The following is a 57,671-nucleotide window of genomic DNA, read 5'->3' on the forward strand; positions in this document are numbered from 1 at the left end:
AGGCTATCGCCTCACGATCGGGGTGAAGGCGACGTTCGCGCTGGCCCACGGCGAGACAGCCCTGCTCGCGCCGAAGCAGGATACGGCGCACGGCGATATCTCCTGGGATCACAACCCGCAGGCGGCGCTCTTCGCGCCGAGTGACTTCGTCCCGTACAAGCCGAAGATCGACATCGCGTTCTCGGGCCGCGCGTTCGCCCCCGGCGGCGTGCCGACCGAGAGCCTCGTGCCGCGTCTGCGCGTGGGGCATTTCGAGAAGTCGCTGCGCGTCTGCGGGCCCCGCGTGTGGATGCCCGGGCACACGGGCAGCCTGCGACCGAGCGCCCCCGAGCGCTTCTCCGCGATCCCGCTCCGCTACGAGCTCGCCGCGATGCAAGGCGAGAACATGAGCGGCATCCCCACCGGCGCCGGGAGCGCAGGCTGGCCCTTGCCGCGCATCGAGACGAGCGAGACGTGCCCGCCCAACGCGACGCCGGGCTTCGGTCCGTTGCCGATCCGCTGGCGCGCCGAGCACCGCGGCGCCCCGGACGATGCCGTCACGTTCGCGCGCCGCATCCGCTCCGAACACGCCACGGCCCCCGATTCGCTCCCCTTCTCGCTCTTCAACTGCGCGCCGATCGAGCAGCAGATCGACGAGCTCGAGCCCGCGCCCGTCGTCGTGCTCGAACACCTGACCCGCAAAGCGTCGCGCTTCGAATCGAGGCTGCCGAACATCCGCCCGCGCGTGTTTTACGCGCACCAGGGTTCGGTGCGGCCGTTCGAGATCGACGTGCGTCTCGACACGGTGTGGATCGACGGCGTGCGCCTCGTGGCGGTCGTGTCCTGGCGTGGATCGACGCCGGTGACCGAGCCCGACGAGCACGCGCTCGGTCGGATCATCGTGGCCTCCGAGAGCCCCGAGATGACCGTGAGCCTCGAAGACGTGGAGTCGCCCCCGATCCCGCCCGAAGATTCGAGCCCGCGGCCGATCCTGCCGCGCCCCTTCGAGGGGGAGATCGCCGAAGACGAGGGCTATACGCTCCTGCCGACGGCACCCGTGCAGCACACGCCGGAAGAGCCGGCCTCATTGCCCGTCGAGCCACTCGCGCTCGGGAGCGGCGGCGCCCTACCCGCGCGGCCGCGTGACAGCTCGGTGCCGATCCCGCCGTCGGGCGAGCGCCTCATCGAGGATCGCGCGTCGTCGAGGTTCGTCGTGGACGCGGCCTTCCCCGGGCCGACGCAGCTCGTCGAGCGCGCCGCGCGCGCAGAGGTCGAGGACGAGCGACCCGCGCACGCCGCGACGTCGTGGGAGACGGACGTCTGGCCAGGCGACGCGGCCGCGATGCGGCTGCCGCCCCACCCCACGCCGACGAGCGTGCCCGAAGGCGCGCACACGTCGGCCGAAGAGGAAGAAGATCCGGCCGACCGCGCGCCCGCAACCGCACGTACGGGCACGACGAGCCCGCCGCCGGCAGAGAGCTTCGGCGTGATCACGGAGCGCGACTCGATCGCGCCGCCGACGATGGTGCCGAGCACGCGAAAGACGGGGACACTCGCGCCACCTCCCACCTTGCCCGGCGGGGCCGTCGCCGCGAGCGGACGGCTCCTCGACGCGCCGCCCACGACCCAGCGCGCCCCCGCGCTCGTCGCGTGGACCGAGCCGAAAGGTCAGCCCGTCACGACGCCCGTGAGCGCAGCGCCCGTCTCGCCGGTGGAAAACGCGGCCTTCTTCGCAGCATCAGCCGTGGCCTCGTCCGGCCCCGCCCTGCCCTCCGCGCCGATCACGCCGTCGCCCAAGCCTTCGGTCGTCTCGGTCGAGACGCCACGCCCGTCGGGCGAGCGTCGCCGTCCCTCGACGGCGAGCATGGCAGCGCCGCTGCTCATGGCCGCAGACCTGCCGCTCGAGCAATGCGCGGCCGTGGCCGCTCGTATCGATCGATGCCCCGAGGACCGCGCCCGCATCCTGTCGGAGATGGGTTTGTCGGAGCCGCGCTGGGTGTCGACCGAGCGGACGTGGATAAGCGCGATCCGCGCCGAGACCGAACAAGGTCGGTGCGAGCTGCGGCTCGCCTACGATCGAGCGTACGTGCAGCAGCTCGAGATCGAGCGAGGCGCGCTGGAGATCGCCGACTACGCGCGGCTGATGTTCTCGGTCGAGCACAGCGACGCCGACGCGGTGCTCGCGGAGCTCGGCCTCGCGCGTATCTGCCTCGTGCGAATCGAGCGCGTCTGGCAGGAGCGCATGGAAGCCGATCCTGCCTTCCGCGCGCGCGTGCGAGAGGCGCTCGCCTCGGCGCGCCGAGCCTACGCGCGGGTGCAGTCCGACGGCCGCGGCGCGACGTACGCCGAGGCCGCCACGCCCTCGCGGCCACGGTCGAGTGATCGATGACGCGCGCCGCCGCGTGAAGAATTGACGCCTCGCCCGCCGGCCCAACGTGAACGGCGGGAGGCGAAGATGAACGCAGAGGCCGCGATCCTCGCCGCCGCGAACCTCGTCGCGGCGCAAGTGGCACAGACGAACGAAGCTGCCAGGACCCGATCGCCATGGTTCTGGGTGGTGCTCCTGGTGATCGCCGTGCTCGCGCTCGGCTGGTACTTCCGAGCCGGGACGATCGGCCGGAGGCCGTGATCCTCAGGCCCGCGCGAAGTTCGCGCGGCGGCCGGCCCAGGGCGGATCGTCGGGCTCGATGCGGACGAGCACGACCGTGATGTTGTCGCGTCCGCCGTTCGCGTTCGCCGCCTCGACGAGGCGCGTGCACGCCTCGGTGAGGATCACGTTGTCGCGCACGATGCCCGCGATCTCCTCGTCGGAGACGAGGCCGTGCAAGCCGTCCGAGCAGAGGACGAAGACGTCGTGCGGCTCGACGCGCTCGGCGCGCAGGTCGACGTCGACCGTGGGGCTGATGCCGAGCGCGCGCGTGATGACGTTCTTCGGCAGGTACTTGAGATCGAGCTCGGTGAGATCGGGCCGCTCGAGCAGAGCGTCGGAGATGAGCGAGTGGTCGCGCGTGAGCTGCTTGATCTCGTCGCCGCGCAAGCGGTAGCAGCGGCTGTCGCCCGCGTGAGCAACGAAGAAGGTGCGATCGTCCGGCGCGTACGCGCCCGCGACGACGGTCGTGCCCATGCCGCGGTGAAGGCGCGAGTCATCGGCGCGGGCGAAAATTTTCGCGTTCGCCTCGAGCACGGCAGCGCGGAGGCGCTGGCCGACGGTGACGTCGGGCTTGCCGTCGTCACGGAAGAACTTGGCGATGCAACTCGCGGCCATGCGGCTCGCCACCTCGCCCGACTGATGTCCACCCATGCCGTCCGCGACGACGAACACGTTGAACTCAGGCAGAAGAATGAAGCGATCCTCGTTGTGGTGCCGCTGTCTGCCCACGTCGGATAGGCCTGCCGCGACTGCTCGCATCCGCCGCGTATTGTACGAACATTTCCTGGCCGACGAACAGGCCCTAAGTCCAAGCTTCCCCATGCTGGAGCTCGTCGTCGACAACCCCTACACCCTCGACGTGGCCGTAAGGCGGCCCCTCGCCGAAGCCGGTGAGGTCGACCAGGCCCTCGACGCCGCCCAGGCCGCCGCCCGGGCCTTCGCCCCTACGGCCGTGAAGGACCGCGTGGCCCTGTGCCTCGCAGCGGTTTCGCGCATGGAAGAGCGGGCCGAGGCCATCGCGGCCGACATCACGGCCATGATGGGCAAGCCCCTGCGTCAAGCGCGTGGCGAGGTAGGCGGGATGGCCAAGCGCGCCCGGTACATGGCGAGCATCGCGGAGGCATCACTCGCGGACACGGTTCTGCCGCCCCAGGAGGGCTTCGATCGGCGGATCACACGAGCCCCGCTCGGAGTCGTGTTCAACCTGCCTGCATGGAACTATCCGCTGCTCACGGCGGTGAACGTGGTCATCCCGGCCGTTCTCGCGGGGAACGCGGTGATCCTGAAGCACTCGCCGCGGTCGCCGCTCTGCGGGGAGCACTTCGCCGACGCACTGCGTGATGCCGGGGCGCCGGCCGGGCTCGTCCAGGCGCTGCACTGCGATCACGAGATGGCAGGGCGCATCGTGGCCGATCCGCGGGTGAATCACGTGGCATTCACGGGATCGGTGGCAGGCGGGCACAAGGTGTACGCCGCAGCCGCGGCGGCGCGCTTCGTGGACGTGGGGCTCGAGCTCGGCGGGAAGGACGCGGCCTACGTGGCAGCAGACGCCGACCTCGACAAGGCGATCGAGAACATCGTCGACGGCGCCTGTTACAACGCAGGCCAAAGCTGTTGCGCAGTCGAGCGCGCCTACGTGCACCGGAGCCTCTACGAGAAGTTCGTCGAGGGGTGTCTCGCGCTCATGAAGACCTACCGTCTCGGCGATCCCACGGCAGCCGAGACGAACATGGGCCCGATCGCGCAACCCCATCACCCCGCGTTCATCCAAGAGCAGATCGATCGCGCAGTCACCGCAGGCGCAAAGGTTCTCTTGGGAGGCAAGCGAACGCAAGCAGACGGGCGCGGTCGATTCTTCGAGCCCACGCTGCTCGTGAACGTCGATCGACGCATGGACGTGATGCAAATCGAGACGTTCGGCCCAGTACTCCCGATCATGCCCGTGGACTCGGACGAGGAAGCCGTGGCGTTGGCGAACGACAGCGATCTCGGTCTCACGGCGAGCATCTGGACGCGGGACCGAGAACGCGCAGAGCGACTCGCAAAGCAGCTCGAAGTAGGCACCGTCTACATGAACCAGTGCGACACCCTCGACCCAGCCCTGCCATGGACCGGCGTGAAGGACAGCGGCAAGGGCTCGACGCTGTCCGCACTCGGCTTCCTGCACCTCACGCGGCCGAAGGCGCTGAACTTCAAGCTCTGAGCGGAGGGAGCGGAGCGGGGCGTTGCCCCGCACCCCAGGAGGGGGCTGTCCGCCCCCTCCACCCCGGACCAGGCACGGCCTGGACCGAGGGCTGAGAAACTGCGCGATGCGCAGTTTCTCAGACGGGCCCGTGGCAAGACCACGAACGACGGCGCCGGCCGAGAGGACGGTGCTGCGGTTTTGACTGGCAACCCCGTCGCCAGTCTCGACGCGGCCTGTTCGATGAACTGCGCATCGCGCAGTTCATCGACCCCGGGTCCAGCGCTTGCGCTGGTCCGGGTCCAGGGGTGGACAACCCCTGGTCGGGTCCGGGGTGAAACCCCGGCGCTGCGCTTCACGCCTCGAACTGATACGTCGCGCGCTCTGCGCCTTCGACCTTCACCACGATGCGGTTCGGTTCGAGGTGCACGACGGCGTGTGCGGCGGCGGCGCGACCGGGGGCGTCGTCGTCGAGGTTCTCGATGAGGCTCTGCAGCGTGATGAATGGGATGCCGTCGACGAGGTCGAGGTGGTTCCAGTGCAGGTGACCGTTGAAGACGGCGCGTACGATGCCGCTCTCGCGCAGGATCGTGCGGAGGGCGCGACGCTCCTCGACGAGACAGATGTGCGGCGAGCCCTCGAACCAGCGGTTGCCGCGCAGGTCTTGATCGGCTGCGCTGTGGTGCATGAGGACGATGGTCGGCGCTTGCGTCGCTGCGAGATCTTCGCGTAGCCAGCGGAGTTGTTCTTCGCCCACGGTGACGTCGTGATCCTTGCGCTCGCGCGTGTGGAGTACGACGAAGTGGAAGCCGCCGCGATCGAAGGAATGGTAGAGCCGATCGAGATCGGGGCGCTGCCAGACCGAGAGGATTTCCGACGGCGCGAGGTGCTTGGTGTCGTGGTTGCCTGCGACGTTCACGAGCTCGGCGCGCGTGCTTCGCAGGAGGTTCACGCATGCGGCGTAGCGGGCGAGGTCGGCGTCGTGGTCCTCGTCCTCGATGTCGTCGCCGAGGTTCACGACGAGGTCGGGGTGGACGACGTCGTTCATGCGGGCGACGAAGGCCTTGGCGAGGCCGGGGGCGCTACGCGTCAGCTTGCGAAGCTTGCCCGCGAATCCAGCTTCGGGGCCGAAGTGGAGATCGGTGATCAGGCCGAGCGTGAGCATGCGGATTTCACTTCTTGTCGTGCTTCGAGCCGCCGAGACAGGGCGGCGACTGGAAGCCCTCGGCGCCTTCGGCCTCGAATTGCGCGGGCGTGAGTGCGCGGAGCGTGAGCGCGTGCAGGCCTGAGCGGAGTTCGTCCGCGAGGGCCGTGTGCACCTTGCGATGCCTGTCGAGGGTGCCGAGGCCCTCGAAGGTGGGGCTCACGACGAGCACCTTGAAGTGCGTCTCGGAGCCTGCGGGCACGTTGTGGTTTTTGCTCTCGTTCTCGACCGCGAGGAACACGGGCGCGAGGGCCGCGGTGAGCTTCTGCTCGATTCTCTCCTGGCGTGACACGGGGCGAGCTTAGCGTGGATTTCGCATCCCTCCCATCTTGCTCGGGCCTGGGTTACAAAGGCGCGATGACACGCTTTCCGCATGCTTTCTTGCGCTCCCTCTGCGCCGCGGGGCCCTCGCTCGTCCTCTGCACGGCCCTGCTCGCCGGCTGTACCGAGGAGAGCGACGAGACCACCACGGAGACGACGGAGACCGACCCGCCCACGATCTCCATCAAGAGCCCTGCGGAAGGAGCGTGCGTCTCGATTGGCGAGGCGCCGGACGTGCGGATTCCCTTCGTGCTCGAAGTAAAGGCGCTCCTCCTGCGGCCGCCCGGGTACTGCGGAGACACGGAGGCGTGTGGGCACCTCGAGCTGTCGGCGAATGGCAAGGTGGTGAGCCGCAGTTCGGGCACGGTCGTGGAGTTCCCGATGATCGGCGTGGCGGATCGGTATGACACGTTCGACGTCGAGATCGTCGTCGTGGATGACGCGGGAGAGCCGCTCGTGGGCGGCGAGAAGAGCGTGCTCCGCGTGACGCGGACGATCACGACTGCGCCTTCCTGCGACATGGGCGGAGGTGCGTGATGCAGGCGCGACGCACGGACCGCGGGAAACTGGCTGCACGCGCGATCGTCTCCGCGATGGCCTTGCTCCTGGCCGCGGGGAGCTGCGTCGCGCCGCCGCCGCCGAAGACGACGTCGACGTCGGAGGTCCGTTGCGACAAGGCCGCGCTTTCGACGTGTGAGGGCGCGATCGCCGCGGCCGCGTGGGAAGAGCGGGATCCGACGGCGCTGCTCGATGCGTATGCCGCGGCGCGGGCCGAGCGTGACGCGGGTGATCGATGGGCGTCGCTCTGGCGCGCCGCGAAGTCCGAGCCGAAAGCGCGCGGCGCGAAGTCCGTCGTCCTGCGCGAGCACGAGGATGGCCACGCGCCGAAGGTCTCCGAGCGCAAGGGTGGCGTGGAGATCCGGACTGCGCCGCTGCCTCGGCTGGAGTCGATCGACGAGGCTCTGCTGATCGCCGCGATGGGAACGTCGCTCGGTTGGGAGACGATCGCGCGCGTCCGTGGTGATGCGGGGATGGTGGCGGAGATCTTTTTGAACGATCCGCTGCGTCCGTTCATGGGCGGTTTGCCGCCTGTCGTGAAGGACGTCCTCGCGCGGGATTCCGAGGCCGTGATCGAGATCGACCTCAACATCGCACGAGCGGTCCGGCGTGCCGCGGAGCATGCCGCGAGCTTTCGCTACGTCGACGCGGCCGGTGAAGCCGAGCGCCTGTACGCGCTGCTCGATCGACGCAACGGGCTGAGCCCGCGCCCGCCGTCGCATCCTTCGGAAGAAGCCGAACCCGTGCTCCGCGGCAGGTACTTGCTCACGCTCCTGGAGAGCGCGGGCATCGCGCTCGAACCTCCGCCGGGCACGTGGGTCTCGCCGTATCCGAACGCTCGTTCGAGCGGGCCTCCCGGGCCGGACACGTTGCGCGACGGCACGCCGTACGGACATCTCCTGCGCGTGCGAGCCGCCGACGACGACGGCGTGACGTGGAAGGTGCTCGGCGACTCCATCCTCGCGGCCGTGCCGGAGGGCAAGCGCGAAGGGATCCGCGCGCTCTTCGGCCCGCGGGAGGCGTGTGTCGCCGTGCCGCCGCCGAGCTTCCAGGGGCCCGACGATCTGGTGTTCGCGTACCCGATGGGTCGCGCGCTCACGCCCTCGCTCACGCTCGACACGACCCGGAAGAACCTGCTCCCGCTCGCGGAGTGGCTCCCTCGGTACGACGCCTTCGTTCGCACCGTGGACGATGCCCGCACGACGTGGGCCCACGCCTTCGCGCTCACGCAGCAGCGCGGCGAGCTCTCGGGGATCTCGCTCGCGCAGACGCCGTCGTACCGGCGCGTCTCCACGCTCGTCTCCGCCCACCTCGCCGCGCTCGTGCAGCTCCACCAGGCTCATCCCGACCGCATGCGCTCGATGAGCGTGGTCACGCTCGCGTACGCGCCCGGCCTCATCGCCGATGCGTCGCTGCGGGATGCGCTCGTCGATCTGCTGCGACGCACGATCGAGGACAGGATCGGGCGCGCGAAGGACGCGTCCGAGGTCTTCGAGGCCGTTTTCACCGGCGTCATGGCCGCGATGGTGTATCCGGCGGCGATCCAGAGCGCGCTCTACGCGGGCCTGCTCGGCGCGTTCCGCAAGAAGATCGACGGGGATCTCGCCCGCCAGAGCGGCTGGGGCGTGGCCGGGCTCTTCGCGGCCGACGCGCTCGTGCGCACGCTGCTCGGCGATCGCCCCGATCTCGACGCGGCCGCGGCGCGGATCGGGCAGGCCCTCGCCGATCCGTCCGTTGCGCGGCGCCCGCTCGCGCGCCTCGCCGCCAGCGTGGCCCGCTACCTCGCGCTCGGCAGCGCCGGCAAGCTCGACCCCGAGGCCGCGGACGCCGCCCGCTTCCCCGCCGATCGCAAGGCCGCGCGGGAGGCGCTGCGCGAGGCGATCGCCGGCCTCGGCGATGGCGCGGAGCCGATGCCCGCGGGCCTGCTCGAGGACGTGGTGACCCTTGGGGATCAAACGATCACCGCGCTCGCCACGGTCCTCCTCGACAAACCTTCCGGATCCGAACCGAAGTGCGGCGGCGCGAAGAGCGGGCCGAGCCCCGCGGCCAGGCGCGTGCTCGCGCGGCTCGGCGACGTGCGGAGGCGCATCCTCGCGAGCCCTTCGTACGCCAAGGGAGACGGCGCGACGATCCGCCGCGCGCGGTTCGTCGTGACGATCCTGTCGGACGCGATCGACCTCGCGTCGCCGCGCAAGAGCAAGGCTGCGCCGTTCGCCTTCGTGATCCCGGCGGCAGACGTGGTGCGTGCCGTGCAGGCTGGGCTCGCCGAGTGGGACGAGCGCGCGTTCGCCGACGCGACCACGTCGATCTACGGCCTCGTCCGGACCTACCTCGCCGAGCCGAAGGCGGCGTCGATCGACGCGTCTCGCGTAAAAAGCCTCCTCACGGCGCTCGCCGCGATCTTCCACGACGAACGCGCGGGCATGACGGTCGGGCTCCTCGACGAGCTCGCTCGCGCCGCCGCCGTGGAGAACACGCAAGGCGGGCTCGATGCGCTGCTCGTCTCGCTCTCCAGCACCTTGCGAGCACAAGGCAAGCGTGATCAGGCCGATCTTTGCCTGCTCGGCGGCGTGCTCGTCTCGGTCGCGACGGACAGACCTCCGCACGACGCGGCCATCGCCTCGGCGTCCGGCGGCGCCTCCGAGCTCGGTTGGGCCTTGCGGTTCGCGCGTGAGGTCTTCCGGGCGCGCCACGGAGAGCCGCCGCGCCCGGGCGAGTACGCCGAGGGCATGCGCGGAGCGGTCTCGCGCGCCTGCGAGGATCCCGCGGCTGCGGACGCCGTGGTCTCCGTGATGGACGCGATCAAGCTCGCGAACACCGGCGACCGCACGAAGGCGCGCGAAAACCTCGACGCGTTCCTCGCGATGGCCGAGTCGAGCGGGCTCGTGATGCCCCGCATGGCGTACCGCTACGAGGAGAAGACCGTCTCCAAGGTCCTCAACGTGAGCTTCGGCGTCTCCTTCGGCGCGGGCCTGCTCGAGAGCTCGTCCACGTTCCAGATCGGCCTCGGCATGCGCTCGCCCGGCAAGCCCGAGGGCTCGTTCGTCGCGCACCTCGCGCCGATCGCCGGCCCGGAGCGCGACACCGAGGCCGCGCGGTACTACGTGCACGCCGCCGCGATCGACGCCGCTTACCACTTCCTCGACGGCGACGTCGAGCGTGGCGCCTCCGCCGCATCCCGCGCGATCGACGCCGCGATCTTCGGCGTTCGCCTCGGCGGCCGATCGCTCGGCCCGCCCGATCCGAAGACCATCGCCGCCGATGCGCGCGCGGTCCTCGCCGTCACGGCCGTCCTCGCCGCCGACGCCGGCATGCCCTTGCTCGCCGGCGACCTCTGGTCGCTCGTCAGCACCACGCTCGATGGCGACACCGACGACGCTGCGCTGCGGGAGATCCTCTCCACGACGCCCGTCGCCTTCGCCGGCATGCCAGCGGTAAAACCCGTGCTCGATCGCGCGGCCCGCGCCCTCGCCGTGCTCGGCGAGCCTCTCGCTTGCACCGAGGAGAAGGTCGAGCTTGGTGGCTACGAAGCGCCTTCGTGTGACGCGTACTCCCTCGCCCTCTCGCTCCGCGCCGGCGGCGCGCTCCGCAAGCTCCCGCGGATTCGACGCGGCGACACCGGCAAGGCCTGCGCCGGCCCCCTGCCCGCCCTCGACGCGTTCCTCGGCGGCATGGAACAGAAAAACTACGATCCCGACGCGTTCACCCGCGCCACGCTCGAGCTCTCCTCGGCCGGCCGCGTCTACGACGCCGCCGTCCTGCTCGCACGCCAGCGCCAGCCGACCCACTGCAACCCGAGCCTCCTCAGCGCCGCACGCTCGATCGGCAGGTCGAAACTCCTCGGACCGAGCCTGCGTGCCGACACGCTCAGCGTCGCCATCAACTGCGCGATGCTCGACGACGCCGCGCTCGACGATCTCGCCGCGCTCGACGCGGACACGGCTGCCCTCTCCGATCGCAACCGCAACCTCGCGGTGCTCGTCTTCGCGACCGAGCTCAGCCTCGCGCGGGACCGATGGGACGTGCTGGCCAAGCTCGCGAGAAGCCCCACGTTCGTCTCGCGATGGCTCGACACCACCCCGCAGGCATCGCTCTTCGCCCTCGTCCTCGCGCACGCCGCGGCCATCCTCGCGAAGGAGCCCGCCCTCGCCGAGCCCGCTTCGCGCTCGTACGATCTCTTCTGCGTCACGCTCCCGCCCGCCGACAAGGCCGCCTGCGAGGCGGTCCGGGCCATGCAAATGCCGGAGACGGATCCCGACGTCCGCGAGAAACGCGCGCGCGAGGCGCTCTCGGCCGCGCTGCAAAGGATCACGCAGAAGGCCCGGCGATGATATCGTCCGCCCGCTTTTCGGCCCCGCCGATGAGGAGACGCTCGCAATGACCCAGGCCCACGACAAACCCCGCCGCGAGGCGGGCATCCTCCTGCACCCGACCTCCTTGCCCGGCCCCTACGGCATGGGGGATCTTGGCGCCTCTGCGCGGCGCTTCCTCGACTGGCTCGCCCAGGCCGGGCTCGGCCTCTGGCAGGTCCTGCCCCTCAACCCGACCAGCAACAACTGCCCCTACGTCTGCTGGTCCGCCTTCGCCGGCAACCCGCTCCTCGTCGACCTCGTCCGGCTGCACGAGGTCGGCCTGCTCGACGCCGCCGACCTCGCGCACGACTTCACGCCCGCGAGCCTCGTCGACTTCGACGCCGTGCGCGCCTTCAAGGAGCCGCGCCTCGATCGCGCCGCCGAGCGCCTGCTCGCGAGCCCCGACCACCCGCTCCGCAAGCCGCTCGCGGCCTTCCGCGAGGCCGAGGCCTCGTGGCTCGAAGACTCCGCGCTCTTCTGGCTGCTCTCGCGCAAGAACGGCGGCAAGGCCTGGTGGGACTGGGAGCCCGCCCTGCGCGACCGCGAGCCCGCGGCGATCACGAAGGCCCGCGCCGAGTACGCGAAGGAGATCGAGCGCGAGATCGCCATCCTCTTTTTCTTCGAGCACCAATGGTCCGAGCTCCGCGCCTACGCACACGCGCGCGGCGTGCGGATCGTCGGCGACCTGCCGATCTACGTCGATCGCAACAGCGTCGACGTCTGGGCGCACAGGAACCTCTTCCACCTCGACGAGCTCGGCACGCCGCAGACCGTGTCGGGCGTGCCGCCGGACTACTTCAGCGAGACCGGCCAGCTCTGGGGCAACCCGATCTACCGCTGGGATCGCATGGCCGAGGACGACTTCTCCTGGTGGCGCGCGCGCCTGCGCCGCGTCCTCGCGCACACGGACATCGCGCGCATCGATCATTTCCGCGCCTTCGCCGCGTACTGGGAGATCCCGTTCGGCGCGCCCGACGCGCGGAGCGGCCGCTGGGTGAAGGGCCCTGGGCTTGCGTTTTTCCAGGCGCTCGAGCGTCACGGCAAGATGCCGCTCGTCGCGGAGGACCTCGGCATGATCGACGAGGCCGTGCACGAGCTGCGCCGCGCCGCGGGCCTGCCCGGCATGCGCGTCCTGCAGTTCGCGTTCGGCGGCGACGCGGACAACACGCACCTGCCCCACAACCACGAGCCGGACAACGTCGTCTACCCGGGCACACACGACAACGACACCACCGTGGGCTTCTGGAACGCGGCCCCGCCGCACGTGCGCCACCACGTGCAGCGTTACCTCCGCGTGAGCGGCCAGGACATCGCCTGGGACTTCATCCTCGCCGCGTTCGCCTCCACCGCGAACACCGCGATCATCCCCATGCAGGACGTGCTCTCGCGTGGCAGCGAGGCGCGCATGAACAACCCGGCCACGACCCGCGACAACTGGCGCTTCCTGCTCCACGGCGACGTCTTCCGCCGCGAGACGGCCATGCGCCTGCGCGAGCTCGCCGATCTCTACGGACGCCTCGCAGCGCCGCCCGGAGCCGCGCGATGAGCGAGCAGTACCGCCTCGCCTCCCCGCAGTGCCCGCTCTGCGGCGGCCTGCTTCAAGAACGCCCGACCCCCGGCGCCGTGGTCGACGTCTGCGCCGACTGCCATGCCGTGTGGATCGACTGGTTCGACGGCGACGTCTCCAGCGTCGCCGCGGCCGTCGAGGTTCGCCCGGCGATCCCGCAGTCGCGCCCCGGCGCGCGGACCTGCCCGCGCTGCCGGGACACGCTCGCGCCCGAGCATCTGCGCGGCCACGGCCCCGAGGTTCTTCGTTGCCCCGGCTGCGCCGGCGTCCTCATCCCCTCGACCATGCTCGCCGAGGTCGTGGCCCTCGGGCCCGTCGACGACACCACGCCTCCCACGCCGGAAGAGGGCCTCTTCCGGCGCATGCTCAACGCGATCCGCTCGCTCGGCGCCTGAGGGCTCTACTTCGGCGGCGGCTCGACCGGCGCGAACGTCGTCGAGCCGGCGCCCCAGAACTGCAGGTTCGGCGACCCGGGAATCGTGATCGGGGTCGAGGTGATGGCGTTCTGGCTGAACGTGATCTCGAAGAGGAACCCCGAGTTCGTGAAGCCGTAGACGCTGCCTGCCCAGAACGCGATCCCGAAGACGTCCGAGTACCCGACCGCGCCCCAGTTCTTCACGAGCGCGCCCGTCTTCGGGTTCACCTCGATCAGGCAATCGTCGCAGCCGTTGCCCTTCACCGTCAGGTACGTCCCGCCGCCCTTCACCGACACGATGTCCCCGCTCGACGAGTAGCCGCCGCCGATCGAGCCGACGGTCGTCATGACCCCGGTGACCGTGTCGATCCGGACGTACGTCGCGTTCTGGTAACCGACGAGCACCTCGTTGTTCGGATCGAGCGTCCCGGCCGGCACGAACGAGAGCGAGTTCGGGTAGCTGCCGCTCGCGATCTCCGTGCACTTCGCGGTCGTCTTGTCGATCCAGTAGAGCCCGGAGAAGCTCGTCCCGACGATCTTCGAGTCCTTGTCGATCGCGATGTCGATGACGTCGCCGCAGCCCTGGAAGTAGTCCACGACCGAGACCTGCTTCGTGTAGGGCTCGAGTTTGTACAGCCGATCGGGGCTGTGTCCGAACACCTCCCCGGGCAGCTCGGGGTCGGGCGTGCCGCCGTCGGTCGGGAAGTCGAACCCGCCCGCGCCGCCCGTGCCGCCCGCGCCGCCCTGCCCGGCCGATCCTCCCTGCCCCCCCGACCCGGCCGAGCCGCCTTGCCCTTGCCCCGCGGCGCCGCCCTCCCCATTCTGGAACGTGCCGTCCGTGTTCGCAGCCGAGCAACCGAACACGAACGCCGAGGCCGCGATCACGGCGAACCAGGAAGGACGCAAGGAAGCTCTTCGCATGGGCAAATCTCCGCGAATTCGGCGTCTTCGCGAACGCCGATCCAGGAACGTAGGAGACCAGACCCCCTCCCGGGCGTCAAGGAGCGCCCCCGGACACGATTTTCGTAACGATTCCGGCCTGAACCGGCGGGAAGCGGCCGGGGTATTGTGGATGGCCTTGCATTCGGTAATGTGACGGAAACTCGGGATCACTTCCCCTCGGTCCACGCCGGAGGCTCCACACCATGCTTCGCCGATCGCGACTCCTTTCTCTTTCTTTCCCCACGATCACGCTCGCCTTGCTCAGCGCCGTCGCCGGCTGCGGCGAACCCACCCCGGACACCACGGGCGGCATCGCACAGGGCGGCGCCGGCGGCACCGGGGGCCAGGGCGGCCAGGGCGGCGGCGGCACCGGCGGCACAGGCGGCCAGGGCGGCCAGGGCGGCGGCGGCACCGGGGGCACCGGCGGCATGGAAGGCTGCGCCCTCGGCACCACGCAGGCCTGTTACTCCGGGCCCGACGGCAGCCAGGGCGTCGGCCCGTGCAAGGCCGGCGTGCAGACGTGCGAGCCAAACGGCGAGTTCGGCGCGTGCGTCGACGAGGTCCTGCCCGCGACCGAGACCTGCAACGGCGTCGACGACGACTGCAACGGCGCGGTCGACGACAACCCGAGCTGCGTCTGCCAGCAGGGCGAACAGATGGACTGCTACGACGGCCCGCCCGGCACGGCCGGCATGGGCGTCTGCGTGATGGGCAAGGCCACCTGCGCGCCCGACGGCCAGGGCTACGGCGCGTGCGAGAACCAGGTCCTGCCCTCGGCCGAGGTCTGCAACATGCTCGACGACGACTGCGACGGCGTGGTCGACGACGGCATCGGCTGCGCCTGCGCGCCGAACACGACCGAGACCTGTTACACCGGACCGAACAACACGGCCGGCGTCGGCGTGTGCAAGGCCGGCACCCACACCTGCCTCCCCGACGGCACGGGCTACGGCGCCTGCATGGGCGAGGTCCTTCCCTCGCTCGACAACTGCGCCTCGCCGGCGGACGAGGACTGCAGCGGCGCGGCGCTCGCTTGCACGGGCAACCACGTCGCGAGCAAGCCGTTCGGCGACGCCTCGAACCAGATCGGCCTCGACGTCGCGATCGACGCCCAGGGCAACGTCTACACGATCGGCAACCTCGAGGGCACGATCAACTTCGGCGGCGCCATCGGCGCGCTCACGAGCGCGGGCAGCACCGACGTCATCGTCGTGAAGTACGATCCCACGGGCGCCGTCCTCTGGGCGAAGAAGTACGGCGACGCCTCGACCCAGATCGGCAACGGCATCGCCGTCGACGGCGCGGGCAACGTGTTCGTCACGGGCGCGTTCCAGGGCTCGATCAACTTCGGAGGAGGCCCCTTCACGAGCGCGGGCGGCGACGATCTCTTCGTCGCCAAGCTCGACACGAACGGTGGCCACCTCTGGACGAAGAGCGTCGGCAACACCGCGACCCAGCAGGGCGCGGACGTCGGCGTCGACGCCCAGGGCGGGGTCTACGTGACCGGCCACTTCTCGGGCAACCTCAACTTCGTCGGGGTCATCACCAACCAGGGAGGCTTCGACGCGTTGCTCCTCAAGTTCGCGAGCGCCAACGGCAACCCGGTCTTTGGCAAGGGCTTCGGCGGCACGGGCACGCAGTACGGTTACGAGGTCGCGGTGACCCCCGCGGGGCAGGTGTCGCTCGTCGGCGCCTTCCAGAACCAGGCGAACTTCGGGGGCGGTAACCTCACGAGCGCGGGCGACTACGACATCGTGGTCGCTCGGTACGACAGCGCCGGCGGGCACCTGTGGAGCAAGGGCTTCGGCGACGCCTCGGAACAGCGCGCGCTCGCCGTGGCTGTTGATCCCAACAATGGCAGCGTGGTCGTCACGGGCGAGATGGCCGGTTCGGTCTCGTTCGACGGCGGCGCCACCACGCTCACGAGCGCGGACGGCACGGGCAACGTCGACGGGTTCGTCGCGAAGCTCGACGCCATGGGCAACCACGTCTGGAGCAAGAAGTTCGGCAACCCGAGCGCGCAGCGCGGCAAGGGCGTCGCGATCGACGTCTTCGGCAACATCGTGGTCACGGGCGAGTTCTTCAACCAGGTCGACTTCGGCGGCGGCGCGGTCGTGAGCGCGGGCGGGCGCGACGTCTTCGTGGCCAAGCTCAACCCGGACGGCGGGCCGCTTTGGGTTCGCCGGTACGGCAGTGGCATGATGACGGATCAGGCGGGCGAGGCCGTCGCGATCGACCCGCTGACGAACACCTGGGTGACGGGCTTCTTCGAAAACATCATCGACTTCGGCGGCGGCCCCTTCACCTCCGCCGGCGGAACCGACATGTTCCTCGCGAAGCTCGCTCCCTGAACTTCCCCCGGGGGGTCCGCTCGAACGAACCCCCCTTTTTCGACGCTTGGGGCTACGCTCGGACGATCCGAGCTACGCCCCAAACCCCTCTCCAGGACCATGCACCCTCTTCACGATATTCACGTCGTCCCGTCCACCATCGACGAGTTCGTCCCTGCGGTCATCGAGATCCCGCGTGGATCCAAGCTCAAGTACGAGCTCGACAAGCGCACGGGCCTGCTCATGCTCGACCGTGTCCTCTATTCGTCGGTCCACTACCCTGCGAATTACGGGTTCATCCCGCAGACACACGCCGGCGACGGTGATCCGCTCGACATCCTCGTCTTGATGCAGGAGCCCGTGCATCCGCTGACCATCGTGCGCGCCCGGCCGGTCGGCGGGTTTCGCATGCGGGACGACAAGGGCGTCGACGACAAGATCGTCGCCGTGGCCGTCGACGATCCTGCGTATGCCCATTACGAGGAGGCGACGGAGCTCCCGCCGCACGTCCTCGCCGAGATCCGGCGGTTCTTTCAGGACTACAAGATCCTCGAGGGCAAGATCAGCGAGGTCGACGACCTCTACGATCGCAAGCGCGCGCTCGAGGTGATTGCCGAATCCATCGCGACCTACCGCAAGGACGCGGCCTGGGGCAAACCCTGAAATGAAAAAGGGGTCCCGGCGCAGGCCAGGACCCCTTTCTTTTTCCCTCGATACGACTTCAGTCGATCACTTGTTGCCCTTGCCGCCGCCGCCGCTGCCGCCGCCGCTGCCCGGGGCGCCGTAGAGCAGGGCCGCGCCCGCCTTGTCCTGGCTCGTCAGCGTGAGCGCCCACGAGTTCGTCCCATTGCACTGCGGGTAGTGCATGACGGAGCTCGAATCGTAGGGCGTGAGGCCACGCCAGTTGTTGTCCTCGAAGCAGGCGCCGGCCTCGGGCCGCGTGTGCTCGTGCCGGAAGCCGAGCGTGTGGCCGAGCTCGTGGCGCAGGACGCCGTCGAGCGAGATGCCTTGCGACGTGAAGGCCGTGTTGTCGATGAGCACGTTGCGGCCGTTGCGGCTCGTGTTCGGGAAGAACGCGCGCGCGAGGTACTGCCCGCCCACGTTCACCGGACGAACGTCGAAGATCACGTTCTTGTTTTGCGCCGAGCAATTCGCGTCCTGATCACTCTTGTGGACGAAATTCACGTTCGCGGCGCCTTCCCAGGCGCCCGTGGCCGTGTTCATCGCATTCACGACGGCGCTGTAGCGGCTGCCGAAGCCCGTGCTGATGCAATACGTGATGTTCAGCGCCGTCGCCGAATCCCACTTCACGTCGCTGCCGCCCGAGGTCATGACCGCGAGCGCGCCCTGCTGCACGTGCTCGAGGTAAAACGCTTCGAGCTCGGCTTCGCTGAACATGGGCGTATCGCCGTCGACGATGTAAACGCCCGTATCCGGCTCCTGATAGGCGTTCGCCTTGAACTCCTCCCAGCTCATCCCCGTGCTATCGACGTTTTCGACGTCGCCCGGCTCGCCGGTTTCGGCGACGCAGCCGGTCGCGAGGGCAGCGGAGAGGGCGAGCAATCCATAAACGAGGCCAAGCTTCTTCATGGGCGACGACTCCTTGTTCCGATTCGTGACCATCCCGGACAGCGCGAAGGTCTACCAGGATCGGAAAGACACGTCGATATGGTAATTTTTGTGACCGGCACCTGAAAATGTCCGGTCCGAGCGTCGTAATGGCGCGGGGGAAAAGGCGCGGGAGGTGACCGGGCTCGCCACCTTGTCTCCTCGAACCCTGCACCCTAACTCCTCGGATGCCACGGAACGTTCGGCGCTCCTCGGACGTCCATCGATCGAGGCCGAGGTCACATGGAGAACGTCATTCTCGTTGTGGGATTCCTGCTCCTGCCGTCGCTGCTGTACGTGGTGGGTCGTATCGCGGGGCGCGACGTGTGGGGGCTCGTTCTGTCGCGTTACGAGAAGCGCGGCGCAAGCGCGTACCGCGCCGCCGAGGTGCCGGTCTGGGTCCCCGGCAAGGCGCCGCGTTCGGTGAGGGCCGCCGCGATCACGAGTTTCCTGCTCGGACAGATGGTCATCCCGGGGGCGCTCGCGGCGCTTGTCGGGCTCGTCATGTGCCTGGAGATGCTCGGCAGGTCCCCCGGGGTCATGGATCGCATGGTCCTCATCCTCACGCTCTCGGCGCCGAGCGGGCTTTACGTGGCCGGGGCGCTGCTCATGCTCGGCAGCCTCCTGCTCCGCCGCGGCCCGAACGCAGCCGCGCGGGCCCGCTGGATCGGACGTTGGTCCGTCCTGCACAATGTCCTCTTGATCGCGGCGCTCCTCGTCGCGTGTGGCCCGAAGCGTGATCTCGTGCCGATCGTCGTGTATGCGCTCATCTCGCTCGCGCACGCGGCGCTTCTCTTCGTCGCGGCGAGGGCGCTCGACGCCCACGACCTTTCACAGGCCGGGGAAAACCTGCCCTCGCCGGGCGAGGCGGCCACCACGGCCGCCGGTTAAAGCTCGATTCCGGCCGTCCCCTCCGGCAGGATCGAAAATCTGAGCGTATCCGATCCCTGCACCGCCATCGCCACCCCGCCCCCGACGAACGGCACGAGCCGTTTGGCAATCTCGAACGAAAAGAGCACGCGCGCCTTGTACAACTCGTCGTGCGTCGTGAGCGGCACGCCCTCGGCGAAGAGCCGGTTGCCGCCGAGATCCCCGGCCAGCGCGAATCCTTCCGCGATCGGCACGCGCGCGCCCAGCGTGAGCCCCGCCGTGAATGCCGCTTGCCGTTTCCCCTCCGGGAGCGGCCGATTGTGCAGGCCTATCCCGAGGATCGAATACGCATAAGCGCTCGCGAATTTGACCCCCAGGTTCGCGAAGATCGAATTCGAGCCCCAGATCACGGGGTGCACCCCGCCGCGCCGCGGGATCGGCACGAGGCCGAGCGATTCGCCTTCGAGCTTGTCCGTGACGTTGAGGACCCCCACCTGCACGCCCTTGATTCGTCGCGCCACGTTGATGAGCCCGATCTGCACGCCGCGCACCTCGGCCGAGACGTTCACGATTCCGAGCTGCAAGCCGTCGACCCGCCCGATGTTCGTCCCGCCCGCGATCTGCAGCCCCCGGACCTTTCCACGCGCGACCGAGACGAGCCCGCCGGCGAGGACGCCGTCGACGTCGGCATACACGTAACTCGCCATTCCTGCGAACGCGAGGCCGGTCATCCGCCCGCTCGTCCACCCCATGAGCCCCGCGATCTGCGCGCCCGCGAAATCGCCGCGCGCGATGGAAAAGATGCCATCGATCTCGAGCCCCTCGGCGCGCCCATCGACGACGTGCGCGAGCCCGATCTGCGCGCCCCGCATGTCGTATCCGACCCAGCCCACGGGCCCGATCTGCAAGCCGCCGAGGTAGCCGATCCGGCCGAGCACGAGGGCCAGGTCGAAGTGGGTGAAGATGTCCGGCGCCCCGATGTTGGTGCTCATCGGATAGAGGAACCCGAAGTTGACGGGGCGGTACGGGACGGTCTCGGGCGCCGGCGGCGGAGGCTCCTCGACGACGACGGGAGGCGGATACTCCGGGTCGGGAATGGGCGCGGGCGCGGGCGCGGGAATGGCGACGGGCGCGGGAGTGGAGGTGGATGCGGGCTCGGGTTCGTCCGCGGCCGCGGGGGCGCCGAGCAGGCCGAGGGCGAGCGCGGCGGCCGCGGCGAGTGTTCTCCTTGCGGGGGCGTTGGGATCGGGACGCGGCGTCATGGCGCAGGCCCGAGCCTAACCGTTCTCGGGCGGGGTGCGAAGGACCCTCGTTGCATGTGCGTCGCAGGGCAATCTCGTCGCCTCGCCGACCCTGCCCCAGATCCAGAGCCGCGACGACGTGAGCTGGAGCAGCAGGCGCGTCGAGGCGGGCTTGGCCGTTCTCGGGCGTCTCGTGCTATTTCCATCGGATGACGCGAACCGTCTGTCTCCGCGCGCTCTTTCCGCTCTTGCTCGTCGCGTGTGACCCCGCCGGTCACCTTCGGGTGGCCGTGGTGCGCGACGGCGCGGGGCCCGTTCGTGAGCCCGTCGCGAATGCCTCGGTATGGCTCGAGTGTCCGATCGGGGAGAAGCAGAAGCTCGGTTCGATGCGGGCCGCAGGGCAGTTTTTCACCACGCAGATCCCGGCCGTCGATCTCGACTGCGTCGTCGTCATCGAGACGCCCGACGGCGGAGGTGGTCGGTATCGCGTGCGGGATCTCTGCGTGGACGAGCCGCTGCGCGAAGGTTACGGCTGCAAGCAGGCGTTTCTCTACGTCGCGGTTGGACGCGGCCCTGGGGGCTAGGGTGGGCCAGCACATCGGAGGTTGCCACGGGAGCCGATCCTCGTGCAGAATGGGCCCATTCGGAGTTCCATGCCGGGAAACGGAGGCGCGGCAAGCTCGGAGGCGACGATGGAACCGGAGAACGGCAGACCGGCGAAGTACGGGCAAGGGCTCGTCCTCGATGTCCTCGCGATCTGCGCGCCGATTGCCGCGATCGTCGTCTACGTCCTCTTCTTCAAGCCGCCCGCCGAGGTCCTGCGACATCTCGACGGCGCATCACTCGTCGCCCGAAAAGAACACGCGCTCGCAGCGGCGACGCGCGCCGCCGAAGAAGCGCAGAAGGCGAAGGACGATGAGCTGCGGGCCGCGTTGCAGAGGGCGCTCGATGAACTGAGCGCGTCCCGCGGGCCAACGAGATGCGGTGGGGCTCAGCTATGGCCGAGAGAGCCCTGCGACTGCCAGCCGGGTGATCCGCTCTGCTCCTGCTTGTAAAACGCCGCCCGCTAAACGCCCGTCGGGGTCGACCGCGCCCCGCGCAAAAGCCTCGTAATCCCCCAGAACACCCAGCGAACGCCGAGGCAGCCCGCGAAGATCGCGGCGATGAACGTCGCCGCCACCGCCAATCCGCCGAGGTAGCTCAGGCGCCAGTCGCCGGGCGGTATGACCTTGGGCGCGTGGTCGCAAGGGCCGTCGATGGTGCACGTCGGATCCAACGAGATCGCAGCATGGTGGACGCCGAGCCCGAGGAGACCGAGCAAGGAGGCCGCAACGAAGACCACGGCGAGCAGGAGCGAAAGCCACGCTGTCCAGCGGAAGAACGCGCCTTCCTTCCGACGCGGGACGAGCAGGGCCAGTCCGACGACCCCGGTCGACCATTGCATGACCTGGACCGCCATCTCGGCCATCGCCTTGTTCGAGGCGTGCGCGGAAATCCCGCGCGCCGAGCCCGTCACACCATTCCAGAGCCCGGCCACGCGCAGCAAGTAGTCCTTCTGGATCGCCCACGCCGCGATGCCGAACGCCGCGCCGAGGACCAGGAGCCCGAGGACGATCACCACCGGCCGGATCCGATCGATCACGGCGCTGATTCGCGCGATCCCGCCGATCGGTTGGCTCACGGCGAATCGTGCCTCGGCTTCGGGCATTCTTCTGCCTGCGTAGCAGCCGCGGGAGGCCGGCACAAGCATGGAAGGCGAGCCCGGAGAGGCCGAACACGTAGGCCGCCGCCTTCCGGAGATCGTTCTTCCAAGGGTGGCCGAGGCTCGGCCATCGCCGCCGGCATTCGCGCGTCGGTCGTGGACACACGCCGGCGAGCATCCCATATGATCCGTGGGTTCGATCGGCAGAGCGGGGGCCGGCTCGTACGAGCTTGGCCTCGAAGCTCGTAGGGCCGATCGTGCACCGTTGAAAGCAAGGAGGACGTGATGTTGAAAAGAACACGGTTCGTTGCGCTGGGGTTCGTGGCTCTCCTTGCGATTTCAAAAGATGCCTCGGCGCAGTGCGTCCAGACGGTGGAAATCCACAATGCAACGGAGGACCGCCGGAACTTCGTCCTCGCATGCGGGACGAGCTCCTCTTCCAACTTCTCGCTCGAGCCCAACGAGACCCACAAGTACATTTGCACGTCGAGCCATTCGTGCGGCAGTGACACGGGCATGTACATCTCGTTCGCTCCCTCATCCCGCCCGGGGGCCCGAAGAAAGCACTACCAATTGTACGACAAAATGACCTACAACTTCGGGATGATTGGGGACGACATCGACTTGTTCCCGATGGTGTGGAGCCGGTAGCAGAACGTCACGGCGTTCCGGTTGCCTACCCGAAGGAGAACATGTCGCGCACGTGGACTTCGTGCAATCGTATCTATCTGGACATCGTGCACGTGTACTCTTTCCGGCCGGAGCCCAGGTATTCGACGTAGGTGCATTCCCAGCCGTTTCCCGATTTGTAGGAGTAGCATGGCGCATCGCAGACTTCACCTGGCATGCACAAGCCCATGCAATACGGCCCAGTTACCGGCCCAGGCAGCGCGTTCCACAGGTTCCTCGCCCTTCTACCGGTGACGCTGACGTCCGCGTAGAGGCTCGACGCCGCGAACACCACCGTGAGCCCGACCATACACGCGAGTTTCTTCATGGCTCCCCTCCTCACCGCTGTCCATAGAACAGGAAGGGGCCGTCCGTAAGCTTTCGAGGCCCCTCGGTCGCCGCGGAAGAGGAGGCCGTCGTTGGCGCTTCGGCGCGTCCCCCTCCCTCCAATCAACTGAGCATTGGTCTCCTCTGGGAGCCGCTGCGCTGGGGCGTTGCCCCAGGCCCCACCGGGGCTATCCGCCCCTGGACCCGGACCAGCGCAAGCGCTGGACCGTTCGTCGATGAACTGCGCTCCGCGCAGTTCATCGAACAGACCCCATGGGCCAAGTCGCCCACCCCCTGCCATGAAAACTCGGGCCCGAGTTTTCATGGCAGGCCGAGTCGAGACCGGCGACGATCCTGCCAACCGAGACCGCCGCGCTGCCCTCTCGACGGGCAACGTGGTCCAACGGGCCCGTTGGAAGAACTGCGCATCGCGCAGTTCTTCCACCCCGAGTCCAGCGCTTGCGCTGGTCCGGGTCGAGGGGCGGACAGCCCCCGCGGGGTCCGGGGCAGCGCCCCGGCGTGGCGCCCCATCGCCGCCGTTTTTCCAGCTACGATACCGCCCATGTCCGCGCCTGCCCCTCTCCCGCCCCTCGCCCCCGGCGCCCTCCCCCTCGTAGGCCACTCCATCACCTACCGCGCCGATCCCCTCGGTTTCCTCATGAATCTCGCCGCGCGCGGCCGCATCGTCGGCATGCGCCTCGGCCCCATCGAGGCCTTCCTCCTCCGCGAACCCGACGACATCGAGCGCGTCCTCGTCACCGAGCACCGCCGCTTCTGGAAAGACCGCATGACCCGCGGCCTCGGCCGTGTCCTCGGTGATGGCCTCCTCACGAGCGAAGGCGACATATGGCTCCGCCACCGCCGCCTCCTCGCGCCCGCGTTCCACCGCGAGCGCATTGCCGCCTATGGCAACGACATGGCCCGCGCCGCCGAGCGTTTCGCCCTCGCGCGGGAGCCCGGCGAGGTCCGCGACCTCCACGCCGACATGATGCGGCTCACCCTCGAAATCGTCGGCAAGGCCCTCTTCGACAGCGACGTCGGCCCGCGCGCCGCCGATGTCGCCCGCGCCCTCGACGTCGTCGTTGATCGATTCGGCGACGGCTTGATCACCCTCTTCCCCTGGATCGAGCACCTCCCGCTGTCCGACAATCGCCGCACCCGCGAGGCCATTGCCACCCTCGACGACGTCCTGCTCGGCGTCGTCCGTGCACGGCGGGCGCGCGGCGGCGGCGGCTCCGACCTGCTCTCCATGCTCCTCGCCGCCGAGGACGACGCGGGCCGCGGCCTCTCCGATCGCGAGATGCGCGACGAGCTCATGACCCTCTTCCTCGCGGGCCACGAGACCACCGCCCTCGCCCTCTCCTACGCGTTCGTCCTGCTCGCGAAACATCCCGACGTCGAAGCCCGCCTCCGCGCCGAGATCGACGAGACCCTCGGCGGCGCGCTCCCCACCACCGAATACCTCGCGCGCTTGCCCTACGCGCGCGCCACGATCCTCGAGACCTTGCGGCTGTATCCGCCCGCGTGGGCCATCGGCCGCGAGGCCAACGAAGACGTCTCCCTCGGCGGTTATCACATCCCCAAAGGCACCCAGCTCTGGATAAGCCAGTGGATCAATCACCGCGACGCCCGTTATTTCCCCGAGCCCGAGCGCTTCCTGCCCGAACGCTGGCTCGGCGGCCTCGAACGCGCCTTGCCCCGCTTCGCGTATTATCCCTTCGGCGGCGGACCTCGCATCTGCATCGGCAACCAGTTCTCCCTCCTCGAAGCCACCCTCGTCCTCGCCACGATCGTCCGTCGCGTCCGCGTTCGTCTCCTCGAACAGCGCCCGCCCGCGCTCATGCCGATGATCACCCTCCGCCCCAAGGGCCCGATCATCGTCGCGTACGAGCCCGCGCAGAGGCCCGAGCTACATCGCGCGCCCATCTCGCCCATGCCCTGACGCGACCTCGTCCACCGTCTCCAGCAGCGGCTCGAGCCCCACCGGCTTGTGGAGCACGCGCATCGGCCCGAGCGCCCCCATCTGCTCGACCGCCCGCGACCCGGCCGCCGTCATCACCACGACCGGCACCCTCGCGAGCAGCGGATCCGCCTGCTGCGCCCTTCGGAATTGCTCGCCGTTCATCACCGGCATCATCAGATCGAGCAGGATCACGTCCGGCAGCGGACCGTCGTGCAGCCGCGAGAGCGCCTCCGCTCCGTTCGCCGCCTCGAGCACGCGGTAGCCCTCCTCCGCGAGGACCATCGTCACGGTTCGGCGAAGATCCTCGTCGTCGTCGACCACCAGCACGCAGCGGCTAGGTCCCGCCAACGCCCTGGCCCTCCCCCGCGGGCGCCGCGCTCCGGGCGAGCGGCAAGCACACCGTGAACGTCGCGCCTTGCCCCTCGATCGAGGTGACGGACACGCGGCCGCCCATCTGCTCCACGAACTGCCGCACGATCCAGAGCCCGAGCCCGAAGCCGCCGTAATGGCTCGCCGGCACCGCTCGCTCGAACCGCTCGAAGATCCGCCCCTGCGCCTCCGCCGGAATGCCGATGCCCCGATCCTTCACCACGAGCTCGGCCTCGCCCCGGCGCGCCGCCACCTCCACCGTCACCGGCCGCCCCGCGCCGTACTTGATCGCGTTCGTCAGCAGGTTCGTCACCACCTGATCGAGCCGCCCCTCGTCCCAGTGCCCCACGACCCCGAGCTCCGCGCGCACCTCGATCGTGCTCCCGGCCGCGGCAGCCTGGATCTCCAGCCGCGCCGCCACCCGACGCACGAGCGCTCCGAGATCCGTCTCCGCGAGCGAGAGCGAGAGCTTGCCCGACGAGAGCTGCGAGACGTCGAGGAGCTGCTCCACGAGCGCGACGCACCGCTCCACCTGCCGCATCGCCATCTCGAGCCGCGGCATCGCGTCCGCCCGGCTGAGCCCGCTCTCCCCGCCCCGCGCCGTGGCGCGCTGCAGCGCTTCCAGCGTCAGGCGCAGTGTCGCGATCGGCGTGCGCAGCTCGTGCGACGCGACCGAGAGAAAATCGTCCCGCGCGCGCAGCGCTGCCCGCAGATCCACGGCGATCCGCGCGAGATCCGCCGCCTGCCCGAGCACGATGCCCACGACCGCCGCGCGCAGCGCGCTCGCAGCCTCGATCTCCCAGGCCTTCCACGGCTCCGCGCACCCCCGCACCGTCTGCCGCCAGACCTCGAACGATCGGCGCGGCTCGATCCGCATCGTGCTCGGATCCCGCCACACCGACCTCCGCGGATCGCCGCCCCAGGAGATCGTTCGCTCGATCTCCGGCCGGAACCAGAGCGACATCGTCCGCCCCTCCGAGCTGAACGACGTCACGAGCAGCCCGCTCGCCACGGCCGCGAACCCACGCGCGAACGGCAGCTCCACCCCGAGCGAGTCTGTCGCGAAGATCGGCTCCTTCATCACCTCCCGCAGCCACGTCGCGATCCTTCGCACGTCCTCCGCCGCGGGCGTCACGCCGGCCGTCGCCACTTGCGCATCGTCCACCACGGCCACGCCTGCCGCCTCGACGAACCCGAGCAGCGCGCCGACCTGCCCGAGCATGCCCTTCTCGGCCTCGCCCTTCCCGGGCGCCATCCGGGTCGACGTCCCGAGCCGCGCCGTGACCTGCTCGACGTAACGCTGCGCGAGCACGCTCGCGCGGAGCTTCTGCTCTGCCGCTTCTTTCTGAACGAGCACCTCGAGCTGGAACGACACGACGCGCCCGAGCACCTCGCACATGCCGCGCTGGGCCGGCACGAGCAGCCGGGGCGCGCGGTGATGACACGCGACGAGCCCGAACAGCTCTCCTTCGCGGAGGATCGAGATCGACATGGACGCGCACACGCCCATGTTGCGGAGGTACTGCACATGCACGGGCGAGACGCTGCGCAGCCAAGCGTCGCTCAAATCGAGCGGGCGGCCGGTCCGCGGGTTCTCCGGCGGCACGATGGGCGAAGGGATCGCCTCCACGTCCCGGATGCACCTCACCAGGTTTTTCGCGTACAGCCTCCGCGCCTGGGCGGGGATGTCCGAGGCCGGATAATGCAAGCCGAGGTACGGCTCGAGCTCCGGCTCGCGCGCCTCTGCGAGGACCTCGCCGTGCAGATCCTCGTGGAACCGGTAGATCATCACCCGGTCGTAGCCCGTGAGCGTCTTGACCTCGGTGGCCATGCTCCGGAGCAGCTCGAGCGCCGTCCGCGCCCCCGACAGACGCGCGAGGATGACCTGCAGCGTGCCCGCGCTCCGGTTCTCCTCTGGCGGGCCCGCCGTCTCGAGCTCGAGCACGACGAGCCCCTCGGTGCGGTGGAGCATCACCGTGAACGCGAGCCCCGCGAAGCGCAAAAAGAGCGGGCTCTCCTTGCGGAGCGAGGGCTGCCGGAGGGCGCGTTCGAAGAGGTCCCACGACCCCGGATCGAGGAACGCTCGGAGGGGCTGACCGAGGAGCGCGCGCGCGTCCACGGAGGCGAGGGCGCGGGTGTTCTCGCTCGCCTGCACGACACGCAGATCGTCCTCGCGCACCGCGAGGAGCACGCCGTGCGGCTGGACAGCGCCCGGGACGTGGATCGGCTCCCGCGCGCACTCCTCGAGCGCGTCGGCGTCGAAGTCGAGCGCCTTGGCCCCGATGTCGACCTCGTTCGTCGCCACGATCCCCGCCCCCCGTTCTCCCGAAGAAGCAACACCGGGGCCCGCGGACGCGCGGGCGTGCCCGGCCGCGTTTTTCGGACACGAACATTCTCGCGGGCAGCTCCGGCCGTGTCATATCGTGGGCCCATGAGCCGGGTCGTCCTGCACGTCGACATGGATGCGTTCTACGCCTCCGTCGAGCAGCGGGACGACCCGCGCCTGCGCGGCCGCCCCGTCATCGTCGGCGGACATCCGCGCCGCGGCGTGGTCCTCGCCGCCTCCTACGAGGTCCGCCGCTTCGGCGTGCGCAGCGCCATGCCCATGGCCCGCGCGCTCGTGCTCGCCCCCGCTGCGATCGTCGTCCCCCCGCGCTTTTCCGCATACGCCGAGGCGAGCGAGCAGATCCACGCCATCTTCGAATCCATCACGCCCCTCGTCGAGCCCCTGTCGCTCGACGAGGCCTTCCTCGACGTCACAGCCTCCCGCGCGCTCTTCGGCACCGGCGAGGACATCGCCACACACATCCGCGCGCGCATCGCAGACGAGCTGAAGCTCCCAGCCTCAGCCGGCGTCGCCTCGTCGAAGCTGGTCGCAAAGATCGCCTCCGACCTCGCCAAGCCGAACGGCCAGCGCGTCGTGGCGCCCGAGGGCACGACGCAGTTCCTCGCGCCCCTGCCCGTCTCGCGTCTCTGGGGCGTCGGGCCGAAGACCGAGGAGATCCTGCGCGCGCAGGGCTTGCACACCATCGGCGACGTCGCCGCGCGGGATCCCGTCTCGCTCGGAGCCCTGCTCGGCAAGCTCGGCCCGCACATCCACGCCCTCGCGACCGGCCACGGCGACGATCGTCCCGTCATCCCCGATCGCGAACAAAAATCCCTCGGAGCCGAGGACACCTTCGAGGAGGACCTCCAGGGCATCGCAGCCCTCGCCCCACACGTCCACGCACAGGCCCTGCGTGTCGGCCGCCGCCTGCGCCGCGCAGGCCTCGTCGCGCGGGCGGTCGTCCTGAAAATCAAGCTCTCGGACCACACCCTCGTCACACGCCGAACCACACTCGACGAGCCCACCGACGACGGCCAACTCCTCCACCGCGCAGCCCTCGCACTCCTCGACAGCCTGCCCACATCGCGCCGTATCCGCCTCACAGGCGTCTCAGCCCACGAGCTCAGCCGCGGCGGAGGCCAGCTCCCACTCTTCGACCAAGGCACGCAGCGTTCAAAGCGCCTCAACCAAGTCCTCGACCGCATCGCCGACCGTTTCGGCCCCGCCGCCGTCATCCCAGCCGACGTCGCAGGCCTCGAGCACGGCAGCACCGACGACGAGGCCCGGCGCATGGTCGGCGCGGCGCGGTTCGACGCACCATCCCCGCGGAGGGAGCGGGGCCGGGGGTAAAGTCGCTGGGGCTTTGCCCCAGACCCCAGCGGGGGCTGTCCGCCCCCTGCACCCCGGACCAGCGCAAGCGCTGGACTCGGGGTCGATGAACTGCGCGATGCGCAGTTCATCGAACAGCCGGTGGCAAGACCGGCGACGAACCTGCCTGCCAAGGCGGCGGCGCCGACGGCTCGACCGGCAGCGTCCCGTCGCTGACCCTCGTGGTCTTGCCACGGGCCCGTCGGAAGAACTGCGCATCGCGCAGTTCTTCCGCTTTCGGTCCAGGCCGTGCCTGGTCCGGGTGCAGGGGCGGATAGCCCCTGCTCGGGTCCGGGGTGAAACCCCGGCGCGACGCCGTGGACCACCCTCTTGTCATTCCAGCACAAAGCTACTAAGGCGAGCGCATGTCGGCCGAGACCATCGATGCTTCTCGCGGCGCGCGCCGGACCTTCGTCTCTTCGCGCCTCGGATCGCTCCTCGCCGTGGCGCCGCTCGGCGTCTGGACTGTGAACCACGTGTGGGACAACCTTGCGGCCTTCCAGGGCGCTGAGGCTTGGCAAACGTCGGTCACCCAGCATGCGCATCCTGTCGCGCATGGGCTCACGCTCCTCGTCGTCCTCCTGCCCCTCGTGATTCACACGGTCTGGGGCTTGGGCCGGCTCAAGAGCATGCGCCCGAACAACGAGCGGTATGGCTACTTTGCCAACCTCCGTTACATCCTCCAGCGCGCGAGTGCTGTTGGTGTGCTCTTCTTCCTTGGCGCGCACATCTGGCTGGCGATGCTCCGCCCGCGGCTCCTGCTTGGCCATGCTGAGGCCTTCTCGGACATCGCGCACGAGATGCACCACCATGTGCCGACGCTCGTGGTCTACCTCCTCGGCACCCTTGGCGTCGCGTACCACCTTGCGAATGGCATCGGCACCTTCACGATGGGCTGGGGCCTTGCTGCGAGCCGCAAGTCGATTCGCACGATCGAGCGCCTCTCCTACGTCGCCTTCGTCGTCCTGCTCGCCATGTCCTGGGGCGCCATCTACGCGCTCTGGCGCGCTGGCACCTGAATCGTTGTCATGGGCCTGGCCGCTCCGTTAAGGTGGGCTGGCCATGCCTTTGAAAAACTTGGGCGCTCGTGCGCCGCGCCTCCTCCTCGCCTCCTCCCTCGCTCATTTCCTCCTTCTTGCCGGCTGCGGCGGTGAAGACGCGCCTGTCTTCACTGCGCCCGACCGTGCCGAGGGTGCCCGCGCGCCCGTGACGGCGCCTTGTGGCGACCCGGACGAGCTCCGGTGCCTCTTGCCCTGGCCGTCCAGTGCCTTCCTCACGGCGGACTCGGCCACGGCTACTGGCGTGCGCCTCCATGTCGAGGCCACGAGCCTCCCGGTTGACGACGATCCCCGCTCGCTTGCCCTCGCGGACGGTTTTTCCCGCGTATCGCCCCTCGCCATTGGCTTTGCTGGCCCCGTCGCCGTGCCTGCTGCGGCCTCCTTCACCGAGGGCCCTGTGCGCCTCCTCCTCGCGCAGCATGATCATGCGCGCCGCGGTGAATCCGTCCCGCTGCGCCTCTCCACGATTCCGGGCGAGGATCCGGCCACCGAAACCCTCGTCCTCGGGTATCCCATGCGCCCGCTCGAGCCTGGCGCCGACTACGTCGCCGTCGTGCTCGACGACCTCAAATTGGAAGGCGGCGCCGCCATCGAGCCGAGCCATCAGACGCGGGTTGCGCTTGGCCTCGCCACCCCTGCCTCGCAGGCCGAGGCCGATCTCCGCGGCTACCACGCCCCGACCCGTAAACTCCTCGCGGAGGCGGGCATCGATCCGGCGCGGGTCCTGCGCGTCTTCGATTTCACGACCCGCTCCGGCGACGACCCCACGAAGCGCCTCACGGCCATGCGCAAGGCCGAAATCGAGGCCGTCACCCAGGGCAACGTGACCGTCGAAATCGACTCCGTCACCTGGGACCCGAGCCCGGCCGTCGCGGCTGTCGTGATGGGCCGGCTCGTCGGCCTCCCGTCGTTCCTCGAAGACGACCTCGACCTCTCGGTCGATGCGGCCGGCGACGTCGTCGCCAAAGGCACGCACGAAGCTCCCTTCCGCGTCATGGTCCCGGCTGGCTCGGGCGATTACCGATTCGTCATGTATGGCCACGGCATGGGCGGCAATGTCGACGACAGCTCCTTCGACGGCGAGCTTGGCCAGAATGGCATTGGCAAGGTCGGCATTCGTTTCGACGGCTGGACGGGCGACGACGTCATCGACACGTTCGTCGGCATGAAGCGCATGGCCGAGGCCACGCATCGCTCCACGGCGCGGCTCATGCAGGCGATTGCCGACGGCGCGGCCGTGCAGGCGGCGATGAACGGCCCGCTCGGCGAGCTGCTCTCGGGCCCCACCTTCGACGGCGGGGCGAACCCGCTCATCGGCCGCGCGCCCGACGGCAGCATCCCGGTCTGGGCGGGCGGCTCCCTCGGCGGCACGCTTGGCCTCGTCTACGCCTCCGTCGACCCCGACATGCATTACGGCGTCCTCAACGTCCCCGGCGCGGGCTGGACTCATTTCATCCCCGGCTCGAACGTCTACTCCACGGTTCGAGGCCTCCTCCGCACGTCGTATGGCGGCAACCTCGACGTCGGGCATGCGCTCGCGATGAGCCAATCGAACTGGGACGACGTCGACGGCGCGGTCTGGGCGGACCGAATGCCGGACGAGCCGACGGCTTATCTGGTCCAGGAGAGCATGGGCGACCCCATTCTCCCGAACGAGGGAACGGCTTTGCTCTCGGTCGCGGTCGGCGCGGGCCAGGTGGGCGAGGTCTTGAGCCCGATCCTCGGCGTCGAGTCGTCGCCCGAGATCGTCGGCAAGAGCGGGCTCACGCAGTTCCGCACGGCGGACATGGATGCGTACGACATCCACGGATTCGCGGCGACGGGTGGCCCTGCCGGGGACGCGGCGCGCCAGCAGATCACCACGTATCTGAAATCGGTCTGGGCGGGTCAGCCGAAGATCACGGTGCCGGAGGGCTGCACCGGCGGGAGCTGCGACTTCACGAAGAAGTGATCACTTCACGACGAGCTTCCCCTCTTTCGTCAGGCAACTGAACGTCTCGTTGTTCGGCGGGGTGCCGTCGTCGTCGCAGGGCGGGGGCACGTCGAATGCTCCGCCGACCGGCGTTTTCGGATACCAGCAGGCGCCGTCGAGGTGACGGACGAGATACTGCTGGTCGCCCTCCGTGCCGGTGTCGATCTTCCAATCGGTCGAATCGTACACGATGATCGACCCCTTCTCGCAGATCTCCTCGGCCCCCTGGATGTGCTCCTTTTTCCAGATGGGAGCGGGCTTGTTGCCCTTCGCGGGCATGCGGTCACAGGGGACGATCTGGCGAGCGCCGTCCAATCTCTGCGCGGAGGTGCTGCCGATGTTCCGGAGGGGCATGACGGTCGTGGTCCACTCCGTCCCTGGGCGCTGCTCGCCGGCTCTCACGTAGAGCGACGCATATCCACACGCCTCCTCGGTCGAGCCCTTCTTGCGGATGGCGTCGCGCATCTGCCCGCATTTCTTCTCGGCGTCCTCGACCTTCAGGGGCCCCTCGACCGTATCGACGGTCCACCCGTCCTCGAAGGTCCCGTGCGAGGCATCGGAGCAGGCCTGCGCCACGACGAGGGCATTGAAGTACGCCTCCATCGAATCGAAGTCCTTCTTCGACGCCTCGACGGTGGCATTGTACTTCTTCGCGAAGTCTGCGCGCCACGCCTTGCCCTCGTCCGTATCCGCGCCGTTGGACTCCGTCGCGGCGGCGATCAGCGCTCCGCAGCCGAGCGGCCCCGCACACGCGAGCAAGAGGAACAGCGGCCCCAAAAACCCGGTCGTCCGCGTCGGGATGGTATGTTTCATCGTATCACCCAAATTCCTGCTCGATTGTAAGAGACGCCTGTCAGTCCGTTGACATCGCGGCGTCTATCACGCGCTGTCGAGCGGAGCAATGGTGGTGGTGCGGCTCGTGACCACTTCCGTCAGCGCGCGACCTCGGCGCGGAGGATCGGATTGACGACATCGTACCGCCCCGGGAACAGCCGCCCGACCACCCCGCCCCCCCGTCGACAGGCCACGCGCAAGAACCCCTTTACCCCGAAGCCCTGTCGACAGGGCACACGATAGAACGCGATACTCCCGCAGCCCTGTCGACAGCGCGGCGCCGGGATGACGATGCCCCCGACGCCCTGTCGACACGACCTCGCCGAGCAAACCGATCACCCCGATGCCCTGCCGACAGGCCATCGGCATGGTCGTCTTGCCCTCGATGCCCTGCCGACAGGCCGCGGACATGAAGCCGACCCCGCCTGTGCCCTGTCGTCAGGACCCGGGGGTGATCGTCAGGGCGCCTCGGGGCTCGTGGGCTCGCCGGCGGCGGCCTTTTTCCCCGCCAGCGCATCCGCTCGCATCTGATCGAGCTGATCGAACAACCCGAAGACCTGCGCCTCCAGGTCCCGCGGCAGGGCCGGGTTCACCGCCAGCTCATCCCCCAGCGCGCCCCGGAACCGGCCGAGCACGGCCAGGGTCGACGTCCGGATCCGGCCGGCGTCGCGACGCGCGCCCGTGTCCGCATCGGCCCGCTGGCTCAAGAGCGCGCCGATTTGCTCGGCCGCGCCCACGTATCCCTCGGCCCAATCGAGCAGCGTGCCCCCGTCCGAGATGGGGATGAGCTGCAAGTCGGCCTTCAGCGCCTCGATTTGCTTGCGGTGCTCGAAGGCGGCATGCGCCTCCTCCACGTAACTCGCCCGGAGGTCGTCGAGCTCGGGAATGAACGCCGCCCGCACCCGCTCGACCGCCGCCCGCACATGCGCCGGCGCCTTCGGCCACCGCGCATACGCCTCCGTCATGTGCCAGATCGCCGCGCCGAAGCCATCGTGCACGTCGTCGGCCTCCGCGATCGACTCGGCCAGCGGCTTGCCCCCGGTGAGGGCGCCCGGGAGCGCGTCGATCTGGTTCTTTTTCGCGAGAAGAATGGGCTCGTACGTCTTGCCCGCGCCGGACAGGACCAGCGCCGCATGACGCTCGCTGAATAGATCCGCGAGCGCGACCTTGAGGGCCGCCAGGGAGAGGTATTTCATGAAAGTGGACGTTACAGGTCGTGAGCAGGAAAACGCAAGAAGGAGCGCAACGCCCGCCCTACCCTTTCGGCAGGTCCACCTGAAACGTCGTCCCTTCCGCCGCCGTCGACCGCACCGTCACCTCGCCCCGGTGCGCGCTCACGATCTCCTTCACGATGAAGAGCCCGAGCCCGATGCTCCGGTCGGGATCCTGCTTGTGATCCCCCCGCTTGTACGGCTCGAACAAGGTCGGCATCACGTCCGCGGCAATGGGCGTCCCCTCGTTGTGCACCTCGACCCGCACCCGCGCTCCGAGGTCCCGGCTCCGCACCGTCACCACGCTGTCCGGCGGGCTGTAGCTCACGGCATTACGCGTCAGGTTGTCCACCACCTGCGAAATGCGATCCGGGTCCCAGACCCCTCTCCCGTCGCCCTCCGCGGTATGCACGATCTGCCGCCCCGGGTGCGCCAGCGCGATCTCGTCGACCGCCTGCTTGCACGTCGCGTGAATGTCCGCCGCGCAGAGATCCACCGGGATCCCCGTCCCCGTCCGCGCCTGCGTGAAATCCAGCAAGTCACGAATGAGCCGCGTCGCGCGCTCCCCGCTGCTCGCGATACGCGCCGCCGTCTTCATCAAGGGAGAACCCTCCGGCAGCGCTCGCCGCAGGATCTCCGTGCCCGTCACCATCGCCGCGATCGGATTGCGCAGGTCGTGGCTCACGATGCCCATGAGCTGCTGCTCGAATTCGAGCCGCCGCCGCGTGAGCTCCTCCTCATTGCGACGCGCCGTCACGTCGAGCAGCGCCCCCACGACCCGCACCGGCGCCCCGTCCTGAAAAAACACCTGCCCCGACACCCGGAGCCAGCGCACGTGCCGGTCGGCAATGCCGATGACGCGATGCTCGGCCTCGTAGCGGCCCCCAGAGCCGGGCTCGAGCGCCGCCCCGAGGGTGGAGCGCCAGCCCGCCGCGTCCTCCGGGTGGATCGCGTTCTCTGCCTCCGGAGCGCCGAGCGTCGCGCCCTCCGGCAGGCCAAAGAGCGCCTTGCTGCGGTCGTCGCAGCGCAGCTCGTTCGTCCGCGGATCCCACTCCCAGATGCCGAGCCCCGTCGCCGAGAGCGCGAGCGCGAGCCGCTCGTGGGCGAGCCGCGCCTCCCGCTCGGCCCGATGCACGCGCACCGCGTGCCGCAGCATGTGCCCGAGCCGGCTCCCGGAGATCGACCCCTTCACCATGTAATCGGCGGCGCCCGCCTTCATCAAGGCGACGGCCCTCTGCTCGTCGCCCTGGCCGGTGAGCACCACGAGCGGGACGTCGAGCCCCTCCTGCTCGATCGCCGCGAGCAGCCACGCGCCATCACGCCCCGGCATGTGCAGGTCGGAGACCACGCAATCGAATCCCCCGCCCCGGAGCGCCTCCAGCGCCGCGTCCGCCGCGTCGAGCTCGCGCACCTCGATCGCCGGATCGGCCTTGGCGAGCGCGCGGACGACGGCCATCCGATCGACGAGGTCGTCGTCGACCAGGAGGAGGGAAAGCTCGCGAGGGTCCATCAGGCGTTCGGGCTGTCGGCGCGCTTGGGCCAGGTGAAGGAGAAACACGCGCCGTGGCCCGGGGCCGACTCGACACGCGCGCGCCCGCCTCGACCTTCGACGATCTTCTTCACGATGGCAAGGCCAATGCCCTTGCTTTCGACCTTGTCCTGCGCCTCGAGCGTCTGGAAAATCCCCCAGATACGTTCGTGAAATTCGGGCGCGATCCCCGGGCCGTCGTCGCGCACGAAAAACTCCCAGGTCTCTCCGGCGTCGCGCGCCTCGACGTGCACCCGCACGTCCGGCCGCCGCGCGTGCTCGATCGCGTTGCCGAGGAGGTTCGTGAACACCTGCTCGAGCGCGATCCGCTCGGTGACGAGCGTCGGCAGGTCGCCGTCGAGCACGACGGCGGCCGGGGGCCGGACGCCGAGCATCTCCACGATCTCGGTCACGAGCCGCCCGACGTCGACGGTCTCGCGGCTCGTGGACAGGCGCCCCGCGCGCGAAAAGTCGAGGATGCCCTGGATGAGCGCCTCCATGCGGCGCACGCGGCCCCGCAAGAGGGCCATCTTCTTGCGGGCGTCCTCGGTCATCGCCGGCCCGAGGTCCTCCTCGATCCACTCGGCGAGGCTGCCGATCGCGCGGAGCGGGGCCTTGAGGTCGTGCGACGTGATGTACGCGAATTGATCGAGCTCGCGGTTCGTCTGCGCGAGCGACTCGACGAGCGCCTCGACGCGCCGCCGCGCCCGCACCGGCTCGGTGACCTCGAACGCGTAGACGGCGATGCCCGAGATGGTGCCGCCGTCGCGGATCGCCTGGTAGACGAAGGTGTAAATCCGCTCCTCGGGGCCATCGCCGTTGTCGATCCGGAGAGGCAGCTCGGAGGCGCGGAACGTCGTGCCCGTGTGGTAGACGCGGTCGAGCAGCTCGTAGATCCCCTGGTTTTCGAGCTCCGGAAAGACCTCGCGTATGGTCTTGCCGACGACGTCCGTGCGCGAGGCGAGCTCGAGGTAAGGCGCGTTCGCGAGCTCGAACCGGTGCTCCTTTCCGCGCAGGATGCAGATGCCCGCGGGCGCCTCCATGAAGAGCCCGTGGAGCTCGGCCCACGCCGCCTCGGCGGCCTCGTAGAGGCGCGCGTTGTCGAGCGCGAGGGCGGCCCGACGAGAGAGGTCCTCGGCGAAGGCGAGGTCGTCGACGTCGAGGCGTCGCTGCCCTTCGCCGGCGAGCGTCAAGGCGCCGAGGACACGGCCACGCGCCACGAGGGGGACGACGGCATACGACGTGAGCCCGAGCGAGCGCACCAGGGCGAGCTGTTCGTCGGCGACGGTCGTCTCGACGAGGAGAGCGTCGGGGATCTCGGGCACCCACTCGCGTTTGCCCGTGCGGAGCACGTTCGCCACGCCATGCGCAGCGTTCGGATTCGGCGGGTACTTCTTCACGAGTTCGTGGGCGAGCGCGACCTTTTGCGCATCGCGGTGCTCGACGGCGAGGCGGCGGATGGTTCCATCAGGCGCGAGCTCGTCGATGGCGCACCAGTCGGCGAGCCGCGGCACCACGAGCCTCACGAGCGCGGCGAGGGCGTGGCGCGATTCGAGCGACGACGCGAGCCGCTCGGAGGCCTGTACGAGCACGGCGAGCCGCTCCTGCTGCTTTTGCTGCGCCTCGCGGGCGCGTCGCTCGGCCTCGAACGAGAAGGCACGCTCGACGGCAAGGCCGCACTGGTTGCAGACGGTCATGAAGAAGTCGCGCGTGACGGAATCGAAGGTCGGGACGGCGTGGAAGAAGCTGAAAGCGAGGCCGCCAACGACGGCGTGCGTGGTGCGCAAGGGCAGCGCGACGATGCCTTCGAGGGGGCGATTGCCGCGGCGCATGGACGCGGCCGCGGGGAAGGCCGCGAGCACGGCTTCGTGTCCTTCGAGCCACACGGCCTCGCCGTTGCGCACGGCGTGCGTCAGCGGGAGATCGTGGTCGAGCGGCACACGCTGGTAGATCTCGGCGTGCTCGGGGGGCGCGCCGGTGGCAGAGGTGAGCGTGAGGGCGCGCCAGCGCCCGTCGTCTTCGTCGAGCAAAAACAGGAGCGACGCGCTCGCGCCGAAGAGCTCGTGTCCATGCGTGGTGACGGCATCGGCGACCTCCTGCACCGTGGAGGCGCGCGCCATGGCAGTCGTGACCTTGGCGAGGAGCGAGGCGCGCCGGGCAAACGTTTCGAGCGCGCGCACCTTGCCCGCAAGCTCGACCTGGAGCTTCTGAGCAGCGCGCTCGGACTCCTTCAGGCGCTCGATCTCACGGCGGAGGGCCTCGACCTCGGAGTTCGTCTCGTCCATGCGCAGCAGCCCAGGGTAAGCGGGCGCCGCAGGCCAGGACAACTGAGGAGGTTCCTGAATGCGCGGTTGAGCGCCGGGGTTTCACCCCGGACCCCGACCAGGGGCTGTCCGCCCCTGGACCCGGACCAGCGCAAGCGCTGGACTCGGGGTCGATGAACTGCGCGATGCGCAGTTCATCGAACGGGCCAGGTCAAGACCGCGGCGCTGACGGTTCAAAAGGCAACGTGCCCGACGCCCGTGGGCAACGCACCGTCATGGTCTTGCCACGGGCCCGTCGGAAAAACCGCGCATCGCGCGGTTTTTCCGCCTTCGGTCCAGGCCGTGCCTGGTCCGGGGTGAAGGGGGCGGACAGCCCCCTTCTGGGGTGCGGGGCAAAGCCCCGCGCGTCCCTGCGCGCCGGCGCGGGGTTAACAATCGCTAACGGGAACACAACAACACGTTTACCGGATTGGCGCACTGTCGTCACATGACGACGCTTGTGCCTGGCTTGTTACGCGATCCTCGAAAGAAACCTCGAAGGCGCCGCGCCGCCGCTGTTTTGGCCGGGCTTTTTTGTGTGCCTCTCCTCGCTTGCTCCACCTCCGACGGCGGGAGCGCCTCGGGAGCTGGCGGCAATGGTGGCGGAGGCGGTAGTCCGCCGGACGCCGAGCCTGGTGATTCTTCCATTCTCGCCGGCTCGTTCCAGGTGCGCCTCGTCCCGCCGGTCGCTGCGTCCGAGAATACGCCGGCGACGCCGGGGAGCACGGCCGTGCTCGGGAAAGTGTACGACGGCCCTACGCCCTCGCAGATCATCTGGGAGGAAGCCGCCAAAGAAGGCGCCTGCAAGCTCTCCACGCCGCGTGTTCCTTTTTGCAATACGCCTTGCGGCGGCAGCGCGGCCTGCGTGGAGGATGATCAATGCCAGGATTATCCGCTCGCGCACAGCGCCGGCAAGGTGACGGTCAAGGGCCTGCACACGGAATCCGGCGAGGATGGCTTCAGCATGGATCCCGTGGTGAATGCCTATCAGCCGCCTGCAAACGTAAAGCTCCCCTACCCCGCGTTTGCCGAGGGAGACGTGATCTCGTTCCAGGCGGCCGGCGATTATTATAGCGGCTTCACGCTCGAAGCCGCGGGCATCGCCCCCCTCGCGCTCACCAGCGACACGCTCACGCTCGAATCCGGCAAACCCGTCTCGCTCGCGTGGACCCCGCCGACGAAGGCCGGGAGCTCTCGCATTTACGTAAAACTCGACATCAGCCATCACGGCGGCACGAAGGGGATGATCGAGTGCGACGCCGACGACACCGGATCGCTCGGGATCTCCGCCGCGCTCCTCACGAAACTCCTCGACCTCGGCGTGGCGGGCTACCCTTCCATCGTCGTCGCTCGAAAATCGACGGGCTCCACGACCATCAAAGAGGGCCGCGTCGACCTCGTCGTCACCTCGACGATCGAAGAGGCCGTGCAGATCCCCGGGCTCACGTCTTGCACGAGCGACGTGGATTGCCCGAATGGTCAGATTTGCCAGGCCGACCTCACCTGCAAATGAATTTCCTCCGGGTGCCGCGCATCCGAGGATTGAGCTGGAACGAATCCAGCGAGCTTTGAAAGGAGCTTGTCATGAACGCACACCGATTGGCGCTGCCCCTCTTGGGCGGCGCGGTGCTCTCGTTTGTCGTGGGTTGCGGCAGCAGCGACGCGGATCTCGGCCTCGGGAACGGCGGCTCGGGGAGCAGCGCGTCCTCGGCGTCGGGTGGAAGCGGCGGCGCGGGCGGCTCGGCCGGCTCGGGTGGGACGGGCGGCGAAGGCGTGGGCGGCAATGGTGGAGGCAATGGCGGGAGCGGCGGCGAGGCGGGCGCCGGCGGCGGCGGCACGACGGAGAAGTTCAGCTTTTTCGTGACGAGCCTGCGCGCCTTGCAGGAGCTCTCGGGCAATGCGGAGGGCTTCGGCGGTGATCTCCGCTTCGGCGAGACGGGTGCCGGCGCCGGGCTCCGCGGCGCCGACAAGATCTGCGCGACGATCGCCGAAAAGAGCATGCCGGGCGCGGGACAGAAGCCGTGGCGCGCCTTCCTGAGCGCCACCGCGGGCGAGGACGGGCAGCAGGTCGACGCCAAGGATCGGATTGGCGAGGGCCCCTGGTACGACCGGCTCGGCCGATTGCTCGCGGCGAACAAGACCGATCTCCTGAACGAGCGCCCTGCGGGCGCCGACGCGGCCATCGTCAATGATTTCCCGAACGAGGACGGCGTCCCGAATCACCAGCCCGATCCGAATCAGGGGCAGGTCGACAACCACGACATGCTCACCGGGACGAATGCGCAAGGCACGCTCTACAGCGCGACCGCGACCTGCAAGGACTGGACGAGCAACCTCGGCGACCTGGCGAGCGAGGGCCGGCCGCGCGTGGGGCATTCTTGGCCGCGGTTTGGCGGCGGCGGTGGCCCGGGGCCGGGCGGCGGGGATGGCAGCATGGCGAACTGGATGTCCTCGCTCAACGAGTCCGGCTGCGCGCCGGGCGTGAACCTCATCGAAATGGGCGGGCCGCAGCCGGGCGCGGTCACTGTGGGCTCCGGCGGCGGATACGGCGGCTTCTATTGCTTCTCGCTCGTCCCCTGATCCTCGCGGCTCGACTTCGGCTTTCTTCGGGAGGAAATCATGTCCTTGCACAAACGCGCCGCCACGGCGCTGGGTCTCGTCTTGTTCGTCGCCGCGCTGCCGCTTGCGTGCAGCGACACCGCCGCGCCCGCGGGCCCCGCTTTCGAATGCCAGCTCGCGAGCGGCAGCGAATCGCCGGAGTTCTTGCAGGTGATCGGCTGCAACGGGGATTTCCAGGCGCTCGCCTCCGAGCCTCTCCGCGCCGATCTGCCGGGCGCGCGCTCGGTCAAGGTCGTCCTGGATCAGGCCGACGAAAATGCGCTCTACTTCCAGAACAGCGTCCTCTACAAGATCCACTACGAGTTCGCGTCGAAGCACCTCTCGGGCAATGGCCTCCCGCTCGTGCCCGAGCTGTCGAGCTTCAACGCGACCGAGTATTACACGCCCGACCGCCGCTTCTTGCTCGGCGCGGTGACCTATTACGAGGGCCCGAAGGTCTGGGCCCTCGAGATCGCCCCGTACGACACCGCCTCGGCGGCCATGATCACGACGCTCTACAAGACGGTCGCGAAATCGGCCTACTTCGGCGGGAGCCTGTACTTCCACCCCACGTCGGACGCGGTGGCGGTGGAGGCGGACAAACTCGGCGACGACGTCCCCGTCATGACCACGGACGAGCTCTACGCGGCGATCGATTACCAGCCGCTTTCGCTTGGCTCCGCCATGGGCCGGCTCCGCTTCCTGAAGGCCGCGGATCTCGATACCGAGTACGTCTCGCACGAGGACATCGTGGTGCTCGACGAGGCGCCGAACGACATCTCCGTGATCCAGGGCCTCGTCACGGAAGAGTTCCAGACGCCGCTCTCGCACGTGAATGTGCTCTCGCAGAACCGAGGTACGCCCAACATGGGGCTCCGCCATGCCATGACGAACCCCACGCTGCGGGGGCTCGAAGGCAAATTGGTCGAGCTCACGGTCGGCGCCTCGACGTGGAGCGTTCGTGAGGTGACGCTCGAAGAGGCCCAGGCCTTCTGGGACGCGCACAAGCCCGAGCCCGTCGTGCTCCCGACGCTGGATCTCTCGGTCACGGGGCTGTGGGACCTCGAGGACGTGACGCCCGAGCCGCCGGCCGGCGGGTCGCTGCGGGACGCGATCAAGAAATCGGTGCTCGCGTTCGGTGGAAAGGCCGCGCATTACTCGATCCTCGTGCGGACCGAGAACGTGCCGATTCAGAAGGCCTTCGCGATCCCGGTCCATTACTACGACCAGTTCATGAAGCAGAACGGGTTTTACGACCAGATTGACGCGCTGCTCGCGGATCCCACGTTCCAGGCGGACGCGGCCGTGCGTGATCAGAAGCTCGCGGACCTGCGCAAGGCCATGGAGCAGGCTCCCATCGACGCCGCGTTCCAGACGCTGCTCCAGGAGAAGATCGCGGCCGAATACGGGACGCACAAGATGCGCTTCCGGACGAGCACGAACAGCGAGGATCTCGAGGGCTTCCCCTGCGCCGGCTGCTACGAATCGCATACGGGAGACCCGACCGACTGGCCGGACGTGCTCGACGCCATCCGCGAGACGTACGCGAGCGCCTGGCTCTTCCGCACGTTCGAGGAACGCAGCTATTACGGCATCGATCACAAATCGATCGGCATGGCCCTGCTCGTGCACCACAACTTCCCGGACGAGGAGGCGAACGGCGTGGCCGTCACGGCGAATCCGTTCGACGAGGCGGGGGTCGACCCGGCGTTTTACGTGAACGTCCAATACGGCGGCGACGTGGAGGTCGTGGCCCCGCCGCCCGGCGTGACCAGCGATCAGTTCCTCTACTACTTCACGCAGCCGAACCAGCCGATCACGTACCTCACGCATTCGAGCTTGCTGCCGGAGGGCGAGCGTGTCCTCACGACGGCGCAGATCCATCAGCTCGGCCTGGCCCTCGACGCCATCCATGCGCGCTTCTCCCCCGCGTATGGGCCGGCCGCGGGGAACACGGGCTGGTACGCGATGGATATCGAATTCAAGTTCGACGACGAGGCCGCCCCGGGCGAGACGCCGACGCTCTACATCAAGCAAGCACGCCCCTACCCCGGCCGCGGGAACGAGTGAGCGCGACGTTCCCGACGCCGCGACATTCGCCTGCTTAACAATCGCACACGATCCTGTAACACCAGCGCCGCAGTCCCGACATACAGTCGACTCGAACCTTGAACTTGGGGAGTGACTGATGAAAATGCGGTTCCTGCATGGTGTGCTGCCGTTCGCTGCGCTTTTGACCCTGGCGGTCGAGGGCTGCGGCTCGTCCGATCCCAGCGCCGAGACGGGCGCGGGCGCGGGCGGAAGCGGCGGATCGGGCGGCAGCGCCGGCGAGGGAGGCGGCGGAAACGGCGGCGAAGGCGGCGAAGGCGGCGGCGGGTCGGAGGACCCCGATTACGCGGCCGCCTTCCCGCAGGATCGGGTTCCTCGCATCGACATCACCATTTCGCCGGAGGACTGGCAGGCGATGGTCGCCGACATGACCGACATGCTCGGTACGTTCGGCGAAGGCATGGGCGGCCCGGGTGGGCCGGGCGGGCCCGGCGGCGGAGGACTGCCGCCGGAGCTCGCCGAGGCTTGCAATGGCCTCGCGGCGGGTGATGCTTGCACGGTGACGCTCAATGGCGTCGAATCGCAGGGGACGTGCACGGACGCCATGGGCACCCTGCTTTGCTTCCCGGAAGGCGGCCCGGGCGGCCCCGGCGGACCGGGCGGACCGGGCGGCGGGGGTGGTGTCGATCTACTCCCCCGCACGCCGATCTACGTCGAATGCGACGTCAAGACCGAGGATCGGAGCTGGGAGCACGTCGGCATCCGCTTCAAGGGCAATTCGAGCCTGGCCATGACCTGGCAGCAGGGCGTCTGGAAGCTGCCGCTGCGCTTCAACTGGGACAAGTACGAGGACACGTACCCGGAGACGAAGAACCAGCGGTTCTACGGGTTCGACGCGCTGAGCTTCTCGAACTCGGCGAGCGATTCGTCGCTCCTGCGCGACAAGATCGGCACCGAGGTCTTCGTGAACGCCGGGATCCCGGCGCCCGCGACCGCGTTTTACCGCGTGTTCATCGACCACGGCGAGGGGCCGACGTACTTCGGGCTGTACACGGCGATCGAGCTGCCCTCGGACGAATCGTTCATGGATACCCATTTCGGCGGCCACAAAGGCAACATGTACAAGCCCGACGGCGACGGCGCGCGGTGGCAGACCTGGGACCCCGACACGCTCGGGAAAGAGAACAACGAGGACGAGGCCGATTATTCGGACGCGCAGGCGCTCTTCGACGCGCTGCACGCCGACAAGACCGACGCCGCCGCATGGCGCGCCGGCCTCGAAGCCCGCCTCGACGTCGATGGGTTCCTCCATTGGCTCGCGCTGAACGCGGTCATCGAGGACTGGGACCAGTACGGCCGCATGCCGCACAACTATTACATGTACGCGGATCCGGACAAGAACGCGCAATTCACGTGGATCCCCTGGGACCACAGCTTCGCGTTCCCCGCCGCGTCGGGCGGAGGGTTCGGCGGGCAGGCCATGTCGCTCTCGATGGCCGAGATCACCGAGCAATGGCCGCTCATCCGCTACCTCCTCGACGACCCGGTGTACCTCGAGAAGTATCGCGGGTACGTCGCGCTCGCTGTGGAGAAGGACTACGAGGCCGCGAGCATGGAGACGCGATTCAAGGCCGCTCACGACCTCATCGCGCCGTACGTCGTCGGCGCGGAGGGCGAGCAGCCGGGGTACACGTTCCTCGCGTCGCCTGCCGCGTTCGACGAGGGCCTCGCCGGCGTGATCGCCCACGCGAAGGAGCGGCCGGTGGACGTGGCCGCGTACCTCGGACCGTGATCTTCGAGAGGACCTCCCGCCCACGATTGCCACGAGGAACGATCGCATGCTGGAATGGCTCGAGCCGCTGACCCAGGGGGATGCATTCGAATGGCGCAAGGCGCTCGTCTCCCTCCTGCTCGCCTTCGGGCTGGGCCAGGCCATCGCGGTCGTTTACATGGCGACCTTCCGCGGCCTGTCGTACTCGCGGTCCACGGTGCACGGAATGGCCATGGGCAGCGTGATCACGTGCATGCTGATGCTCGCCGTGGGCCAAAGCATCGCCGCGGGGATCGGTATGGCGGGGGGGCTCTCGGCGGTCCGGTTCCGCACGTCGTTGCGTGATCCGCGCGATATCATCTTCATCTTCGCGGCCCTCGGCGTGGGGATGGCGACGGGTGCCCAGGCGCACGGCGCGGCGATCCTGGGCACGATCATCTTCGCCATCGGATTCGTGCTGCTTCATTTCACCGGGTATGGCGCGCGCCATCAGCCCGATGGTCTCCTCCGCTTCGCAGCGCCTGCGGGGCCCGAGGCGGAGGAGGCCATCATGAAGATCCTGCGAGCGCATTGCAGGACCTTCGCGCTCGTCACCCTGCGCGAGGCGGCGCAGGGGACGATCATGGAGCATGCGTACCAGATCAGCGTCCGCACGCCGGATCTGCGCGCGACGCTCGTCTCGAACCTGAAGGCCATTCCGGGGGTGCAGGACGTCGCCTTGCTGCTGCAGGAGCCGACGCTGGATCTGTAGCCATGAAATCGACGAAGACCCTCTATCGATTGCAAGCGAACCTCCAGCGTTTCGCGCCCGGGCTTTGCCTCGTGGGCACGCTCGGCGCCGCGGCGGCGCTGCACTTCGGCGGCGATGCGCGCGGGCACGTCGTGGGGTTCGCCGAGGCGACGCCGGAGGCGATCGCGCCGACCGAGATTGCCAAGGTCGCGGCGGTCCACGTGCGTGTCGGCGACGAGGTCACGCCGGGGCAAATCGTCGCGGAGCTCGACACGTCCGCGATCGACGCCGAGATCGCCGTCGCGGAGGCGGAGAAGACACGGCTCGAGGCGGACGTGCGCGCCGCGGAAGCCGAGATGTTGCAGAAGCTCGACGCGGACCTCGCGTCCCTCGAGCGCGAGGCGGCAAAGCAACGCGAGGAGCACCTCCAGGTGGCCGCCGAGGCGAAGGTGCTGGACGGCGAAATGGCGCGGGTGAAGCAGCTCGTGGAGGACCGACAGGTGGTCTTCGAGGAGCTCGCCAAGGTCGACCTGCAACGCGCCGCGGCCGCGGCGCTCGCCGCGGAAAAGCCGCGGACCTTGAAGCTTCTGGCGAAGCAGATCCAGACGGCCGAGGCGAAGCGCAAGGCGGCCAAGCAGGACGGCTCCGCGACCGCGGAGAAGCTCGCCGCGGACGTGCGTTTCGCAGAACGAACCATCGAATTGCTGAAGCAAAGGCGCGCAGGGTACGCGCTCCGCGCGACGCGACACGGGCGCGTGGCGACGATCTTGAAGCAGCCCGGCGAGGTCGCCGTGGCCGGAGATCCCGTGCTCAGCATCGTGAGCGGGGGCGCGCGCGTGGTCACCTGCGTCCCGGAGCGTGTCTCCCTCGGTCTGCGCGAGGGCGACGGCGCGAAATTGTGGATTCGTGGGCAAGCGGCCGCCCCGCTGCGGGGAAAAACCGTCGCGCTCGGTCCGCTCGTGGCGGAGCTCCCGGCGCGTTGCTGGCACTCGCCCAAGGTTCCCATCTGGGGCCGCGAAATCACGGTCGAGCTCGACGCTCCCCTCGATGTGATCGCGGGCCAGGCCTTCGATGTCGTATTCGAGCCGTCCTCGGCGCCGCCGGCGGCGGCCCCGGCACCTCCGCCGACGAGTAACCTCCCGGCGAGCGTGCTCCCCATGAAGCTTCCGGACGCGCTGGCGAAACGGACGCGATTCGAGCCTTCCGGGATCCTGTCCCGTGAGGCCGAAGGTCGTTATCTCGTCGTCAGCGACGATACGGGCCGGGAGGACGCGGAGGGCGCGCCCTGGGTCTTTGGAATGTCCAAGGACGGCGCAATCGAGCCGGAGCCTTTGCAGGTGGACGGCATCGACGAGCTTTCGGACGTCGAGGCAATCACCGCCGGGGATGCGGGCGAGATCTACCTCCTGTCGTCGCAGAGCTACAGCAAGCGAGGAAAACGGAAGCACGCGCGGACAGCACTCTTGCGCCTCCGGAAGGAGGGACGAGGCTTCCGCGTCGACGGCGAGGCCCATCTCGCAGAGCTGCTCGACGCGGACCCCGCGCAGGCCGCGGCGCTCGGGCTCCCGAATGGAACACGAGCGCTCGACATCGAGGGGCTCGCCTTCCGAGGAGGCTCCCTTTACTTCGGCCTCAAGGCTCCTCTCGACGCGCAAGGCAATGCCATGATCTGGCAGGTCGCCACGCCGGGCGCGCTCTTCGCATCGAAGCCCCTGGCGAGCGCCGGCGCCTCGCTCTGGGCGCGCGTCCGCGTCGACGTGGAGGTCGCGGGCAAACCCACGCCGGGCGGCATTTCCGATCTCCTGTTTCTGCCCGACGGCAGCCTCGCCATTTCGTCGACGCCCTCGACCGCGGACGGCGACGCCGGTGCGCTCTGGCGTGTCGAGGCCCCGGCCCCCGGCGCGCTCACGCCGGTGCTCGTGCGGAAATGGGCGCTCAAGCCCGAAGGAATCGCGTCGTCGCTCTCCGCGGGCAAACTCATGGTCGTCTTCGATACGGGCAGTGGCGCCCCTTCGTTCGAGGAGGTGCCGTGGGTACGGTGAAAACGTTTGCAGTTCTGCTCTCGGCAGCGCTGCTCCCGGCTCTCGCAGGTTGCTCCGTTCCACTGCAAACGTCGGGCTCCGAGCGCGCGATCGCCCTGTATCGCGAGAGCCTCGGGCCCCGGGGATCACTCTCGGTCCGCCACGACGAATCCACGCGCCGGGAAGTGGAGCCGCGCCAGACGAGCGCTCCCGACGCGGCGCCGCGTGTGCTCACCGTCGAGGACGCGGTCACCCTCGCCAAGAAAAACAGCGCGCGGCTCTCGGCGCTCGAAGCGGGCGCGGCCACGGCCGAGGCGGACGTCGCCGCGGCGAACAAGCACAAGAATCCGGAGCTTCGGATCTCGCAGATCCGACTCAATCAATTCGTCGAGGGCGAGCCGCAGATCCGCACGGCGGTTCGTTTTTCGCCGGATCGACCGGGCGAAGTGGATGCGGACGTCGCGGAGGCCCGCGCCGCGCAGGCCGAGGCGCAGGCCGAGGCGCGCGCCGAGGCGATCACAATCGAGGCCGATGTCCGCTGGCTCTTCGACGACGTCGCGCTGATCGACGCCGAAATCGCGGCGGCGCGCGCGGTCGCCGAGGCGCGCAGGGCCCTCGCGGCGCAAATGAAAAACCGCCTCGCCGCCGCGGAAGCGACGTCGATCGACGAGGCCATGGCCGAGCTCGCGGCGGTCGAGGCTGAATCGGATCTGGCCGAGCAACAGGCGCATCGGCGCGAGGTGCTCGGCGAATTGCTCGATCGGATCGGCCTCGAACCCGGGGCGTCCGTGGAGGTCGTCGGCGAGCCGCCGCTCGCCTGGCCTCCCCCGGATCTCCCTTCGGAGCAGGCCCTCGTCGAAGAAGCGCTCCGGCGCAGGCCCGAGGTCGCCATTGCAGCCGCGCGGATCGACGCGGCAGACGCCCGCGCGTACGCCGAGCGCGCGCGGCGGTTTCCGTGGTTTTCGTTCGTCGAGCTCGGGTATCAATTCACGCCGGGCGCGCTGCCCACGCCGGGCACGCTGACGGGCCTCGCCTGGACGTTCCAGGCCGGCGTGGAGCTGCCGATCTTCGATACGAATCGCGCGGGCACGGCCGCCGCCGGCGCGGCGAAGACCTCGTCCGCGCGCGCCCTCGCCGCCGAGGTCGAGGGCGTCGCCCGCGAGGTGCGCGCGCGCCTGCGCGAGGTCGAGGCCGCGAGCGCGCTCGTCACCGAATTCCGTTCCCGCGCCCTCCCCGCGGCCGCGCAGGCCGGGGCCGCGTCGAAACGAGCGCTCGAAGGCCGCAACGTCGACGTCGTCGAGGCGCTCTCCGTCGACGCGCAACGCGTCAAAGTCGAGCTCCGCCTCCTCGGCCTCGTGCGTCGTTATCGCACGGCCGTCTCCGAGCTACGGCGCGCCGTCGGCGGCCGCCTCCCGGCCGCCGCCCCCCGCGGCGCCAGATAACGTCAGCCGGGAATGCGCTCGTCCGGGAGCGTCAGCTCCGCGGTCACTCCATAACAATACTTCGAGAAGGAATAACGGATCAGGTCGAGCCGCTGGACGAGCGAGACCATCCACCGCGGCGGGCGCCGCTCGAACTTCAGCTCGAGCACGCACACGGGCTCCTCGGTCCGCGTCTGCGCCCGATGATCGATCGCCCGCCACCTGCCCGGGACGGCTTCGAGATCGAGCGACTCCTGCGGCTGCACCGCGATTTTCCGATCGAACGTGAGCCGCGCGTAGGTGTCGATCTCGCTGATGTAGGCCTCGCGCTCGTACTCGACGAGCAACACCGGGCGAATGTGGTGCCGGTGATAAGGCGCGAGGAACCGCATGGCGCCCGACCGCGCGCCCGGCGAGAGCGCGGCGAGCGCGGATTCCTTGCCGGCGAGCACGTCGCGCCACGCGGTCGCGGGCATGGCCGCGCGCGTCTTGACGATGACGTCGAGCACGCGCCTTTTCACCTCCAGAAAGACCGGGCTCTCCTTGCTCGCCGGATAACAGCGCGCCCGCAACTTGAATCGATCGGCCTGCTCCCGCTCGTTCGCCCAGAACAGGTCGTAGCGATCCGTATCGAAGTAGAGCGATCGAATGCGGTACGTGCCGTCGGGCCCGGCGTACTTGTCGATCTTCGACGTGGCGCGCGCCGTGGCGCGAACGGCCGGGACGAGCCTCTCCGGGACCAGGTATTTGTACTCGTAACGCTCGATGATGTTGTCCACGGCGCGCCTCGTGTTCAGGGCGTGGGAGCGATCTTGTCGCTGCGCACGGTCACGATGTTGCGGAGATCGGTGACGCTCGCGTCGAAATCGGCGAGGTCCTTGCTCGTCTGCTCCCCTGAGCTCGCGGTGTGCAGCACCGCGGCCGCCTGATTGATGACCGCCTGCATGGATGTTTCGTCCCACGCGGTCCGGGCGAGCTCGGTGAGCTGCGTGTGAAACTCCATGTCGAGCGCCTCGACCGCGCGGATCCGCAGCGGCAGCTTGGTCACCGGCGTGGTCTCCGTGTCGAACGCAGGATCCTCCAGGATGCGATCCATCCCGTGCGGCATGAACACGAAGAGCCCGGTGTCCGGATTGTTGTAGATGTAATGATTGTTCGCCCGGAATGCGAAGCCGTCCCAGTGACCGAGCAGCGCTTCGAGGGCGTAGCTCTTCATGAACTTCCCGAGATCGAGGCGTTTTTCGAGCGCATCGGCGAGCTCCGTATCGGGCGTGTCCTTGATGACCTGGGCGAGCGCGAGGAGATCGTCCCGGGTCCGGCCGTCCTTTTTCTCGTCCTCGAGTTCCATGTGATCGATATCGTCGACGAAATCACCGCAGCAGGGGCCCTCGTACAGGTTGCCCTCGGCGTACTCCTCGCCGAAGTGGCTCCGGAGAAAATCCTTGTCGATGGCCTCGACCACCACGTAAATCCCCTTGTCCACGCCGTTCAGCGTCACCTGCGCGTGCGCGATGCGCGCGGCCGGGATGCCGGCGCGCAAATGCACGTCCGAGCCGAGCCGGCTGCGCAAAAAGCTGGGATCCTGCTTCGAGTTGTTCAGCAGGATCTTGTTCAGCCCGTAGAGCTTCGCCTGATCGTCGAACTCGTCGAACTTCACGGAAAAGCTCGGCTTGTCGGCGAGATCCACGAGCGTATTGCCCTTCTGCCGGATGCCGGATCCCGCGACGAGCTCGTCGTCGTAGACGATGTCGCAAGGCACGCGCTCGTCGAGGTCGTTCGCGAGCGTATCGAGGTACGTCGAAGCCACGGTGATCTCGACCTTGTGGAGCTTGGCCGGGTCGAAGACCGAATCCGCGGGATCCTCGGCGGTGCACCCCGTGAAGGCCGATGTGAAGAGGAGGATCGAAGCGAGACGGTATCGCATGCCTCCCGAGGGTACGAGATTGTTGTTAACGGCGTGTTAAGCCGATCGAAGATGTGCAATCGGGAGCCGCACGCGCGCGCGTGTCCCCTCGTTCGGCGCGCTGACGAGCTCGATCTTGCCCCCGTGCGCGTCGACGATCCGTTTCGCGAGCGGAAGCCCGAGGCCGAGGCCCCCGGTCGCGCGGGTGCGGCTCTTGTCGACCCGGAAGAACGGCCGAAACACGCGCGGCAGGTCCGCCGCCGCGATCCCGACGCCCTTGTCGATCACCTCGACCATGATGTCCTCGCCCGCGCGCGCGACGAGCTCGACCGCCTCCGAGGGCTTGTCCGTGTACTTGTGGGCATTCTCGAGCAGGTTGTCGAAGACGCGCCGGAGCAGCACGGGATCCGCGTCCACGGGGGGCAAATCCGCGGGCACGTCGACCCGCAGCGTCCGCTGGGGGTGCGCCGCGCGGAACCGCGACGCGGCGTGCGTGAGCAATTCATGGACGTCGACGCGCTCGCGGCGCAGCGGAGGAATGCCGGCGTGTGATTCCACATCCTCGAGATCGAGCCGCGCGGCCGTGAGGACGTCGGAGATGAGCCGCTCGAGCTCGTCGAGATCCCCGCCAATCTCGCCGAGCATCTCCTGCGCGACGGCGACGTCGCCTTCTGCCTCGGCGACGAGCGCGAGGGCCATTCGAATGCGCGAGAGCGGCGTGCGCAGCTCGTGCGAGACGTTCGCGAGCAGCTCCCGTTCGGCCCGTAAGAGCTCGGTCACGCGCTCGGCCATCTCGTCGAACGCGCGCGACACGTCGCCGAGCTCGTCGCGGTTCGGCAGAGCGGCGCGGGCCTTCAGATCGCCGCCGCCGAACGCGCGCGCCGCGGAAGACAGGCGACGCAGCGGCCGCGTGAGCGTACGCGCGAGCAGCCACGACGAGATGCCCACGACCACGAGGACCATCGCGATCAAGCGCGGCGCGGTGATGGGCGGGCCCGGCGGCGGTCGAAAGGGGGACATCTGCTCGATCCGCCCGTCGCGACCATCGGGAAAACGCACGAGTTTCACGTGACAAGGCGGAGGCCGATCCTCGAGGAATTTCCCCGGCCTCGGCGGCATGCAGGGGGGCGGCGCGCCGGGCGCGTTGGTCGCGAAGACAGCGCCGTCCGGATCGACCACGGTGACCGTGGAGTGCAGCTCGGTCTGCATGAGATCGAGCACGCCCCGAAGCGCGCGCGGGTCGTCGATCTCCCGCGTGATCAGCTCGTGAAAGAAACGAACCTGGTGCTCGTGGGGGAACCCCTTGGGCCGGTTGATCTCGAGGATGGCGATGAAGCTTGCCGCGACCACCGCGAATTGCGCGAGGCCCACGAGGTAGATGCGGAGGGCCAGGCGCGTGCGCAGGACGTCACGGAGGGCCATGGCTCACATCCGGTCGATCGCGAACACGTATCCGATGCCGCGTACGGTCTTGATGATCCGGGGGTTTTTCGAGTCGTCACCGAGCTTCTTCCGGAGGTGCGAGACGTGGACGTCGATCGAACGATCGAAGGCCTCGTCCGCGCTGCCGCGCACGAGATCCACGAGCTGCTCGCGCGTGAGCACGCGCCCGGCGCGCTCGGCGAGGGCGTGCAGGAGGTCGAACTCGTACGTCGTGAGCGCGAGCTCCGTCTCGCCGAAGATGGCCCGGCGGGCGCAAGGATCGATGGTGAGGGAGCCGGCGACGATCTGGCGCTCGGCCGGGGGACCCGAGAGGCCGCGGGCGCGGCGCGCGTGCGCCCGGATGCGCGCGAGGAGCTCACGCGCGGAAAACGGCTTCGGAAGGTAATCGTCGGCGCCGCCTTCGAGGCCCATGACGCGATCGGCCTCTTCGCCGCGCGCGGTGACCATGATGATCGGGGTGTGGACGCGGGCGCGGAGGCGCTGACAGACCTCGAAGCCGTCGATCTCGGGGAGCATGAGGTCGAGGAGGACGACGTCGGGGTGCTCGCGTAAAACAGCGGCGATCCCGTCGCGGGCATCGGTCGCCAGCGTGACGCGGACGTTGTGGGATTCCAGGTATCTCGCCGTGAGGCGCGCGAGCTTCTCGTCGTCCTCGATGAACACGATCGAGGTCGAGGTCCTCTCCACGGGCATCATCGGCGCAGACTACCACCCGCGCCGCGGGCGAAGTGCGTCGCTAACAGTTGCTTAACATGGGGCGGGCCGAGCGCCCCACGCCCGTCGCCGGATGCTGGGTTTGGCCCTTGTCGGTCCCGCCCGACACTGTTATGTCGGCCCCCCTCGATGCACACCATTGCCGACCTCCTAACCCTCTTTTCCGAGAGTCCCAAGGCCGCCTGCGAGGCCACCCTCGCCGCGCTCCCTGCCCTCCTCGACGCCGCGCCGGACGTGCTTCGAAGCGGCGAAGGGGCAGAGCTCGTCGAGAAGATCATCGCCGAGAGCCGCTCCGACGGCGTGGGCGCCGACGCCGTGGAGCTGATCCTGGAGCGGGGCGCGGCTGTTCCCTCGCTCGGCTCGCTCGTCTCGATGCTCTCGTGCCGTGATGACGCCCAGCGGCTGCGGATCGTCCGGCAGGCGCTCGCGCGGGGCGCCACGCCGGCGGATCTCGCAGGGGACAAGACGGCGCTCGCCGTGGCGGCCGCGTTCGCCGGGCCCGAGGTGGTCCAAACGCTTGCGGCCGTGGCCAGCGAGGAGACCCGCCTTTCCGCGCTGTTTGCCGCGCTCGGCTCGAATCGAAGCAATGCCCCGAAGAACGCCGAGCTGCTCCTCGACGCCCTCTCCGACATCGATCGACCGGGCGAAAAGGGGCTCTCCGCGCTCCACGCCGTCGCGCTCCACGGATCTCCGGCCCTGCTCGAGCGCGCCCTCGCACGGAGCGCCGAGCCCTCTCGCCCGAGCACGTCGCCCTACAAGTTCGTCTGTGAGAACTGCGTGCCCGCCGACGGCGGCTTCGTGCCGCATTTGATGCTGCCGGTGGGCTTCACGGCGCTCGACATGGTCGAGCAGGCCGCGGGCATCTACGCCACGCTCCACGCCGCCTACGGCAAGAAGGGCGGCTTCGCCCCCGACCGCGCCAAGCGGCTCGCGGAGCTCGAGGGCTGCCTCGGGCTGCTCGAAGCACGTGGCGCCAAGCACGGCGAGCCGCGCCGCGAGGGCTTGCCGGCGTGGGTGTCCGAGATCGATGGCCTGCTCGCCGCCCTCGGGGAAGCGTCGGGCGTGGGGGCTCCGCGCGTGCTGCGCGCCGCTTCCGCCGTCGGCACCACCGGCATCGGCCCGTGGACCTACTTCTCCACCACGCTCGACATCCTCGGCGACAGGATGGCGCGTGGCCCGCTCGCGGAGCGCGTCAAGTCGACCTGGCTCGGCGCCGTGCTCCTCGGCGAGCACCGCACGTTGAAGAAGCCGCGCCCCAAGGGGTTTCCCAAGGAGGCGCAGCAGCCGCTCAAGAGCGGCCCCACGCTCGCGCAACGGGGCGAAGCGTTCCTCGTCCTCTGGATGCCGCAGCCGGGCAAGGCCCAGTTCGTGGCCATCGCGCCCGACAAGGTCGAGGTGCTCGCCGACGACGTCGGCACCTTCCTGCGGCGCGAGATCGCCGCGCTCGGCGTGGACGTCGACGCGATCGCCCGCACCGAAGCGGGCAAGATGCGCGGCCCGGCGGACGGCCCGTCCTTGCAGCCGCGGATCCTGCGCGCGAGTTACGACGCGCCGCCCGCCGCCGACGCCCTCAATCGTGTCGGCGGGCTGCCCATCGGCGTGACCGCGGAGAGCTGGCCCCGGCGCGAGGGCAAACCCATGCACCACGTGCTCACGCTCGACCTTCGCGAGCACCCGATCCTCCGGCCCGAGGGCAAGCGCGCCCTCGCCTTCTTCGTCTCCTCGCCGCGCGAGCACGAGGCCTATGCGCCGGGCAATGACCACGTGGCGGTGCTGCTGCTCGGCGAGGCCGAGCTCGCCGCCGGGGAGCCCGCCTTTCCCGCGGACCTCGAAGGACCGCGGCTCGCCGCCGGCACGCTCTGCTTCGAGAATGGCGCGCACTTGTCGAAGAAGCAGCTCCTCGCCACGTCGCACGCGGCGTGGATGCCTACCTGGCTGCAGACCGGGGACGAGGAGAGCCTGTGGGCGGCGAAGCCCGGCGACTTCGTGCTCCAGTTCGGGGAGGATCTGGTGCCGGGGCTGAGCTTCGGCGATCTCGGCGTGATGTACGTCTTCTCGAAGACCGCCTGGTTCCAGTGCCATTGAGCCGCGTGGCTCGGGGGGGGGCGCGTGATCAGGGGACGGTGACCGTCCAGAGCTCGTGCTGCTCGCCGAGCCAGCGCACGGCGTAATGCCCCGGCGGAATACCTCGCAGCTCCACCCAGCGGCTCTCCGGGCTGCGTTGTCCTGCGAAGCGTTCGTCCTGCGCGGACTCGAGAACGATCCAGTCGTTCGCGAGCCTCGCGCGGAGCTTTTCGCCCACCGGCGTCGAGATGCGACACGTCGTGATGACGACCCGGTCGTGCTCGCCGACGACGCGGTGCGAGGGTGCGTCGCAGCGCTCGCCGGTCGGGCGCAGCGTCGCACGTAGCTCGCGGGCTCGCAGAAGCGGGATGGTCACACGAACGGGCGCGGCCTGCGCGACCGCGACGACCCAGTCGCCGGGAGGCGGAGCGGGCAGCACGAGCCGCTGGCGCGAGATGCGGAGACAGCCGTCCTTGCTTCGATCCGGCTCGGCATCGAGCGAAACCCAGCCGTCCCCGAGCGAAGCGCTCTGGATGCGAAAGCCGCCCCCACACGAGGACGAGTGGCCGAGGTAATCGAGCACGAGGTCCCTACCCTGCAACGCGATTGCAACCGAGGGGGATGCCGAGAGCTCCGCGGGCGCGTGCGGATCGAAAATCTCGGTGCGGACGTCGAGGTGAATCGTGTCCCCGGGCGGGCGGCGAAAGTCCGTCGCGGGTTCGGCGCGGAGGACTTGCGCGGCAGGGTCGCGGGCCGCGAAGGGATCGGGCGGCGGCATGGGCAGAGGCGGCGCTGCGGAAGGCACGGCAAGCGTTGCGGCAGGCTCGCTCGGCGGCTTGGTGAGCGCGGACGTGGGCTCCGGGTGAAACGTACCGGCCGCGTCGTGCGAGCGCTCGGACCCGCAGCCGACGGCGAGCGCGGACATGAGCACGAGCGCGCCATAGGTTGCGGAGACGGTGATGCGGCAGGAGGGCGGCATGCGGGGCTATCGAACACGATTGCGCTCGCGGCGTCCACTGCTCCTCTTGCGAGCCTTCGTATCGTGGTAGCGGGTGAAGGCCTCGACGAGCTGCCTCTCCAGGGGTCGACTGACGCGTCAGCGCGACATCGTTGACGCGAACACGACGCGTCAAATCCCGTGGGGCGCGGCCTCATGCACTCGAAAGCACGCGTTCATCGGGCATGGCCCCTGCAAGGCAGGGGGCCGTAACCCGATGACCATGAAGACGACGCCGCGCGACACCTGGCAACGATCTCATGCGGACCGTCACGAGAAGAGCTCCGGCCGCAAACGCGCCGCCGGATCCCCGAGCAACACGTATCCCTGCGCGTCATTACGTTCGATGAACGCGCTCGCGAGCTCCTCGTCGGAGATTCCCGTCGGATCGCTCGTCGCGCCGCGGCGTCGCTCGTCCACGATGCCGAGCAGATGCGAAGAGAGGGTGGCGTAACGACGGCTGAAATCGGTCGTCGCGAGGCCAACGGGCAGCCCCGACATGATGGCATGAAGGCTCGCGCGAAACGGCTGGATCTGTGCGCTCGTATCGGCCGGCTTGATGGAATACCGCCACGCGCGGTCGATGTGACCGATCGCGGCCAGGGCCCCTCCGCCAGGGTGCGCAAGCAATCGTCGCGGCAGGGGCGAGACGAAGGGACGCTCGGCCAGGGACGAAGGAGGGCCGGCCCCCGGAAGCAGGAAGTTGTCCTTATGGGGTGTACCCGCGGTGAAACAGCCGAAGAAAAACGCAACGAGCCCGTGCAGGCGGGCGTTCGCGCCGACATCGTCGGCGAGGAAGCAGTGCTCCGGCCTGATGGGCGATCCGATCGGCCAGTCCTGGCAAAGAAGCGCGCCTTGCGCCCTCGCTTGCCTCGGGTGTCCTTTGGGCCAGCAAACGCCGTGAGAGGCCGTGAACAACATCGCCGGCGGGCGCCGATCGGGCCCGCGATGCAACGTCTGGAGCAGGTTTGCCTTGGTCCCTCCGGCGTGCACGTGGGACGTCACGCGGAACGATGGGGAGCGACCTCGCCTCGTCCCCCGCCTTGCTTCGCGGCTCGGCTCGGGTGGTCCGCCCTCGGAGGCCAGCGGCCCGAGCAGCATATCGGCGCTGAGCTCCGTCGCCGGATCTTGCCGAGGACCCCAGAGCACCACCTCGCGCTCCTGGAGCGGCTCCGCGGCGCGCTCGTACGCGATGAGTGAACGCGCGTAACTCGCGTAGTCGGCGGGGCTATGGAGGTCGAGCCGCCCGACGGCATGGTCGATGTCGAGGAGGTACTGGAATTCGAATGGAATGGCGGACGGGTCACCGACGATGAGCAGATAAAACGGGACCTTGGATTCGTCGAAATGGCCCGGCGCGAGGTCGTGCCGCGAAAGCCATCGGCGGAACGAGTCCGTCGCGGGATCGAACGTGAGCTCCTTGAACAGGTCGCCGGCTTGTTCGCGGCGCAGCGCGAGCAGGGGCTCGAGAGCCGACCGGACCTCGGGGGAGGTGTTTTTCGCGAAGATCACGCCCCAGCCCATCTCGGCGAGGTCCGCGAGAATCGGCGCGAAGCGGGGATCGGAGGGGCTGCGCGTCGAGGCACCCGGTCCCGGGACGCCCGGTATCATCAAGCTCTGCCGGGCCACCTGGGCGATCTCGGCGATCGTCGGAGGCGGGTCGAGCGCGTACGCCCCGGTCTCCCCATCGATTCCATTGCAGAAGAGGTGCTCGTCGCCGGTATCGGTGGTCATGGGCATCTCTTTTGCATGTTCGCTCCCGAGCGCCTCGTGGGGGTTCTCCCTGTCGGGGGCATCGAACAGCTTGAGGTATGCTGCATGAGCCATTACCATGACCGGATGGGGAAAGCAACGCCACGCGACGTGGGCCATGACGCTTTCGGGCGTGCGTGGCCGGTGTTTTTCGCACCCACCGTCGGCTTCATCCAGTGCTTGGATCCCTACACGATCCTCGGAATCGCCGAGGATACCCCCCAGGGCGACATCGAGGCGCAGTTTCCGCACGAAGACGCCCGTCTGGAGCCGGACAGCATCGAATACGCGGCGACGTGGATTCTTTCGGATCCTGCGCGGCGCCTCGCCTGGCACTTGCTGCGATGCCCCAAGAAGGC

At 69.1% G+C, this 57,671-nt stretch carries 45 protein-coding genes (2 of these 45 only partly in view); 25 read left to right on the top strand and 20 right to left on the bottom strand.

Translation table 11 applies throughout. The features are described from left to right. A protein-coding gene (locus QHF84_RS21080) for a DUF2169 domain-containing protein (protein WP_281315141.1) crosses the window boundary here: on the top strand, positions 1-2,368 show its 3' portion. It extends 62 nt beyond the left edge of the window; the window shows 2,368 of its 2,430 coding nt (coding positions 63-2,430); the start codon falls outside the window, past its left edge; the stop codon is at positions 2,366-2,368. Between the two features lie 66 nt (positions 2,369-2,434). Next, the gene (locus QHF84_RS21085) at positions 2,435-2,608 is read left to right on the top strand and encodes a hypothetical protein (protein ID WP_281315142.1); all 174 of its coding nucleotides are present in this window, start codon (positions 2,435-2,437) and stop codon (positions 2,606-2,608) included. A 3-nt stretch (positions 2,609-2,611) separates the two neighbouring features. On the opposite strand, the gene QHF84_RS21090 is transcribed toward QHF84_RS21085, so the two are convergent. Next, positions 2,612-3,388, bottom strand: coding sequence for a Stp1/IreP family PP2C-type Ser/Thr phosphatase (locus tag QHF84_RS21090; RefSeq protein ID WP_281315143.1), 777 nt, complete (start codon positions 3,386-3,388; stop codon positions 2,612-2,614). 61 nt (positions 3,389-3,449) lie between these two features. Here QHF84_RS21090 and QHF84_RS21095 point away from each other — a divergent pair, with 61 nt between their 5' ends. Then, positions 3,450-4,832, top strand: a complete 1,383-nt coding sequence (locus tag QHF84_RS21095) for an aldehyde dehydrogenase family protein (RefSeq protein ID WP_281315144.1) — start codon at positions 3,450-3,452, stop codon at positions 4,830-4,832. A 334-nt stretch (positions 4,833-5,166) separates the two neighbouring features. On the opposite strand, the gene QHF84_RS21100 is transcribed toward QHF84_RS21095, so the two are convergent. Both QHF84_RS21100 and QHF84_RS21105 read right to left on the bottom strand, forming a co-directional pair. Continuing rightward, positions 5,167-5,976 (bottom strand): metallophosphoesterase, encoded by an 810-nt coding sequence (locus QHF84_RS21100; protein ID WP_281315145.1) that lies wholly within the window; start codon positions 5,974-5,976, stop codon positions 5,167-5,169. A 7-nt stretch (positions 5,977-5,983) separates the two neighbouring features. Further along, positions 5,984-6,307 (bottom strand): BolA family protein, encoded by a 324-nt coding sequence (locus QHF84_RS21105; protein ID WP_281315146.1) that lies wholly within the window; start codon positions 6,305-6,307, stop codon positions 5,984-5,986. Between the two features lie 65 nt (positions 6,308-6,372). On the opposite strand from QHF84_RS21105, the gene QHF84_RS21110 reads away from it, so the two are divergent. From QHF84_RS21110 to QHF84_RS21125, 4 genes are read left to right on the top strand one after another with little or no spacing between them, the layout of a single operon-like run. Beyond that, positions 6,373-6,873, top strand: coding sequence for a hypothetical protein (locus tag QHF84_RS21110; RefSeq protein WP_281315147.1), 501 nt, complete (start codon positions 6,373-6,375; stop codon positions 6,871-6,873). Then, positions 6,873-11,225, top strand: a complete 4,353-nt coding sequence (locus tag QHF84_RS21115) for a hypothetical protein (RefSeq protein WP_281315148.1) — start codon at positions 6,873-6,875, stop codon at positions 11,223-11,225. Before QHF84_RS21110 ends, QHF84_RS21115 begins: the two co-directional genes overlap by 1 nt. A gap of 46 nt (positions 11,226-11,271) precedes the next feature. After that, on the top strand, positions 11,272-12,792 hold the full coding sequence (gene malQ, locus QHF84_RS21120; RefSeq protein WP_281315149.1) for a 4-alpha-glucanotransferase: 1,521 nt from the start codon (positions 11,272-11,274) through the stop codon (positions 12,790-12,792). Next, positions 12,789-13,208: a zf-TFIIB domain-containing protein gene (locus QHF84_RS21125; RefSeq protein ID WP_281315150.1), complete on the top strand. Its 420-nt coding sequence runs from the start codon at positions 12,789-12,791 to the stop codon at positions 13,206-13,208. Before malQ ends, QHF84_RS21125 begins: the two co-directional genes overlap by 4 nt. A 5-nt stretch (positions 13,209-13,213) precedes the next feature. Here QHF84_RS21125 and QHF84_RS21130 read toward each other — a convergent pair whose 3' ends face one another. Beyond that, on the bottom strand, positions 13,214-14,149 hold the full coding sequence (locus QHF84_RS21130; protein WP_281315151.1) for a hypothetical protein: 936 nt from the start codon (positions 14,147-14,149) through the stop codon (positions 13,214-13,216). Positions 14,150-14,373: 224 nt separating this feature from the next. Here QHF84_RS21130 and QHF84_RS21135 point away from each other — a divergent pair, with 224 nt between their 5' ends. Beyond that, positions 14,374-16,521 (top strand): SBBP repeat-containing protein, encoded by a 2,148-nt coding sequence (locus tag QHF84_RS21135; protein WP_281315152.1) that lies wholly within the window; start codon positions 14,374-14,376, stop codon positions 16,519-16,521. A gap of 99 nt (positions 16,522-16,620) precedes the next feature. Then, positions 16,621-17,163, top strand: coding sequence for an inorganic diphosphatase (locus QHF84_RS21140; RefSeq protein WP_281315153.1), 543 nt, complete (start codon positions 16,621-16,623; stop codon positions 17,161-17,163). Between the two features lie 66 nt (positions 17,164-17,229). Here QHF84_RS21140 and QHF84_RS21145 read toward each other — a convergent pair whose 3' ends face one another. Beyond that, a complete protein-coding gene (locus QHF84_RS21145; protein ID WP_281315154.1) occupies positions 17,230-18,090 on the bottom strand; it encodes a M57 family metalloprotease in 861 nt (286 codons plus the stop codon). A 261-nt stretch (positions 18,091-18,351) separates the two neighbouring features. Here QHF84_RS21145 and QHF84_RS21150 point away from each other — a divergent pair, with 261 nt between their 5' ends. Next, positions 18,352-18,999, top strand: a complete 648-nt coding sequence (locus tag QHF84_RS21150) for a hypothetical protein (protein WP_281315155.1) — start codon at positions 18,352-18,354, stop codon at positions 18,997-18,999. Here the strand turns inward: QHF84_RS21150 and QHF84_RS21155 are convergent. Then, positions 18,996-20,240 (bottom strand): hypothetical protein, encoded by a 1,245-nt coding sequence (locus QHF84_RS21155; protein ID WP_281315156.1) that lies wholly within the window; start codon positions 20,238-20,240, stop codon positions 18,996-18,998. The genes QHF84_RS21150 and QHF84_RS21155 overlap by 4 nt on opposite strands. A 188-nt stretch (positions 20,241-20,428) precedes the next feature. Between QHF84_RS21155 and QHF84_RS21160 the strand changes: the two genes are divergently transcribed. Beyond that, a complete protein-coding gene (locus QHF84_RS21160) occupies positions 20,429-20,803 on the top strand; it encodes a hypothetical protein (RefSeq protein WP_281315157.1) in 375 nt (124 codons plus the stop codon). A gap of 108 nt (positions 20,804-20,911) precedes the next feature. Continuing rightward, positions 20,912-21,274 (top strand): hypothetical protein, encoded by a 363-nt coding sequence (locus QHF84_RS21165; RefSeq protein ID WP_281315158.1) that lies wholly within the window; start codon positions 20,912-20,914, stop codon positions 21,272-21,274. 11 nt (positions 21,275-21,285) lie between these two features. On the opposite strand, the gene QHF84_RS21170 is transcribed toward QHF84_RS21165, so the two are convergent. Together QHF84_RS21170 and QHF84_RS21175 are read right to left on the bottom strand one after the other, a co-directional pair. Continuing rightward, positions 21,286-21,900, bottom strand: coding sequence for a hypothetical protein (locus QHF84_RS21170; protein ID WP_281315159.1), 615 nt, complete (start codon positions 21,898-21,900; stop codon positions 21,286-21,288). 745 nt (positions 21,901-22,645) lie between these two features. Continuing rightward, entirely contained in the window at positions 22,646-22,918 is a 273-nt protein-coding gene (locus tag QHF84_RS21175) for a hypothetical protein (RefSeq protein WP_281315160.1), read from the bottom strand. Positions 22,919-23,479: 561 nt separating this feature from the next. Between QHF84_RS21175 and QHF84_RS21180 the strand changes: the two genes are divergently transcribed. Beyond that, positions 23,480-24,859, top strand: coding sequence for a cytochrome P450 (locus tag QHF84_RS21180; protein ID WP_281315161.1), 1,380 nt, complete (start codon positions 23,480-23,482; stop codon positions 24,857-24,859). On the opposite strand, the gene QHF84_RS21185 is transcribed toward QHF84_RS21180, so the two are convergent. Both QHF84_RS21185 and QHF84_RS21190 read right to left on the bottom strand, forming a co-directional pair. Beyond that, positions 24,827-25,207, bottom strand: a complete 381-nt coding sequence (locus QHF84_RS21185; RefSeq protein WP_281315162.1) for a response regulator — start codon at positions 25,205-25,207, stop codon at positions 24,827-24,829. The two genes, QHF84_RS21180 and QHF84_RS21185, sit on opposite strands and share 33 nt — an antisense overlap. A 7-nt stretch (positions 25,208-25,214) precedes the next feature. Beyond that, positions 25,215-27,554 (bottom strand): ATP-binding protein, encoded by a 2,340-nt coding sequence (locus QHF84_RS21190; protein ID WP_281315163.1) that lies wholly within the window; start codon positions 27,552-27,554, stop codon positions 25,215-25,217. Positions 27,555-27,680: 126 nt separating this feature from the next. Here QHF84_RS21190 and QHF84_RS21195 point away from each other — a divergent pair, with 126 nt between their 5' ends. From QHF84_RS21195 to QHF84_RS21205, 3 genes are all read left to right on the top strand, one after another. Further along, entirely contained in the window at positions 27,681-28,925 is a 1,245-nt protein-coding gene (locus tag QHF84_RS21195; protein ID WP_281315164.1) for a DNA polymerase IV, read from the top strand. Positions 28,926-29,308: 383 nt separating this feature from the next. Next, a complete protein-coding gene (locus QHF84_RS21200) occupies positions 29,309-29,962 on the top strand; it encodes a hypothetical protein (RefSeq protein WP_281315165.1) in 654 nt (217 codons plus the stop codon). A gap of 43 nt (positions 29,963-30,005) precedes the next feature. Continuing rightward, positions 30,006-31,952, top strand: coding sequence for a hypothetical protein (locus QHF84_RS21205; RefSeq protein WP_281315166.1), 1,947 nt, complete (start codon positions 30,006-30,008; stop codon positions 31,950-31,952). Here the strand turns inward: QHF84_RS21205 and QHF84_RS21210 are convergent, their stop codons facing one another. The 4 genes from QHF84_RS21210 to QHF84_RS21225 all read right to left on the bottom strand — a co-directional run bounded on the left by QHF84_RS21210 (position 31,953) and on the right by QHF84_RS21225 (position 37,831). After that, positions 31,953-32,786, bottom strand: coding sequence for a hypothetical protein (locus tag QHF84_RS21210; protein ID WP_281315167.1), 834 nt, complete (start codon positions 32,784-32,786; stop codon positions 31,953-31,955). It abuts the gene before it with no gap. A 479-nt stretch (positions 32,787-33,265) separates the two neighbouring features. Beyond that, entirely contained in the window at positions 33,266-34,003 is a 738-nt protein-coding gene (locus QHF84_RS21215) for a hypothetical protein (protein WP_281315168.1), read from the bottom strand. Between the two features lie 58 nt (positions 34,004-34,061). Continuing rightward, entirely contained in the window at positions 34,062-35,528 is a 1,467-nt protein-coding gene (locus QHF84_RS21220) for an ATP-binding protein (protein WP_281315169.1), read from the bottom strand. After that, positions 35,528-37,831, bottom strand: a complete 2,304-nt coding sequence (locus QHF84_RS21225) for an ATP-binding protein (RefSeq protein ID WP_281315170.1) — start codon at positions 37,829-37,831, stop codon at positions 35,528-35,530. Before QHF84_RS21225 ends, QHF84_RS21220 begins: the two co-directional genes overlap by 1 nt. A 556-nt stretch (positions 37,832-38,387) precedes the next feature. Here QHF84_RS21225 and QHF84_RS21230 point away from each other — a divergent pair. The 7 genes from QHF84_RS21230 to QHF84_RS21260 all read left to right on the top strand — a co-directional run bounded on the left by QHF84_RS21230 (position 38,388) and on the right by QHF84_RS21260 (position 48,460). Then, positions 38,388-39,362: a hypothetical protein gene (locus QHF84_RS21230; RefSeq protein WP_281315171.1), complete on the top strand. Its 975-nt coding sequence runs from the start codon at positions 38,388-38,390 to the stop codon at positions 39,360-39,362. 71 nt (positions 39,363-39,433) lie between these two features. After that, a complete protein-coding gene (locus QHF84_RS21235) occupies positions 39,434-40,429 on the top strand; it encodes a hypothetical protein (RefSeq protein ID WP_281315172.1) in 996 nt (331 codons plus the stop codon). 39 nt (positions 40,430-40,468) lie between these two features. Continuing rightward, positions 40,469-42,517, top strand: a complete 2,049-nt coding sequence (locus QHF84_RS21240; RefSeq protein WP_281315173.1) for a PEP/pyruvate-binding domain-containing protein — start codon at positions 40,469-40,471, stop codon at positions 42,515-42,517. Between the two features lie 118 nt (positions 42,518-42,635). Then, on the top strand, positions 42,636-44,288 hold the full coding sequence (locus tag QHF84_RS21245; protein WP_281315174.1) for a CotH kinase family protein: 1,653 nt from the start codon (positions 42,636-42,638) through the stop codon (positions 44,286-44,288). A 46-nt stretch (positions 44,289-44,334) separates the two neighbouring features. After that, a complete protein-coding gene (locus QHF84_RS21250) occupies positions 44,335-45,018 on the top strand; it encodes a DUF4956 domain-containing protein (protein ID WP_281315175.1) in 684 nt (227 codons plus the stop codon). Positions 45,019-45,020: 2 nt separating this feature from the next. Further along, a complete protein-coding gene (locus QHF84_RS21255; RefSeq protein WP_281315176.1) occupies positions 45,021-47,039 on the top strand; it encodes a biotin/lipoyl-binding protein in 2,019 nt (672 codons plus the stop codon). Beyond that, the gene (locus tag QHF84_RS21260; protein ID WP_281315177.1) at positions 47,027-48,460 is read left to right on the top strand and encodes a TolC family protein; all 1,434 of its coding nucleotides are present in this window, start codon (positions 47,027-47,029) and stop codon (positions 48,458-48,460) included. Before QHF84_RS21255 ends, QHF84_RS21260 begins: the two co-directional genes overlap by 13 nt. 2 nt (positions 48,461-48,462) lie before the next feature. Here QHF84_RS21260 and QHF84_RS21265 read toward each other — a convergent pair whose 3' ends face one another. From QHF84_RS21265 to QHF84_RS21280, 4 genes are read right to left on the bottom strand one after another with little or no spacing between them, the layout of a single operon-like run. Continuing rightward, positions 48,463-49,218, bottom strand: coding sequence for a polyphosphate polymerase domain-containing protein (locus tag QHF84_RS21265; protein ID WP_281315178.1), 756 nt, complete (start codon positions 49,216-49,218; stop codon positions 48,463-48,465). Positions 49,219-49,232: 14 nt separating this feature from the next. Further along, a complete protein-coding gene (locus tag QHF84_RS21270) occupies positions 49,233-50,363 on the bottom strand; it encodes a CotH kinase family protein (protein WP_281315179.1) in 1,131 nt (376 codons plus the stop codon). A 36-nt stretch (positions 50,364-50,399) separates the two neighbouring features. Continuing rightward, the gene (locus QHF84_RS21275; protein WP_281315180.1) at positions 50,400-51,764 is read right to left on the bottom strand and encodes a HAMP domain-containing sensor histidine kinase; all 1,365 of its coding nucleotides are present in this window, start codon (positions 51,762-51,764) and stop codon (positions 50,400-50,402) included. 3 nt (positions 51,765-51,767) lie between these two features. Beyond that, positions 51,768-52,481 (bottom strand): response regulator transcription factor, encoded by a 714-nt coding sequence (locus tag QHF84_RS21280; RefSeq protein ID WP_281315181.1) that lies wholly within the window; start codon positions 52,479-52,481, stop codon positions 51,768-51,770. A gap of 147 nt (positions 52,482-52,628) precedes the next feature. On the opposite strand from QHF84_RS21280, the gene QHF84_RS21285 reads away from it, so the two are divergent. Next, positions 52,629-54,584, top strand: a complete 1,956-nt coding sequence (locus QHF84_RS21285; RefSeq protein ID WP_281315182.1) for a hypothetical protein — start codon at positions 52,629-52,631, stop codon at positions 54,582-54,584. A gap of 28 nt (positions 54,585-54,612) precedes the next feature. On the opposite strand, the gene QHF84_RS21290 is transcribed toward QHF84_RS21285, so the two are convergent. After that, the gene (locus QHF84_RS21290; protein WP_281315183.1) at positions 54,613-55,542 is read right to left on the bottom strand and encodes a hypothetical protein; all 930 of its coding nucleotides are present in this window, start codon (positions 55,540-55,542) and stop codon (positions 54,613-54,615) included. A 288-nt stretch (positions 55,543-55,830) separates the two neighbouring features. Further along, on the bottom strand, positions 55,831-57,294 hold the full coding sequence (locus QHF84_RS21295) for a hypothetical protein (RefSeq protein WP_281315184.1): 1,464 nt from the start codon (positions 57,292-57,294) through the stop codon (positions 55,831-55,833). An 84-nt stretch (positions 57,295-57,378) separates the two neighbouring features. On the opposite strand from QHF84_RS21295, the gene QHF84_RS21300 reads away from it, so the two are divergent. Continuing rightward, a protein-coding gene (locus QHF84_RS21300; protein WP_281315185.1) for a hypothetical protein crosses the window boundary here: on the top strand, positions 57,379-57,671 show its 5' end (the start). 1,783 nt of this gene lie beyond the right edge of the window; only the first 293 of its 2,076 coding nucleotides appear in the window; it begins with the start codon at positions 57,379-57,381; its stop codon lies off the right edge, out of view.

This window comes from Polyangium sp. y55x31, assembly GCF_029946505.1.
Taxonomy (GTDB): domain Bacteria; phylum Myxococcota_A; class Polyangia; order Polyangiales; family Polyangiaceae; genus Polyangium.

What these genes read in the sequence shown, in the direction of transcription:
- QHF84_RS21280 (WP_281315181.1), bottom strand. Translation starts at nt 52,481, where the DNA reads ATGATGCCCGTGGAGAGGACCTCGACCTCGATCGTGTTCATCGAGGAC.
- QHF84_RS21165 (WP_281315158.1), top strand. Translation starts at nt 20,912, where the DNA reads ATGGAACCGGAGAACGGCAGACCGGCGAAGTACGGGCAAGGGCTCGTC.
- QHF84_RS21210 (WP_281315167.1), bottom strand. Translation starts at nt 32,786, where the DNA reads ATGAAACATACCATCCCGACGCGGACGACCGGGTTTTTGGGGCCGCTG.
- QHF84_RS21085 (WP_281315142.1), top strand. Translation starts at nt 2,435, where the DNA reads ATGAACGCAGAGGCCGCGATCCTCGCCGCCGCGAACCTCGTCGCGGCG.
- QHF84_RS21150 (WP_281315155.1), top strand. Translation starts at nt 18,352, where the DNA reads ATGGAGAACGTCATTCTCGTTGTGGGATTCCTGCTCCTGCCGTCGCTG.
- QHF84_RS21275 (WP_281315180.1), bottom strand. Translation starts at nt 51,764, where the DNA reads ATGGCCCTCCGTGACGTCCTGCGCACGCGCCTGGCCCTCCGCATCTAC.
- QHF84_RS21195 (WP_281315164.1), top strand. Translation starts at nt 27,681, where the DNA reads ATGAGCCGGGTCGTCCTGCACGTCGACATGGATGCGTTCTACGCCTCC.
- QHF84_RS21110 (WP_281315147.1), top strand. Translation starts at nt 6,373, where the DNA reads ATGACACGCTTTCCGCATGCTTTCTTGCGCTCCCTCTGCGCCGCGGGG.
- QHF84_RS21240 (WP_281315173.1), top strand. Translation starts at nt 40,469, where the DNA reads ATGTCCTTGCACAAACGCGCCGCCACGGCGCTGGGTCTCGTCTTGTTC.
- QHF84_RS21115 (WP_281315148.1), top strand. Translation starts at nt 6,873, where the DNA reads ATGCAGGCGCGACGCACGGACCGCGGGAAACTGGCTGCACGCGCGATC.
- QHF84_RS21155 (WP_281315156.1), bottom strand. Translation starts at nt 20,240, where the DNA reads ATGACGCCGCGTCCCGATCCCAACGCCCCCGCAAGGAGAACACTCGCC.
- QHF84_RS21130 (WP_281315151.1), bottom strand. Translation starts at nt 14,149, where the DNA reads ATGCGAAGAGCTTCCTTGCGTCCTTCCTGGTTCGCCGTGATCGCGGCC.
- QHF84_RS21125 (WP_281315150.1), top strand. Translation starts at nt 12,789, where the DNA reads ATGAGCGAGCAGTACCGCCTCGCCTCCCCGCAGTGCCCGCTCTGCGGC.
- QHF84_RS21200 (WP_281315165.1), top strand. Translation starts at nt 29,309, where the DNA reads ATGTCGGCCGAGACCATCGATGCTTCTCGCGGCGCGCGCCGGACCTTC.
- QHF84_RS21235 (WP_281315172.1), top strand. Translation starts at nt 39,434, where the DNA reads ATGAACGCACACCGATTGGCGCTGCCCCTCTTGGGCGGCGCGGTGCTC.
- QHF84_RS21140 (WP_281315153.1), top strand. Translation starts at nt 16,621, where the DNA reads ATGCACCCTCTTCACGATATTCACGTCGTCCCGTCCACCATCGACGAG.
- QHF84_RS21205 (WP_281315166.1), top strand. Translation starts at nt 30,006, where the DNA reads ATGCCTTTGAAAAACTTGGGCGCTCGTGCGCCGCGCCTCCTCCTCGCC.
- QHF84_RS21135 (WP_281315152.1), top strand. Translation starts at nt 14,374, where the DNA reads ATGCTTCGCCGATCGCGACTCCTTTCTCTTTCTTTCCCCACGATCACG.
- QHF84_RS21225 (WP_281315170.1), bottom strand. Translation starts at nt 37,831, where the DNA reads ATGGACGAGACGAACTCCGAGGTCGAGGCCCTCCGCCGTGAGATCGAG.
- QHF84_RS21090 (WP_281315143.1), bottom strand. Translation starts at nt 3,388, where the DNA reads ATGCGAGCAGTCGCGGCAGGCCTATCCGACGTGGGCAGACAGCGGCAC.
- QHF84_RS21175 (WP_281315160.1), bottom strand. Translation starts at nt 22,918, where the DNA reads ATGAAGAAACTCGCGTGTATGGTCGGGCTCACGGTGGTGTTCGCGGCG.
- QHF84_RS21295 (WP_281315184.1), bottom strand. Translation starts at nt 57,294, where the DNA reads ATGACCACCGATACCGGCGACGAGCACCTCTTCTGCAATGGAATCGAT.
- QHF84_RS21270 (WP_281315179.1), bottom strand. Translation starts at nt 50,363, where the DNA reads ATGCGATACCGTCTCGCTTCGATCCTCCTCTTCACATCGGCCTTCACG.
- QHF84_RS21100 (WP_281315145.1), bottom strand. Translation starts at nt 5,976, where the DNA reads ATGCTCACGCTCGGCCTGATCACCGATCTCCACTTCGGCCCCGAAGCT.
- QHF84_RS21160 (WP_281315157.1), top strand. Translation starts at nt 20,429, where the DNA reads ATGACGCGAACCGTCTGTCTCCGCGCGCTCTTTCCGCTCTTGCTCGTC.
- QHF84_RS21095 (WP_281315144.1), top strand. Translation starts at nt 3,450, where the DNA reads ATGCTGGAGCTCGTCGTCGACAACCCCTACACCCTCGACGTGGCCGTA.
- malQ (WP_281315149.1), top strand. Translation starts at nt 11,272, where the DNA reads ATGACCCAGGCCCACGACAAACCCCGCCGCGAGGCGGGCATCCTCCTG.
- QHF84_RS21250 (WP_281315175.1), top strand. Translation starts at nt 44,335, where the DNA reads ATGCTGGAATGGCTCGAGCCGCTGACCCAGGGGGATGCATTCGAATGG.
- QHF84_RS21290 (WP_281315183.1), bottom strand. Translation starts at nt 55,542, where the DNA reads ATGCCGCCCTCCTGCCGCATCACCGTCTCCGCAACCTATGGCGCGCTC.
- QHF84_RS21180 (WP_281315161.1), top strand. Translation starts at nt 23,480, where the DNA reads ATGTCCGCGCCTGCCCCTCTCCCGCCCCTCGCCCCCGGCGCCCTCCCC.
- QHF84_RS21220 (WP_281315169.1), bottom strand. Translation starts at nt 35,528, where the DNA reads ATGGACCCTCGCGAGCTTTCCCTCCTCCTGGTCGACGACGACCTCGTC.
- QHF84_RS21145 (WP_281315154.1), bottom strand. Translation starts at nt 18,090, where the DNA reads ATGAAGAAGCTTGGCCTCGTTTATGGATTGCTCGCCCTCTCCGCTGCC.
- QHF84_RS21285 (WP_281315182.1), top strand. Translation starts at nt 52,629, where the DNA reads ATGCACACCATTGCCGACCTCCTAACCCTCTTTTCCGAGAGTCCCAAG.
- QHF84_RS21255 (WP_281315176.1), top strand. Translation starts at nt 45,021, where the DNA reads ATGAAATCGACGAAGACCCTCTATCGATTGCAAGCGAACCTCCAGCGT.
- QHF84_RS21215 (WP_281315168.1), bottom strand. Translation starts at nt 34,003, where the DNA reads ATGAAATACCTCTCCCTGGCGGCCCTCAAGGTCGCGCTCGCGGATCTA.
- QHF84_RS21245 (WP_281315174.1), top strand. Translation starts at nt 42,636, where the DNA reads ATGAAAATGCGGTTCCTGCATGGTGTGCTGCCGTTCGCTGCGCTTTTG.